Origin of the sequence: Motilibacter peucedani, assembly GCF_003634695.1 — a bacterium.
GTDB lineage: Bacteria > Actinomycetota > Actinomycetes > Motilibacterales > Motilibacteraceae > Motilibacter > Motilibacter peucedani.
The window spans coordinates 1-54470 of the sequence record NZ_RBWV01000009.1; the positions used below are offsets into that span (position 1 = coordinate 1).

Sequence of the window (54470 nt, forward strand, 5' to 3'; positions counted from 1 at the left end):
ACGACGGCTGGATCCTCGAGCACGACCCTCGACGACCCGGCCTGTTCCAGTTCCGCAACCCCCGCGGCGGGCCACCCACCCCCGCCGTCCACACCGTCGACCGACGCCCCGGCACCAGCATCCCGCTGCCCTTCGAGCCAGCCGACCCGTGATGACGCAGGGGTGGAGTACCGTCACGCTCCGAAACCACAGACCGAGTGCCGCCGAGCGATCGAGCCGAAGCGCTACAGCGACGACCACCTCCTGCCGAGGGAGCACGCATGAGGGCAGCGGCTCCGACGCGGGTGCGGCTCGTCGCCCCGCTGCTGCTGGCCGTCCTGGCGACGGTCGCCGTCGTCGGCACGGGTGCGGACGGAGCCGACGCCCGGCGGTGGACCGTCGACCTGGCCGAGGTGGCCCTGGCCTTCCTCGCCGCCCGGACCTGCGCCGGCCGGGCGCGGCACGGCGCGACCACGACCGAGCGGTGGGGCTGGCGGATGCTGTCGCTGGGCTGCGCGTCGTGGGGCTGCGGCCAGGGGCTGTGGTCGTGGTTCGAGCTGGCCCTCGGGCACGAGACGCCGTTCCCGTCGCTGGCCGACGCCGGCTTCCTCGGCTTCCCTCCCGCGGTGGTCACCGGCCTCTGGCTGCTGCGGGCCCGCGAGACGGTGGGCAACCGCACCAGGAGCGTGCTCGACGGCCTCGCCGTGGCCTGCGCGATCGGGCTCGTGTCGTGGACGACGAGTCTCGGGGCGGTCTTCCACGCGGGCGGCGACTCGACGCTGACCGCCGTCGTCTCGCTCGCCTACCCCGCCGGCGACGTCGTCGTCCTCACGATGGCGGTGGTCGCCATGTCGGCGGAGCGCCGGCGCACCGCCGTCCTCACGCTCGTCAGCCTCGGTGCGGTCGCCATGGCGCTCTCGGACAGCGTCTTCGCCTACGAGACCGCCACGGAGTCCTTCGCCACCGGCGTCACCGACCTCGGCTGGTGCGCAGCGTTCGCGCTCCTCGCCGTCGCCGGGCTCGACCGCTCCACCCCGGCGCCGGCGGCCCCGGCCACCGGCAGCCGCCCGGTCCGCCCCCTGCCCTACCTGGTGCTCGCGCTCGCCGGTGCCGTCGTGCTGGTGCAGTACGCCGTCGGCCACCGCTTCGACGCCGTGTCGTTCTGGGTCGGCACCCTGCTCGTGGGTCTCGTGCTCGTTCGCCAGTGGACCGCAGCCCACGAGAACTCCCGCCTTCTCGGGCTGCTCGAGGAGCGGGAGGCCCAGCTGCGCCACCGCGCCTTCCACGACGACCTGACCGGGCTGTCGAACCGCGCGGTCTTCAGCGAGCGCGTCGCCCATGCCCTGGCGCTCGCCGAGCGCACCTCGCTGCCCCTCACCGTCGGCTTCCTCGACCTCGACGGCTTCAAGGGCGTCAACGACCGCTTCGGCCACGCCGCCGGCGACGAGCTGCTGGTCCACGTGGCCCGCCTGCTCGAGAGGGTGCTGCGCCGCTCCGACACCCTCGCCCGCCTCGGCGGAGACGAGTTCGCGGTGCTGCTCGAGGCGTGCGACCGCGTCGAGGCAGCGGCCGTCGCCGCCGCCGTGCTCGAAGCCCTGCGCGCCCCTGTCGCGCTGCGCGGCTCGACCGTCGCGGTCTCGGCCAGCATCGGCATGGCGACCTGGGCGCCCTCGGGCGGCTCGGCCGGCGACGAGCTGCCGAGCGCCGACGCCCTGCTGCGTCGCGCCGACCTCGCGATGTACGACGTCAAGCGGCACGGCAAGAACGGCGTACGCCTGCACGACCCCGCGCTGCGCAGCGACGACGCCGACGACCTCACCCTGCACGCCGCGCTCGCCGACGCCCTCGAGAGGCGGGAGGTGCGCGCCGTCTTCCAGCCCGTCCTGGCGCTGGCGGACGACCGGGTGGCGGCGTTCGAGGTGCTCGCGCGCTGGGACCACGACGGCCGCGCCGTGCCGCCGCCGGTGTTCGTGGGCGTCGCCGAGCGCACCGGGCTCTCCTCGGCCCTGACCTCGCTGATGCTCGACCTCGCGTGCGCCCAGCTCGCCCGCTGGCGCAGCGGGCCGCTGGGCACCGACGCCATGGTCGCGGTCAACGTCACGCCGGCCGAGCTGCGCGACCCGGCCCTGCCGCAGCGGGTGCTCGCGACGCTGCGCAGCCACGGCGTACCGCCCCACCAGCTCGTGCTCGAGGTCACCGAGTCCGGCATCCTGCGCGACCTCGACCGCACCCGCGAGGTGATGGCGGAGCTGCGCGGGCACGGGATCGCGTTCTCGCTCGACGACTTCGGCACCGGCTACAGCTCCCTCGCCCAGCTGCTCTCCATCCCGCTCGACTCGGTGAAGGTCGACAAGCTCTTCGTCGAGGACATCGACCGCGACCCGACCCGCCTGCAGTTCCTCGAGTCCGTGATCGCGCTCGCGGCGAGCGCGGGCCTGCGCGTGGTCGCCGAGGGCGTCGAGCGAGCCGGCCAGCTCGAGGTGCTCCGGCGCATCGGCTGCACGTGGGGCCAGGGCTACCTGCTCGGCCGCCCCGTCCCGGCCGACGAGCTCCCCGCCCTGCCTGCGGCAGTCACGGGCGTCGAGGCGAGGACGCGCCAACCGTCTTGACCCCGGGCACCTGCCGCGAGCACTGTCGGACCCATGCCCGTCACTGCTCGCCGGGTGACGGCGGGCGCCCGCTTCCTCGCCGGCTTCGTCCTGCCCACGGCCCTGTTCTACGTCTTGCGCGCGCTCGGTGTCGGGCTCTACGCCTCTCTGCTGGTCTCGGCGCTGGTGTCCGCGGCACCCGCGGTGAGCTCGGTGGTGCACGAGCGCCGGGTCGACGGGCTGTCGACCTACTTCACGGTCATGACGCTCGGTGCGGTCGGGGTGTCGCTCGTGCCGGGCGGGTCACGCTTCCTGCTCGCCAGGGAGTCGCTGATGACCGGCGTCACGGGGGTGTGGTTCCTCGCCAGCCGCTGGACGGACCGTCCCCTGGCCTACTTGTTCTGCAAGCCGCTGCTGCAGGGTCGGCTGCGTTGGCCGGACGACTGGGAGCACCTGTGGCAGGCGTCGCCTCGCTGGCGGCGCATGTGGCGGGTGTCGAGCGCCCTGTGGGGCATCGGCCTGCTGACCGACGCCGCAGCGCGCGTGGTCGCCGCCTACACGCTGCCGCCCGACAGCGTGCCGGCGCTCGGGCTCGCGCTCTACGCGGTGACGCTCGTCGTGCTCAACGTCGTCACGTCGGTCTACTACGTCGCCTCCGGCGTCTACGACCCGCGCTCGCCGCTGCGCCGGGAGGGGGCGGACCGCCGCGAGGTGGCAGACCGAGGAGTCGTCGTGAGGGCGCGGGGCTCCCAGCGCGAGATCGCGCGCCGGGGAGGCCCGGAGGTCAGCTGAAGGGCATGCCGCCGGTCACCGCGAGCGCCTCGCCGGTGACGTAGCTCGACTCCTGGGAGGCGAAGAAGACGTAGGCCGGGGCGAGCTCGGCAGGCTGGCCGGCGCGGCCCAGCGGGGTCTGCTCGCCGAACCCCTCGACCTCGTCCTCCGGCATGGTGGCCGGGATCAGCGGGGTCCAGACCGGTCCGGGTGCGACCGCGTTGACGCGGATGCCCTTCTCCGCCAGCGACGCGGCGAGCCCCTGCGTGAAGGTGACGATGCCGGCCTTCGTCGTGGCGTAGTCGAGCAGCTCGGGCGAGGGGTTGCGCGCCTGGATGGACGCGGTGTTGATGATCGTCGACCCCGGCTGCATGTGCGGCACCGCAGCCTTCGACAGCCAGAACATCGCATAGAGGTTCGTCTTCATGACCCGGTCGAACTGCTCGGTCGTGATGTCGGTGATGCCGCCCGGCTGGGCCATCTGGTAGGCCGCGTTGTTGACAAGGATGTCGACGCCGCCGAGCTCGCTGACGGCCGTCTCGATGATCCGCTGGCAGTGCTGCTCGTCGCGGATGTCGCCGGGCACGGTCACGGCCTTGCGACCGGCCTCCTCGACCAGGCCCTTGACGGTCTGCGCGTCCTGCTCCTCCTCGGGGAGGTAGGCGAGAAGGACGTCGGCGCCCTCGCGGGCGAAGGCGATGGCCACCGCGCGGCCGATGCCCGAGTCGCCGCCGGTGATGACGGCGCGCTTGCCGGTGAGGCGGCCCGTGCCGCGGTAGCTCTGCTCGCCGTGGTCGGGCTCGTCGCCCATGCCGCCGGTGGTGCCGGGGTGCGACTGCTGCTCGCCCTCGGTGTCGGGCTGCGGGTGCTTGCTCGTGGGGTCGTCCTGCTGCGCCATGGCGCACTCCTTGCGAGGGTGAGGGGTCCGTGCTGAGGTGCGGCCGGCTTCTCGACCATCGCGTCCGACTTGCCCGGGTCGTCCCGGTCGTTAACCTCGCGACCACAGCCGTTCCCCTGCGCGGGACGCACCGTCGGACCCATGCTGGACGCCCGCAGGTCCGCGACAGACGGAGTCCCCCATGCACCGGCCGAGACACCTCGCCGTCCTGCTCGCCCTGCTGGGCGCCCTGGCGCTCACCCTGCCGACGGCCGCCTCCGCCGACGGTCCCGGCCCCGCGCTCGTCGTCGCCGTGAGCGGGCCGTCGACCACGACCGTCGGCGACACCAGCACGTTCACGGTCACCGTCACGAACGCCACCGGGCTCGACGCGGGGCAGCTCGAGCTCACCGTGTCGTCGGCCCTGCCGTTGCTGTCGCTGACCAGCCCCGGCGCGGCGTGCGACGCCGCCGCAGCCCGCTGCGACACCGCGTCCCTCCCCGCGGGTGCCGTGCTGAGCGCGCAGGTCACGGTCCACCAGGACCTGTCGGGCACCTACGACCTCACCGCCGGCGCCTACGGGGTCGCGACCACGGGCGAGGACCTCGGCACCGGGTCGGCGTCGCTCGCCTTCACCGTCGCCGCCGCCCCGACCTCCCTCACCCTGACCGTAGGACCGGCGTCCCCGGTCGCCGGCTCCACCGTCACGCTGACGGCCCGCCTGACGACGGCCGCGGGCCAGCCGGTCGTCGGCGAGCCGGTCACGTTCTCGCGGCGCACGGGCGGCGCGTCGGAGCAGGTGGGTGTCGGGACGACCGGCTCGGACGGCGTGGCGACGGTGACCGACGTCGCGGTCGACACCACGACGTACGACGCGACCTACGCCGGCTCTCTCGCGCTGGGCGCCTCGTCCGCGGCGGCCGCCGTGACGGTCCGCCTCGGCGTCGCGGTGCGCGTCAGCCCCGCGACCGTGCCACCGGGGGCACCGCTCGACGTCGTGGTGACGGTGACGCCGGCTGCGCCGGCTGCGCGGGTGGCGGTGCAGCAGCGCATCGGACGCGGCGGCTGGCGCACCGTCGCCCGCCCCGTGCTCGACGCGCACGGCACCGCGACCGTGCACCTGCGCGTGGGCGGCGGCACCGGCCGCTGGAGCTACCGGGTCGTCGTGCCGGGCGACGGCGTACGCAGCGCCGGCTCCGGCAGCGCGGCGACGACGGTGACAGTGCGCGGCAGGGGCAGTGCGCGCGCGTGGGCGCCCGAGGCAGGTACGCGGTCGGCACCCGTGCGCTGGAACCCGTGCGCGCCGATCTCCTACACGGTCAACGACCGGCTCGGCCCGCCCGGAGCCCGGGCCGACCTGACCGAGGCGCTGCGCCGCGTCACCATGGCCTCGGGCCTGAGGTTCCGGTTCGCCGGGCGTACGTCGGCCCTGCCGCAAGGCTTCCTCGGCAACACCCGTCCGGGCACGCTGCTCGTCGCGTGGACGACGCCGGCGAGGAGCAGCTACCTGCCCGACGGGGTCGCGGGGTTCGGCGGCTACGTGAGCAGCGGCCGGCGCATCACCAGCGGCACCGTGACCATCGACGCCCGGTGGGCGAAGCACGCCCCGACCGGCTTCGGTGCAGGCGACACCGACGGCGGGGTGCTGATGCACGAGATCGGTCACGCCGTCGGCCTGGGCCACGTCAGCGACCGCTGGTCGGTGATGCAGCCGGTCGTCGACCTCCCCTCGGCCGTGTGGGGCGCGGGTGACCTGGCGGGGCTTCGCGCCGTCGGGCGCGCCCACGGGTGCCTGTCGGGCTGAGCTCTCGCCTGGGCCGCTGGGAATGCAGAGACGTGCCGCCCCGTTGCGTGACATGTCACAGACCAACGGACGGGAAGAAGCAGGACCATGGGGCAGCTGGACGGCAAGACCGCACTGGTGACCGGCGCGACGTGGGGCATCGGACTCGCGACGGCGCAGCGCTTCGCCGCCGAGGGAGCGCACGTGTTCGTGACGGGGCGACGCCAGGACGCGCTCGACGCTCTCGTCGCGTCACTGGACGGGAGCGCCACGGGCGTACGCGCGGACGTCACGGACGACGACGACCTCGACCGCGTCTTCGCAGCCGTGGCGGGACGCGGAGCGGGGCTCGACGTCCTCTTCGCGAACGCCGGTGGAGGAGAGTTCGCCGCGCTCGGGGACATCACCGTCGAGCACGTCCGCTCCACCTTCGACGCGAACGTCGGGGGCACGTTGTTCACGGTGCAGAAGGCGCTGCCCCTGCTCAACGAGGGGGCGTCGGTCGTCCTCACCGGGTCCAACATCGACGTCAAGGGCGTCCCGGCCTTCAGCGTCTACGCCGCGACCAAGGCCGCGATCCGGTCCTTCGCCCGCACCTGGGCCGCCGAGTTGGTAGGGCGTGGTATCCGGGTCAACAGCATCGCGCCGGGACCCGTCGACACCCCCGGGCTCAGCGGCCTGGCCGGCGACCCGGAAGGCGCGAAGCAGCTGCTCGACTCGCTGGCCGCTGCCGTGCCGATGCGGCGCCTGGGCCGGCCCGAGGAGATCGCCGACGCGGTGCTCTTCCTCGCCTCCGACTCGAGCCGCTTCGTGACGGGCACCGAGATCTACGTCGACGGCGGCGCCAGCCAGGTGTAGCCGGCTAGATGTCGACCGCGGGAGGCGGCGGGAGCGTGCCGTTGTCGAGCACGCCGTCGTAGACGCGTTCGAGGAGCTCGGCCAGGACGGGCAGGTCGTCTGCACCCAGGGCGCTGAAGAACAGACGTCGCACGGACGCGACGTGCGGCGGCGCGGCCTGTTCGATGGCCGTCCGTCCCGCGGGCGTCAGCACGGCGTCGGTCGCACGCCCGTCGGTGGCGGACGGCGTGCGCCCGACCAGCCCGCGCGCGGCCATGCGCTGCAGGTGGTGGGAGAGCCGGCTGCGCTCCCAGCCGATCGTGCTCGCGAGGTCCGAGAGCCGCTGCCGCCCCTCGGCCGACCCGCTCAGGGCGACGAGCACGTCGTAGTCGGCACGCGAGAGGCCGCTGTCCTCCTGCAGCTCTCGGTTGATCTCGTAGTCGAGCCGCAGCGAGACGCGCATCCAGGCCAGCCACACCCGTTGCTGCTCGGCACTGAGCCACTGCGGCTCGGACCCGCTCGCTGGCTTCCTCCGTGGCATGACGTCCTCCCGCAGAGGGTTCCGCTGCTGCACCCAACCCTGCCAGCATGGGCTGGCCCGCCGTACGGCGGTAGACCGCACAGGAGAGCTGCCTTGACCGACACACCTGCACAGCTGGTCACCGAGTCGCTGCTGCACGTCTTCGGCGAGCGCGACCGCTCCGCCCGCGAGCGGACGATCGCCAGGGTCTTCGCGGCCGATGTGGAGTTCCGAGACGCGGAGGGGTCCGCGCACGGCCACGGAGGTCTCGCCGCGAAGGCGGCCGCGGTGCTCGAGTCGGCCCCCGCCGACTGGGTGTTCCGCCCGAGCGGAGCGGCGCAGGAGCTCGGCGACCTCGTCAAGCTGGACTGGAGCTTCGGACCCGCAGGCGGCCCCGCCGCGGTCACCGGCACCGACGTGGCCTTCGTCGCCGACGGCTTGATTAACCGGATGTTCACGTTCCTCGACTAGGAAGATCGTTCCAGCACCACACCTGCGAGAAGGGCACCCCATGGGCACGGTCACCACGCCGGACGGCGTCGACATCTACTACAAGGACTGGGGCTCGGGCCAGCCCATCGTCTTCAGCCACGGCTGGCCGCTCTCGAGCGACGACTGGGACGCCCAGATGCTGTTCTTCCTGCAGCACGGCTACCGCGTCATCGCGCACGACCGTCGCGGCCACGGGCGCTCCACCCAGGTCAGCGACGGCCACGACATGGACCACTACGCCGACGACCTGGCCGCGCTCACCGCGCACCTCGACCTGCACGACGCCGTGCACGTCGGACACTCCACAGGTGGCGGCGAGGTCGCGCACTACATCGCCCGCCACGGCGAGAGCCGCGTGTCCAAGGCGGTCCTCATCAGCGCCGTACCCCCGCTGATGCTGCAGACGGACGCCAACCCGGGCGGTCTGCCGCTCAGCGTGTTCGAGGGCCTCCAGGCCGAGGTCGCGAGGAACCGCTCGGAGTTCTACCGCGCGCTGCCCTCCGGCCCGTTCTACGGGTTCAACCGCGAGGGCGTCGAGCCGTCCGAGGCGATCATCCAGAACTGGTGGCGCCAGGGCATGATGGGCGGCGCGAAGGCGCACTACGACGGCATCGTCGCCTTCTCCCAGACCGACTTCACCGAGGACCTCAAGAAGATCACGGTGCCCGTGCTGGTCATGCACGGCGACGACGACCAGGTCGTGCCCTACGACGACTCCGCGCCGCTCACGGCGAAGCTGCTGCAGAACGGCACGCTGAAGACCTACGCCGGCTTCCCCCACGGCATGCCGACCACGCAGGCCGAGACCATCAACGCCGACCTGCTCGAGTTCCTGAAGAGCTGACCGGCCTGTCGTCATGAGCGACGTCGTGGTGGTGGGCGCCGGGATCGTCGGCGCCTCCGTCGCCTACCACCTCGCCCGCGCCGGCGCGGGAGTCACGCTGCTCGACCGGTCGCTGCCTGCGACCGGTGCGACCGGTGAGTCCTTCGGCTGGATCGGCCGGGGGCTCGCCGGTGCGCCGCCCGAGCAGCTCGCCCTGCGGCACTGCGTCATCGACGACTACCGCCGCCTCATGGATGAGCTGCCGCACGTGGACGTCCACTGGTCCGGCTCCCTGTCGTGGAGTGCCGGGCAGCCGGTGGACGAGCCCGGTGACGGCAGGCTCGTCGACGCCGTCGAGGTCGGCGCGCTCGAGCCGAACCTGCGCGACGTCCCGCCGCACGCCGTCTTCCGCCCCGATGACGGGTCTGTCGACCCGGTGGCGCTCACCGAAGCGCTCCTGCACGGTGCGCGGGAGCACGGTGCAGACGTACGCCTCGGTGCCCTGGTCGCGGGGCTGGAGGTACGCAGTGGCCGGGTCACAGGGGTGCGAACCTCGACAGACCACCTGACCGCGGAGGCAGTCGTGCTGGCTGCGGGCGCCGACACCGCTGTCCTGTGCTCCACCCTCGGTGTCGGCCTGCCGGTCTTCTCGTCACCTGCCATCCTCGTGCGCCTGCGCGGGGCACGGCCGGGGGTCGTCCGCACCGTCGTGAGCAACGACGTGGTCGAAGTACGGCAGACCCCGGACGGCGACCTGCTCCTCGCGCTCGACCACGAGGGCCAGCAGAGCTACGACGCCCTGCGCCGTGCCGGGGAGCAAGCGCTGGAGCGCATGAAGGCGTCGTTCAGGGGCACTGACGACGCCACGCTGGTCGGCGTGACGGTCGGAGCCCGCCCGATGCCCGCCGACGGCTCCCCCGTCGTGGGCCCGCTTCCCGGCGCAGCCGGTGCCTACGTCGCGGTGATGCACTCGGGCGTCACGCTCGCACCCACCGTCGGCCGGCTCGCGGCCGCCGAGCTGGTCGACGGCCGCGAGGCGGCAGAGCTCCGCGACCTCCGGCCGCGGACGAGCTCACATGAAGTTGCGGCTGTGCAGCGCTGAGAGCTCGGCCGCCTCGTCGGCGGGGAAGCCGATGTGCTGCAGCCGGCGCTGCCTGCCCTGGTCCATCGCGTACTGCAGCTGCTGCACCGCCTGCCAGCCGCGTGCGAGGGCGGCGGGCTCCCACGATCCGGCGGCGAGCAGCACCAGCGAGTCGTAGACCTCCGCATTCAAGCCGGCGGTGTCGAGCAGGGCGCTGTGGCGACGTTCGATCGCGGAGCGGAGGTGAGCGAGGAACGCAGGATCAGTACGCGCCGCATGAGTCGTGTGGGCGACGCCGAACGCGACGTGGCGCGCCTCGTCCTGCAGCGCGAGCCGGGTCACGTCGGCCGTGACGACGTCGGGCGCGTGGGTGTGGATGAAGCGCAGGAGGTCGAGGAAGGTGCCTTCACCGAGAACGCTGAGCAGGAAGCCGGCCAGGGTGAAGTCGGGCTCGTCGAGCAGCGTCTGCAGCGACGCGCGGCCGCCGGCGCCGGACGTACCGATCGTGTCGCCGTGCAGCACCGCGCGCCGGCTGAAGACCTCGACGTGGCGCGCCTCGTCGGCCGCCTGCACGGCCAGCAGCTGCACGACCTCGCGGAAGTGCGGGTGCACACGGGTGAGCAGGCGGGCCGGGATGACCAGCGCCGCCTGCTCGTTCTCGACCAGGTAGGTCATCAGCTGCACGACCGCTGCCTCGACGTCGGCCGGCGCCTCGGTGCCCGCGTCCCACCGCACCGCCGTCGCCGGGTCCCACTGCGCGGCGGCGGCCGCTGCGTAGAGCTGCGGCGCGACGTCGGCCCAGACGTGGTCGCGCTCCACCAGCGGCAGGCGCAGCGGCGGGCCGCCGGCCTCGACGAGGGCGCCGCGGGCCGCCAGGCCCCAGCGCGCGTCGGCGAGAGCCATCGGCGGACCCGCCGGGGAGCCGGCGCGCTCGGCGCCGGCCCACCGCTGCGTGAGCGCCTCGCCCTTGCGCACCACCGGCGGGTCGCCGTCCTCGAAGCCGTGCCCCTGAGACCGGCACCACGCGGCGAGGTGCACCTTGAGCGCCGGCGAGCTGCCCTGCACCGTCAGGCGGTCACCTGGTGCGAGAGCGGCGAGGGTGCGGTCGACGAGCAGGTGGCCACCCGCGTCGAGCCCGAGGTGCTCAAGGTCGGTAGTCGCGGGCACGGACCCTCCCCGAGTCGTCGTAGAAGCCGGCCCCGTCGACGGCCCTCTCGAGCTGGGAGAAGCCCTCGAGACGAGGCGGCCGCCACTCCTTGAGGCCCTCGAGGTCGAGCAGCGGGCGCAGCTCCGGGTCGGCGTAGGACATGCCGAGCAGCAGCTCGCCGAAGCGGTCGACCAGCCGCGGGTCCGCCGACGGCCCGGCCGTCATCGTGCAGTGGTCGTAGACCGGGGTCTGCCCGACGACGCGTGCCCCGGGCGGGAGGACGCCCTCACGGGCGAAGAGCAGCGAGTTGCCGTCGATCATGCACGCCGCGTCGACCTCGCCCGCCGCCAGAGCGAGGGCGGCGTCGCGCTCGCCGCCGACGTGGTCGCCGTGGAGGCCGACGCCGATGTCGAAGCGGCGGACGGCGACGTCGGTGCCCGGGTCGAGCCCCACCGAGCGGAGCAGGTGGAGAGGCAGCAGCGTCGCCTGCGGCGAGTCGACCGCACCCGTCGCGACCGTGCGCCCCCGAAGGTCCGCGAGCTCCTGCACGTCGGAGTCGGCGCGGACGACGACGACCGAGGTCAGATCGCAGTCGGTGTCGCGCATCGTCACCGGGCGCAGGGGTATGTCGCGGGCCTGCGCGAGGCGGCGCGCGCGTACCCATGCCAGCGGCGAGTTCCAGGCGACGTCGATGCGCCCGCTCACCAGGTCCTCGGCCTGCCGCTCGTAGTTGGAGTAGAGGACGTAGTCGAGGTCGAGGTCCTGCGTGCGCAGCCACACCCGGAACCCGTCCCAGATCGTGACCACTTTGGGGTCGTAGGCGACCGCACCGAGCAGCAGCGTGCCGGCCATCACGCGTCCCCCAGCAGCGGTAGGCCGCAGAGCGCCCGCCCGACGAAGTCGTGCAGGGCGTCGGTCGTGGGTGCCATGACCCGCGCGGCGCGCGAGTCGCGGAAGAGCCTCTCGACGGGCGACTCCTTCCGGAACGCCGCCCCTCCGCACGCCCGCAGCGCCAGGTCGGCGGCGTCGGCGGCCGCCTCACCCGCCGCTGCCTTGACCTCGAGCACGAGCAGCTGGGCGTCCTCCCGCCCGGACTCGACCGCCGAGAGCGCGTCGTCGACCAGCGCCCGGGTGCGGTCGGACTCGATCTGGAGCCTCGCGAGCGAGGTACGCGGCAGCACCTGCTGCGCGAGCGACTGGCCGAGGTGGGTGAGCTGGGTCTTCTGCAGGTGCACAGCCGTCTCCTGCGCCAGCGTGCGGAGCAGGCCGACGCTCGCCGAGGCGTTGAGCAGCAGGAACACCGGCAGCACCGCAGTCATGGCGAGGTCGAGGCCGGCACCGTCGGTGCCGAGCAGCGCCGAGCGGGGTACGCGTACGCCCTCCGCCTCGACCGGGCTGGAGGAGTTGCCCCGCAGGCCCAGGCCGTCGAAGGGGGCGCCGACCGTCAGGCCGGGCGCGTCAGCGGGGACGTACCAGAGCGTCATCGGGTCGTCGGCCTCGAGCGGGCGGCTGGACCACACGTAGCTGTCCGCCTCGCCGGCCGAGGTCACCCAGCTCTTGCGCGCGTCGAGCACGACCTCGTCGCCGTCGGCGGTCGCGGAGCTGACCGGGGACCAGAAGTGGCTGCGCGAGCCGACCTCCGAGAACGCCAGCGTGGTGATGTGCCGGCCGGCCGCGATCTCGCGCAGCACGTCGTCCACGCCGGCCGCCGCCAGCGCCGCGGTGCCGGCGTAGTGCATGGTCACGACCATCGCGGTGGAGCTGCAGGCCGCGCCGAGCTCGCGCACGACCTGCGCGGCGGCGGTCAGGCCCAGCCCGCCACCGCCCAGCTCGGTCGGCACGGTGAGGGCGAGCAGCCCTCGGCTGCGAGGGCGTCGAGCTGGCGCCGGGGGTACGCAGCGGCGCGGTCGGTCTCTGCCGCGAGCGGGGCCACCACCTCGGCGACCACACGGGTGAGCGCCTTTTCGTAGGACACGGGTCTTCCTCTTCCTGGTGCAGGAGCAGGGGTCGGTCGGACCGCCCGGCACCGGGAGGCGGATGGTCAGCCGGCCTCGGTGCTGCGGAGCGGTACGCGCCACCCGACCGGGCGGCAGTGGGCAGGGGCTCAACGGTGACCGGTCATGCCGACCACCTCCGCTCCCCGCCTCGGGCACACCTCGACCTCAGGCAACCTACGCGCCCGGTGCCCGGCGGGCTCGTCGGGCACGCTCGGGCGTGGCCCTACGATGGTGGTGCCTTGCCGACGTGGCGCAATTGGTAGCGCACCCGACTTGTAATCGGGCGGTTAGGGGTTCAAGTCCCCTCGTCGGCCCTACGTCTGACCTGCGACGATGCGCTCTGAGTGACCATCCTTGGCCGCTTCGGGGGGCGTGCGCTAGGAATGCGCTAGGAACTGGCGTCACCCGGTCTGCTCGAGCTGGAGGCTCGCGTCACCGAGCTGTCCGATGCCGCAGACCGGCTCGAGCGAGAGCTAGACCGATGGACGCGACCAGGGCGACTCGTCGTACCCGACACGAACGTGTTCCTGCACTTGCCGGAACCTTGGGTCGAAGTCCCGTGGAAGGACAGAGTCGGCTGCCGGGTAGCTGAAGCGCTTCGTCTAGTGATCCCGCTACTCGTGGTCGACGAGCTCGACCGCGCCAAGCTCGGTCGCAACGAGACCCGAAGCCGGGCGCGTGGTGTGCTCAGGTTGCTCGACCAGCACTTCCCGGATCCCTCAGCGGTAGCGCTGCTGGCAGGTTCAGGAGAGCTTCAAGGGTCCGTCACCGTCGAGCTCCTGCTCGATGATCTGGGCCATGTACGCCTGCCCGATGCGGACAGCGGGCTGGTGGACCGGGCCGTAGAACTACAGGCTCTTGCGGATCGCGATGTCACGATCGTGACCCTTGACATCGGGATGGCGCTTCGTGCCCGCGCAGCCGGCGTGCGGGCCCTTCGGCTCACCGAGTAGCGCTCAACGCCGCGCCCGATGTCAGTGGCGCAGCTTGGCGAACGGCAGCTTGCCGGTCGTCCGGCGGAAGGATGCGATCAGCGCTGACTCGACGTCGCCAGGGTCCTCCTGAGTCTTACGCCACGCGACCAGCAGCTTGTCGGCATCGGCAAGCTGCCACAGGTAGCGGCCTCCCCAGTGCCTCACGGGCTGGCCCTCGCCGAAGCAGCGGTACTCCTCGAGGCGGGCGCGTAGTCCCCGCTGAGAGGTCCCGCCTGGACGCGTGGCCTTGCCGATGTAGAACCACCTGCACGTCGCTCACCCACGCTTCCTGCAGCACGTGCACGGCCACTGCGGGATCCTCTCCGAGGCGCTCACTGCGGCTCGACGCGGCCTCTACCAAGCTGCCCTCGTTCTTCTCGGCGCGGTGTCAGAAGGAGCCTGGTATGTGTCGGCGAGAGCTTCCGCACCCGCAGCAGCGAGATGGCGAAGTCCCTCGACAGCGAGTCGACCGCTCAGGTGCAGCGGCTCGTCCGAGACGAACTCGCGCAAGTCAAGCGTCAGGCCTCGACCGCCGGCGAGCTCTACGCCCACACCTGCTATCTCCGAAACATCCGCAACTACGGCATACATGCCGGCGGCGAGGAGCAGGAGTCGCTCGAGCACGCCTTCACGGAGCCCTCGACTATGGTCCTGGTTCTGGAGACGCAGAGGCACCTGGTGCGCCTGCTGACCGCTGCCAACGCCGCAGGAGCTGGACTTGGTCTCACGCGCCCAGTCTTGTCCGAGGAGCCGGCACAGTGAGGTGGGGAGTGTGGAAGATGCGACGCTGCAGGAGTGGGAAGCGCGCCGCAGCGCGGAGCAGTGTGCGGAAGATGCTGCGTGGCAGTGGCGCGGGGTTGGTGGCGCGTTCGGCGTTCTTGGTCGACAGGGCCAGGGCGGCGTTCGCGTAGGGGCGCATCCGCTTCTCGTAGTCGCCTACGGCGGCCGTGACCTGCGCGCGCCGATCTCCAGATGCGCGTGTCAGCGTGCCGCGGTGCTCGAGGAGCAGTGTGCGCAGGGTGTCGGCGTCCCGGAGCGCGGTGTTGGCGCCGATGCCGCCCATCGGGGTCATGTTGTGGATGGCGTCGCCTAGCAGGGTGACGTTGTCGGGCTCCCACTCCTCGAGCGGCGGCATTGTCCGCAGCGGGACCGGTCCGATGTCGGCGGGCTCCGTGGCGGCGACGAGGTCGCGGAATGGGGAGGCCCAGTCGCGGATTTCTTGCTGCACGTGCTTCTTGAGCTGCTCGCCGGTGAGGTCGTCACCGGAGGAGGGGTACGTGTCGCGCCGCGCCGCCCAGGCCCAGACCAGGTACCGGCCGGCGGCCCGATTGCCGTCGGCGCCCAGCGGAGCGATCGCGTGGCCGGTGGCCCAGGTGGAAGCGAACATCCATCCTTGTCCGGCGGGCACGATGTTGTTGATGGAGGTGTCGCACAGCTGTGGGGGCAGGGTCGCCTGGAGTTCTGAGGTCAGCGGGACCCGGCCGGCGACGTTGAGGATGCCGAGGTCGCGACGCGCAAGTGCGGGCAGCCGCTGGCCCCGGACCCGTGAGTTGCTGCCGTCGGCGCCCACGAGCAGGTCGCACGTGGTGGTTGTGCCGTCCGCGAAGGCCACGACGACTCGTCCGTCGGTGTCTTGGCTGTAGCTGCTGAACGTCTTGCCCCAGTGGATAGGCAGCTTTCCTCTCAGGTCCTGCGCAGTGGCTCCGTCGGCGGCCGCGTCGCGCGTTCCGAGGAGAAGGGCGTCGCGCAGGTCTCCGCGGGTCACTGCGCGGCGGCTGGTGATGGGGTCAGTGGCGTTCTCGGGTGTGCGGAAGTCCAGGGTGGCCAGCAGCCCGTTGGACGGGTCGTGGAAGTTGACGACGTGGCGGGCGGGGATGGCGCGCGCGGTGATGTGCTGCCAGGCGCGGTCGGGCAGGCAGGCATGGAGTGCGCGCAGTCCGTCGGCGTTGAGGTGGATGCCGTAGCTGGCCGGTGCGGCGCCGGCGCGGGTGTCGCGTTCGTAGACGGCGACCTCGAAGCCTGCGCCGTGCAGGCCGTGGGCGAGGCACAGCCCGCCCAGCCCTGCTCCGATGATGACGACTCGCATGAGGGTCTCTTCTCCTTGGTGTCGGTGAGGCGTTCGCAGAGCGAGGGTGCTCAGCCGGCGTGGTTTGAGGGGTCGGCGGCGGCGGTGAACTGCCGGTATGCGCGGCTGCGCAGCACCTGCACGGTCGCCAAGGAACGCACCGCCTGCATGCCGGCGCGCGCACCGGGGCTGGCGAGCATGGAGGCGAGAGCACCGGGGTTCGCCCAGCGGGCGTGGTGGACGATGTGGCGGCCGTCTTCGCTGCAGGTGAGCTCGGAGCCGAGGAAGCCGGGACTGCGCTCGAGGACGTCGTGGGCGTTGGCGCACAGCAGCGTGAAGAGCCGCTGCTGTCGGTCGGGTGTTGGCGCTCCTTCCGGCTGGCTCTCTCTGGAGCTGTCAGGCTCGTCGAGGAGGGTGAATACGCTGGTTACCAGCAGATGTTTGGTCGAGCGCTCCTGGCTCGTCGTGGTGTCGGACCGACTCGTCGGGGTCGTGGGCTCTGGCGCGCTCATCGCATGGCCTTGCGGGCGGAGACGACGGTGACGGCGACGAGTGTGGCGAACAGCGGTCCGGTGGCCGCGTGCGCGACGGCGAGGACAGCGGTGTCGCTGCGGCTGTAGAAGATGACCTGGAGAGCGCCGTTGACGGCGTTGATGGCGATCGCCGCCGTGGTGGCCCGGTCGTGGACACGGAGCAACCGTCGATGCCGCGGCCAGTCGGCGGGCCCCCCGGTGATGCGGTTGAGGATGAGCCCGGTCAGCGGGCGCCGGGCCACGAGGCTCCCGAGGCACACCGCGATGACGACGAACGGCACCAGCGTGGGCAGCAGGAAGAAGCCGCGGGCCTCTCCGGTCACCGCGGCCACGACGGCGCAGGCGGCCACGACGAGCACCCCGACCAGCGCAGCCCGCAGCGGCTCGCGGCGGCGGAGCCGGAGCGCCAGGACGATGAGGGAGGTGACACCCGCGGCGAGCAGTGCCCAGCCCAGCTCGGTGGCGGCTGCGACCACGACAAGGACGACGCTCGGTGCGACGGCGGCGAGGATCCCGATCCACCGGGATGGCGTCGACCACACGGCCGCCACTGCCGACCACCCGGAGTCGGGCGCTCGGCCGCTTCCCGGCGGTGTGCGGTACTCAGCGTCCGGGGTCACCGGACGGCGCTGCTCCAGTTCCATGGCCTCTCCAAAGTCGCCGTTTGTCTACGTCGAGACCGTCTCACGTGAAACGGTCTTTGGTCAAACGGTAACGGCTGAGATAGTGTCGGGCTATGACAGCGACGAGGACACCGAGCCGTCCGGCTCCCGAGCCCGTGGCGAGCGAGCGGTCAGCGCCGCCCCCCGCGGGCCGGTCCGCGGCGGCCACCAAGACGGTTCCGCCGGCCGCTGACGTCTCGCCGTTCGCGATGGGCTTGCTGTTGAGGCAGGCTCATGAGCAGGTAGCCGAGGCGATGGACGAGGTGTTGCGGCCCTTTGGGATCGAGCGCCGGCATCTCATGGTCTTGATGCGCCTGGATGCCGACGGACCGCTGAGCCAGCGCGACCTGGTGGTGCTCACGCGGCACGACAAGGCGTCGATGGTTCGCATCGTCGACGACCTCGAACGCCTTGGTCTGGCCTCGCGGGAGGCCGTCGTTGGCGACCGCCGCCTCCGCGCGGTCACGCTCACCGATGAAGGGCGCCGGGTGTTCGCTGATGCGCACCGGGCGGCGACACCGGCGGCGGACTCAGCCTTGCAGCCTCTGACAGCCGGAGAGATCGCTCAGTTGCGCGGACTGCTGCGTCGCCTGACCTCGCGGTAGGAAGCGGCGGGGACTACCGAGCGAGGAGGAACCGGCGAAGCCGGAACTGCAGGCGCTGTGTGCGACTCCCCCGCACCGCTTCCACGTCGCCGGTGAGGCGTCGCCATCTGGCAGCTGCGACGACCGCGGACAGGGCGTCGAGGATCACGAGGTAGCCGAGAACGGCCACGCCCTGCCCGAGCGGGTTCGGGTGCGCCACCCCGGCGGCGAAGAGCAGGATGCCGACGCCGATCGCCCCACCGCGACGCAGCGGCCGAGCCCAGAACCACGCGACGTGACGGCCCGATAGCGCTCCTGCCGGACCGACACCTCGAGGGAACTCCCGCTCCAGCTCCGCGAGGACCTGCCGCTCGTGAGCAGACAGCGACATGGCTTCTCCTTCTTCCACGAGCGTTTCCTGTATGACGGATAAGCCGCTGCACCCGTCGGTCAGGTGCGACGAAACAGTCGGGGAGCGGACAACTGCCGCGCCACGAGCCCGTCCCCAACGTTCAGCGCGTGGACCGGGGCCTCATGCCGGGCGCGCGCGTCAGTGACGGCGCCAGGTGCGTCTCGGAGCGGGCTGGCCGCGAAGCGGATGGGTGCGTGGTGGCCGACGACGATGGCAGTGACGCCGAGGACGGCCCAGGTGAGCAGGACGGCCAGGTGACCGCTAGCGCCGTTCCCGTCGAAGTAGGCCGAGCTGCGCAGCAGGTTCGCCCCGGCGCCGGGCGGTAGCCACTGGCCGATGCGGTCCACCGCGCCCGGAAGCATCTCCGGTGCTGAGGTGACGGCGGAGAATGGGTTGCCGACGAAGACCATGACGGCGGCGGCGAGCGCAAAGCCTGCGGTGCCGAACAGTGCGATCAGCCCTGCGGTAGCACTGCTGATCGCGAGGATCACGAGCGCCAGGCTCGCCCAGGTGGCGAAGCCGTCGTGAGGCAAGGCACCGAGCCACGTCTGCGCGACCAGGAAGACGCCCGCTCCGGCGACCGCTGACACGCTCACCAGGGCGACCACCTGTCGCCAGGCCGGCCGCAGGCGGACGGCGAGGCCGATCGCACTCGCGACGATGATGCTGCAGATCGTCAGCGGTAGCAGCGATGCGCTCAGCACCGTCCCCTTCGCGTCCGCGGTCGAGAGCGGGACAACGTCGCTCACCCGGACGGTCAGGGCATCACCGGCTCCGCCGGACTCCGCGGCCACGTTCTGCGCCACGCCGGTGAGCAGCTGCGCGACCACCGGGCTGGCCGCGCTCGCCTCGAGCACGTCGAGCCGACTCTGGCCAAGGACGAACGCGCCGTAAACGTCGCGCTCCCCGATCGCACGCCGGGCCGCAACCTCATCGGGATAGAGGTGCAGGTCGAATGCACCACCGCCAGCAAGCCGGCCGGCGAGCTGGGCTTCTGACGGACCCGCTCCCACCACGCCGATCGGCACCTCGCGCGGCTGGACGCGAGCCGCCGGCCATGCGAACGCCAGCACGGCCAGCGTCACCACCACGGGCAGGCCCACCACCAGGACGAGCAGCTGCTTCCACACCGGATGAGCTGCCAATGGGTTGCGCATGACACTCTCCCTATAGCGAACGATCGTTCGTTTTAGTGTGCAGACGGTCGCGGAGAATGTCAAGACGAACATTCGTTCTGTATGGTGGAGCCATGCCGAAGGTCACGCAGGAGTACCGGGATGCCCGTCGCGACCACATCGTCAGCGCGGCCAAGCGCTGCTTCCTGCGCAACGGCTTCCAGGCCACGACCATGCAGGACCTGCTGGCCGAGTCACAGCTGTCGTCAGGCGCCTTCTACCTCTACTTCGCCAGCAAGGACGACGTGATCCTCGCGATCGCTCAGGAGAACGTCGCCACGGTGACCTCGGTCATCCACGAGCTGGCGATCAACCCTCGCGAGCAAGGCCTGGGAGGAGCGCTGGCAGCGGTGGTCGAGACGGTTCGCAACCGCGACCAGCAGGACGAGCTCGCCGCCCTCACTGTGCTTGTGTGGGCGGAGGCGCTGCGCATCCCCCACCTACGAGAGAGCATCGCCGAGGCCGTGGTCTCGATGCGCAGCGACTTGACCGCCGTGGTCGCGGACCACCAGCAGGCCGGCTCGTTGCCCGACACCGTCAGCGCTGCTGCCCTCGCAGGGCTGCTCATCTCGATCGTGCCCGGAACCATCCTGCAGCTCGCCGTGTTCGGCGACTCAGCCGTCGAAGGTATCCCCGACGCGGCCCGTGCCGTGTGGCCGACGTAGCACACACGCGTGCTGACCCTCAGCTTGGGCGCCAACGCTTCCGTCGCGGTGTGTGCCAGCTGCTAGAGGCCCTGAGGCCCTTCTGAGGGCCGATGTCAGCATCCGCTGAGGGTGAAGGAGGAGCCACTGCTCGACGGGACCCACACGCCGGGGAGTGATGCGGCCAGAGCGTGCTGAGCACGCCATCCCGTGCAGTGTCCGGCGACGACGAGGTCGGGCTCCTCGGCCTGGAGCGCGGTGACGGTGGCGGTGATCGTCGACTCGAACGCGGGCCCGGACAGGTGCAGACCGCCCATCAGCGCGTGGAGCGGGAGTCCGCCGGTGAGCCGTCGGGCGTGGCGGACGATGTTGACGGCGCCGGCGTGGGCGCAGCCGGTGATGACCAGCAGGCCGCGGCCCCGGACATGAACGACGAGGGCCTGGTCGTCGACGACGAGGGGGTCGTGCTGCCATCGCCCGTCGGCCCACTCCTGGTGAGCCGCGGGCATGCCTCGCTCGAACTCGGTGGTGCGGTCGATCTCGCCGGTCACGAGAACGGTGTCCTCGAGAAGCAGGGATGCCTGCCGCCGCTCGAGCACCGTGAAGCCTTCGGCGCTCAGGGCGCTGCTGCTCAGCGTGGGCAGCTCGTCGACCGACCCCGGGAGCGCGAGCCGTCGGCGCGCCCAGACGTGCGGATGGACGACCATGGGAAGGGCGCGTACGCCACGGCGGCCCATGAGCCCGGCGAGGCCTCCAGCGTGGTCGTGGTGGCCATGGCTGAGGACGACGGCCTGTGCGGAGCGGAGATCGCGCCCGAGGCGTTCAGCGTTGAGGCGCATGCCGTCCGGGGAGACACCGGCGTCAAAGACGACGGTGGTCCGGAGCAGTCCTCGCCGTACCTCGACGAGGGCGGAGAAGCCGTGCTCGGCGCGCAGCCCCACGTTCGTCCGGCCGCCGAGGAACTGCGGTGCCGCGGCAGACCCGACCCGCAGCTGCGCCCGGGAGACCGCTGCGGAACTGGGCAGCAGGGCGTCGTAGGTGTTGTCGACCAGCGTCGTGACGACGACCTCGTCGACAGCGGGCAGGTCGATGGGGTCGACCGCCACGCCGTGCACGGGTCGCGGCGCCGCCCGAGCTGCCTCTGCGGCGGTCGCCGCCGTTGTGTCACACACGGCGCGGGCCGCGTGAGGGGATGCTCCGGCTCGGGACCCTCGGGCGGGTGCGGGCCGACCGCAGCACGACCAACGCGGAGCCGGCAACGCTCCACGCGGCCAGCACGAGCAGCGGGACCACGGTCCGGGTGCCGTCGAGATAGCCGAAGCGGGTGAGGGCGCGGACTGCCGCGCCAGGTGGCAGCACCGGTGACACCGTCCGTGCCCACGCGGGCAGCAAGTGCACCCCGATGATCGCGCCGCTGGTGGCGTTGCCGATGGTCGTCAAGAGCAGCACCGCGAGCCCGATCCCTGGTGGTCCGAGCCACGTGCCGAGTGCCTTGGTGGCAAAGGCGCTGGCGGTCGAGAGCAGCACGAGCGTGAGTGCGAGCTCCGGGTAGGGCGCAGGCAGCGAGCCGTAGACGGGGCCGGCGAGGACCGAGGAGATGAGACCTATCACGACGGCGAAGCCGCCGATGGCCAGCAGCCGGTCGCGCAGCGGGATGTCGTCGGCTGCGCCGGTCAGGGCCTGTGCCAGGACGAAGGAGGCGAGCGTGACGCCGAACACGACGTAGAAGCCGGACAGGCCGCGGCTGTCGTCGCCGACGAGAGGGACGATGTCGACCGCCCGGACGTCGCGACCGGTGCGCGCCCCGAAGCCGCGGGCGACCGCTTGGACCGCGCCGCTCTCGCTCGCGCCGGCAGCTCCCGCGTAGTCCAGCTCGAGGGCGCCGCCCGGACCGAGGGACAGGGAGCCGATGACATCGCCGGCGTGGACCCGGCGGGCTCCCTCGGCCGCGTCGGCGACCTCGGTGAGGGCGGCCGAGGCGCCGAGCCCGGTACGCACCGCGGACGCGAGCGGCTGCCCGGCGACGGCGACGGGCAACCGGTGCGGGGTGGGGTGGCGCTGGAGCCCGACGTAGACGGCGACGAAGACTGTGCCGATCACCAGACCGGCGAAGACCGGGATGAGCCAGGCGCGGGCTGGGCGGCCCGGCGATCCGGGCCGCCCTGCCGGGGTCTCGGCCGTCGCGGGAGCCGCGTCCGCCTGCAGGTCGCTCATGTCGTGCCCTGAGGTGCCTGCGGCGGGACGACGAGGGCGGCGCGGCCGGTACCGACGTCGTACACCCATCCCGAGACCGCGAACCGCGGCAGGAGCAGCCCGGACGACCGCAGCAGGTCGACATCGACATGCACGGAGGCATAGGGGTCGCTGACGCTCTTGGCAGGCAGGTCCTGCTCCGGGATGTCGAAGTAGGTCGCGAGCAGGTCGGGATGGGCGGCGAGGTCGGTCATGCCGCAGTCGGTGTGGTGCAGCACGACGAGGTTCCACCCAGCACCGGGAGGGCTGCCGTTCGCCGCCCCGACGCGGCCGAGCATCGCGAAGGTCGCGAACGTCGCGGGCGTGATGCGGCCGCCGACGTTGCGGATGACGGCGCCCTCCCCCAGCCGCAGCCCGAGCACGGCTGCCGGATCGACCCGGGGGTCGACGCAGCCGACCACCATGAGCTGCCTGGTCGGGTTCAGCTCCATGGTCGGGTCGAACTGCCCCTGGGCGAACGCCTCGTTGCGTGCGCTGAGCTCGTCGAGGATGCTCATGTCCACTCCTAGTCGCTGTCGTTCTCGGGGTGCTGCTCTGGGCACGAGCAGGCGGGTCAGCCGGTGGTGGCCTTCGCCGCGGCATCGATGGCGTGGTAGACGTCGGCCGGGTCAGTGACCATGGCGAGGTGGGGCGCGTTGACCTCGATCACGTGGGCGCCCGCGCGGGCAGCCATGGATCGCTGGTTCACCGCCGGGATGATCCGGTCGGCGGTGCCGACCACGTCCCACGACGGGATCGAGGCCCATGCCGGCTGGTACGGCGAGGGCTCGCCAAGGGCGGCGTTGAGCAGGGGGCGCTGCCCGGCGGCGAGCACGGCGGCGTCGCGGGGCTTGGCTCCGGCGGCGAACAGGGCGGGGAAGAGGTTCTGCTTGATGTACAGGTCGTACAGCGTCTGGGTGTCGTCGAGGGGGACGGCGCTGAGGTTGCTCTGGTCCTCCAGGGCGGAGCCGGCGCTGAGACCGGCGACGGTGTCGCCCTGCTGGGGGATGTAGGCGTCGACGTACACGAGGGCCTTGACCTGGCTGTTGCCGGACGCGGCGTTGGTGGCGACCATGCCGCCGTAGGAGTGCGCCGCGAGCACGATGGGGCCTGGGATGCTCGCCAGGACACGGGAGAGGTAGTCCGCGTCGGCCTTCACACCGCGCAGCGGGTCGGGCACGACGTCGACGGTGTAGCCGTGCTTCTGCAGCCGTCGGGTGACGGCGGCCCAGCTCGATCCGTCGGCCCAGGCGCCGTGGACGAGCACGACGGTCGGCTTCGGTGCCTCCGCGGCGTGCGAGGACGCGGCGCCCGCGGTGACGGTGAGGGTGGTGAGCACGGCGGCGGTGATCGCGGCAGCACGGCGCCGGAGCGGAGTGGTGAGGAGCATCTTCGTGGCCTTCCTGTGGTGGAGTGGAATGATGGAGGCGCCTCAGCCGAGGAAGGTGAGGAGCTCGTGGTTGACCTGGTCGGCGTGGGTCCAGACGATCGCGTGGGGACCTCCGGGCAGGACGACGTGCTGGACGTCGCGGATGAGGCCCGGGAGCCGGTCACCGGTGGCTTGGGGTGGCAGCACGCGGTCGTCAGCGCCCTGCACGACGAGGACAGGGATCTCGATGCGGGTCAGGTCTGCGCGGAAGTCGGTGAGCCAGGTCTCGATGCACGCCACTGCTGCGATCGCCGACGCGTCGGTAGCGGTGTTCCAGCTGGCGCGGAAGCGATCCTCGCTGACCAGGGTGCCGGCGTTGACGTCGTAGTTGTAGAACGTCTCGAGGAAGCCGGTCATCCACGCCGGGCGGTCACCGCGGGCCGCCTGCGCGAACCCGTCGAACAGCGAGCGCGGCAGGCCCTCGGGGTTGTCCTCGGTCTGCAGGAGGAACGGGGGGATGGGTGCGAGCAGCACGGCCCGGCGGACCCGGGACGAGCCGTACGTGCCGAGAAAGCGGGTCACCTCACCCGTCCCCATCGAGAAGCCGACGAGGTCCACGCTGTCCAGCTCGAGGTGGGTGAGGAGCGCGTCGAGGTCGGCGGTGAAGGTGTCGTAGTCGTAGCCGGCCGCGGGCTGGCTCGACCGACCGAACCCTCTGCGGTCGTAGGTGATGACCCGGCGCCCAGCTCCCAGCAGGGCAGCTGCCTGCTTCTCCCAGGACCGCCCGTCGAGGGGGTACCCGTGGATCAGCACGACCGGAGCGCCGTCGCCCTGGTCCTCGTAGTAGAGCTCGATGGCTCCGGAGTTCTCCTTGCCCACAGCCACGTACGGCATCGCTGCCTCCTGTCGATCGATCGGATGCTGAGCCGGGCGTGGCTCACGAGCGGGACGCTAGGTCGAGCCCGGACGAGCGGGGAAGGTGTCAGGTGGTTTCCGTGCAGGGCACGCATAGCCGGTGTGCAGCCCATGCACGCGACAAGCAGGCGTTCAGGAGGACTGGGCGTGCTGAGCGCGCCACTCGCGGGGTGAGGTGCCGTAGACGGCGCGGAAGGCTCGCGCGAAGCTGGACCCGTCGCGGAAGCCCCAGCGCCGGGCGACGTCCGCGATCCCCTCAGCGGAGGCACCCGGGTGGGAGAGGTCCACCCGACACCGCTCGAGCCGTTCGGTGCGCAGCCAGTCAGCCAGGCTGAGGTCGCCCTCGGCCAGCACCTTGTAGAGCTGGCGAACCGAGACGTGGACGTGCGCGGCGATCTCGTCCGCGCCGAGGCCGGGGTCGGCGAGGCGGCTCCTGGCGTACTCGAGGATGCGCACGCGCAGCGTCGCACGCAGGCTCTCCGCACGGACCGTGGACTCACCCGCGTGCGTCGCGATCACGGCCCGCACGAGGTCGACACTCGGCCGGCTCACCGACTCGGCGCCGTCTCGGGTGAAGATGTCGGGGCGGCTGGCCAGCCGGCGCAGGTAGGTGGCGACGATGTCGGCGACGGGGTCACCGGGCGTCAGCGTGCGTGCGGCCATTCCCCGCACGATCTCGGGCGGCAGGCCGAGCGCGGACTGCGTGATGCGGAAGAAGTGCTGGCGAATGCCCTCGTCGTCCAGCAGGAGGTACGGCGAGGTTGAGTCGGAGTACGCGAGGTCCCCGGGACGCAGCACCGCCGTGCGGCCGTCCTGCACGACCATGCTCGAGCCAGCCAGTTGCAGACCGACGAAGATGCTCGGCTCGAGGTGGTCCCGCGCCAGCTCGGGTGTGCGCTCGACCTTGAGCGCGTTCGACTTCACCGAGCAGACCGTGAGGTCGCCGAAGTCAGTGATGGCGCCACGCACCGTCGGACCCCTCGGCGAGGGGAAGGAGATGTCCACCCGCACGATCGTGTCGGCGATGGTCTCGTGCACCACGTCGCAGCGCAGAGCAGCCGGCACCGCGCCGGTGTTCAGCAGGTGAGTGACACTCCCCCGCTCCATGCCGCCTCCAGGCTCAACCGCGCTGTCCCGTCGGTCGGGTTACGCTTACCGGACCGATCGGTCCCGAGAAGGTTGGACCGATCGGTCCGGTATGTCAAGCGCAGGAGGTGAGCTCATGCCGCGGCGACGCTCGTTCGGTGAGGCCGAGGCGGTTCTCGCCGCTCGGGAAGCGTTCTGGGAGCACGGCTACACGGCCACGTCCCTGGCCGACCTCCAAGCCGCGACCGGGCTCAGCAAGTCGAGCCTTTACGAGGCCTTCGGCAGCAAGCGGGGGCTCTTCCAGCGTGCCCTCGAGAGCTACCTCGCAGAGATACTCCACCCGCTGCTGACACCCATCGAGGCCGAGGACGCCGGCGTGACCGAGCTAGCCGCGTACTTCGCCTCACTGGGAACCTGGCTGCGCTCTCGATCCCGGCCCGACGCGGCGCGCGGCTGCCTCGTCGTCAACACGACCGGAGAGTTGAACGCTCTGGACCCTGCGGCTCGCGGGACGGTGTCGAGCTACCGCGAGCGCGCATGTGCCGCAATGCGCCGCTGTTTGCAGACGCTCAAGTGCTCAGCGGCCGACGCCGATAAGCGGGTCGACCAGCTCATCACCGCCCAGTTCGGCATAGCCGTGATGGCGCGCCTGGACCCCTCAAAGGCCGCGGATGTCGCCGACGACGTGGCCAAGGAAATCCTCAGTTGGTCATCAAACGCACCGACGGTCACCACCTGACCGGGCTGGCACACAATGCGGCACCCGCGGGCGCGGCTCGCCCCTGTCTTCGACCGGTCTAGAAGCATTCCTTTCCGCTATACGTCTCCCTCCAGCGGCGTCCGCCGGCACCATTCGCGCGAAGGTGGCGACACATTTACGACTTTCGAGCGGTGGCATGTTGCCGAGCGGGACACGCCCGAGTAAGGGCCTTGAAGGACGCCTGCGCACTGGGCGCGGGCAGTCGTAGGTTGGCGCCGAAGACGGTTCCGCGTGGTAGCGGGCTGAAGCGGAATGGACCCCGGCGCTGCGCGACGAGCTAGTGTGTCTTGGTGCTTACGGCGCCACTCGGTGGCACTGCAGCCGTACGCCTGGCGAAAAACTCTGCTGAAGTATGAGGGATCTTGGAACTGTCTCGCCCCGGGTTCAGTGGAGGCTCTGAAGTGACGCGCCGACGGTAGTCGGCGCGGGGTTCTGCCGGTAGTAGTTGTCCTCGAACTCGGCCGGTGGGATGAGTCCGAGCTCGCCGTGGAGGCGTCGGTGGTTGTACCAGTCGATGTATTCGGCGACGGCGATCTCGAGGTCGTCGATGTTCTTCCACGGCCCCTTGTTGCGGACCAGCTCGGCCTTGAACAGCGAGTTGAACGCCTCGGCCAGCGCATTGTCGTACGAGTCGCCGGTCGAGCCGACGGACGCGACAGCACCGGCCTCGGCGAGCCGCTGGGTATAGCGCACCGCGAGATATTGGGCGCCCTTGTCGCTGTGATGCGTCAGACCGGTGAGGCCGCGCCCGGTGCGAGTGCGTGCCCAGATGCCCATCTCGAGGGCGTCGAGGGCGAGATCGGTGCGCAACGAGGTCGAGAGCTGCCAGCCGACGACCCGGCGCGAATGGACGTCGATGACGAACGCGGCGTAGGCCCAGCCGGCGAACGTGCGGCAGTAAGTGATGTCCGCGACCCACAGCTGGTCCGGGCCGTCGGCGGTGAACGAGCGCTGCACGAGGTCGGGGCGGGTGTCCGGCCCCGAGCCCGGGATCGTGGTGCGCGGGCCCTTCGCCCGGGTGATCCCGCGCAGCCCGGCGGCTCTCATCAGCCGCTCGACCGTGCACCGTGCCGCCAAGTGGCCCTGCCGGTGCAGCTCGGCGTGGACCTTGCGGGCGCCGTAGACGCCGAAGTTGTCCGCGTGGACCCGCGTGATGAGCGCGGTCGTGGCCGCGTCGCTCACCGCCCGCGCCGACGGCGGGCGGGTCTTGGCGGCGTAGTAGGTGCTCGGGGCGACCTGCAACGCAGTGCAGATCGGCTCGACCCCAAACTCGTCCTTGTGCGCGTCGATGTAGGCGACGCTCAACGCTGTGGGCGGTCGAGCTCCGCCGCGAAGAAAGCCGACGCGCTGCGCAGGATCGCGTTCGCCCGCCGGAGCTCCCGGTTCTCCCGCTCCAGCTCAGCCAGCCGCTGCGCGTCGCTGGTCGTGGTGCCTGGGCGCTCGCCGGCGTCGATCTCGGCCTGGCTGACCCAGTTCCGCAGCGTCTCAGGGTTGATCCCCAGCTGCTCACCGACCCTCTGCGGCGCCCCGCTCCGGGTCGCCGGATCACGCCGCAGGTCGACCGCCAACCGGGTTGCCCGCTCCCGGAGCTCATCCGGGTACTTCCTCGGTGCCGCCATGACTCTCATCCTCCCGTGGAATGAGAGCCTCCATCAGACCCGGGGCGAGACACGGTATCAGAGACGCCGACAGACAGGGAGAGCTGCGGCGAACCGCGGAATTCGTGCGCGGACGTCACGCGGCGCCGCGTGTAGGCGTCAAGTGGTCAAGCCATGCCCTCAGGTCTAGGTCGCTTCGGTCGACAACGTTGTCGACGATAATCACCTGGAGGGCGATGTGTGGACGCGCAAGCAGCAGGGTCAAGCGGACGGCCGGCCGGCCCCTCGGGACGTCGAGGCGCTTGAACGAGTGCTGCTCGCGTTCAGCACGGGCCTGTCGAGTGCGCAGGAGGCCCGTCAGAAGGGCACCGATGCGCTCGTCGAGTCCCTCGGTCTTGCCTACGGAGCTCGCTGGGTGCCCGCACCGAGCGGGCAGTACGAGCTCGCCTACGAGACCGGTGAGCTCACGCACGTGATGGCGTCGGCGGCTGGCGGAGCGCGTGTCCTCAGCCCGGACGCCGGCCTCCTCGGCGAGGCGCTCAGGACTCGCAAGCCGGTTGTCGTCGACTCCCCCGAGGCCGGCGCGCAGTGCTTGCGCTGGCGGGCCGCGCACGCGGCTGGAGCCCTCGAGGGCGCGGTCATCCCCATGTACGACGAGGGCGCCGTCGTCGGGGTCATCGAGTTCTACAGCCGCAGCCCGCTGCCGGCGTTCGGCAGCGACAAGTGGGAGGCGATCGGCCGCATCGCCTCGATGGCGCGCAAGCAGGCGATGGGCGCCGCTGCCCTGCAGGAGACCCTCGACGACCGGAAGGCCGTGACCACTGTCGTCGCCCAGGTCGGCGACGCGCTGGACGCAGCGTCGGCCCTGCGCGTCGCGCTCGAGACGGTGCGCAGCGCGTTCGGCTGGGCCTACGGGTCGTTCTGGCGGCTAGACGAGGCACACGGCGTCCTGCGCTTCGAGACCGAGTCGGGAACTGCCGGCGCCGAGTTCCGTGAGGTCACCCTGGCCGCGTCGTTCGCCGAAGGAGTCGGACTCTCGGGCCGGGCGTGGGCGGAGCGCGACCTCGTGTTCGTGCGCGACTTGGCTGAGGTCACCGACTGTGTGCGCGCCCCAGCCGCGCAGCGCGCCGGCGTGAAGTCCGGGGTCTGCTTCCCCGTCATGGACGGCGGTCGGGTCGTCGGGACGATGGACTTCTTCGCGACAGAGACCATCGAGCTGTCCGAGTCGCGGGCCGCTGCCCTGCGCAACGTCCAGCAGCTGGTGTCGCAGCGGCTGACCGTGCTGCGTCGTGCTGACACCGATGCGGAGAACGCCCGACTGCTCATGGAGACAGTCGCGGAGCTGCGCGCGGCGACCGAGGACGCCGGGCGAGTGGCGGCCACCGCTGGGCAGCGCGCCGGCGCCATGACCGACGAGGTCGCCGCGTTGGGCGTCGCGTCCGACGCGATCGCGGGCGTCATCAAGATCATTCGCGGCATCGCGGAGCAGACCAACCTCCTCGCCCTGAACGCGACCATCGAGGCTGCTCGGGCGGGTGAGGTCGGCAAGGGGTTCGCGGTCGTCGCCAACGAGGTCAAGGAGCTGGCGAGCGAGACAGCGGAAGCCACCCGCCAGGTGGCGAACCAGGTCGCGGCGATCCAGACCAGCAGCACTGCCGTCGCCTCGGGCATCCACGCCACCAGCCAGACCATCGGCGAGCTCGATGGTGTGCAGGCCCGCATCGCCGACGTGCTGCATCGACAGGTCAACATGGCGACCGCCTTCGAGCGGTAGCAGCGCGCCGTCCGCGCACCACCCGTGCGCGGTCAGTCCCCGTACGGGAACGGCAGCAGGCCGACCCTAGTGCGGCCGATGGCGCGCTGGCGGCACCGGTTCAGCCTGCGCGCGCGGTACGTGCACTCCGGGCGTCGGGTGGCCGGGGGTGACGCGCCAACATCGGCTGAGGCGATGTGCCTGCGGGCGCCGCTGAGCATCCCACGCCAAGCACGTTGACCCGCCCCGGGCGCACGGGCGATGGCGCCAGCCACTGGCAGATGGGAAGCACCCACGGCACCGATCTGGCCCTCGGCGACGAGGTGCGGCGACCGCCCACCGGTGGGGCCCCCGACGTCCCCGGCGGCCTCACGCACAGCTTCGCGACCGCGGCTTCATGGTCAGGGGAATCCTGAGGCGGGCACGGAGTCAAACGCGGGAGAACCTCACCCTGAAACACTCGACGGTCACACGAAGGTTTCCCGAGGCGGCACCGAATGTTGCCAGTGCAGACGGATCTCCGGGACCGGTGGTCGAGACGATGACGCTCGGACTCGCGGAGACTGACGCGCGGAGGAAGATGTGGTACTCGTGCTGCGCTCGGGCAGCGAAGCTGACCATTAGATCGTTCGCAGACCCCTGCTCGGTGCTTCCTGTGCCGTCGTCCGACCAGAGGGATTCTTCGGCATGGCCAACGACCGATGCTCCGCTGCCCTCCAGCGCCGTGAGCGTCAGCGCACAGTTGCCGTATCCACTCGAAGTGCCCCCGGTCTGGTGACCGCCCTCATAGGTGGCCGAGCAGGACACGGTGACGAGACCATGCCCAGTTGGCGCGAGAGCGACGCCCAGAGCCGCCGAGGCGCTCGCGTACGCCGACACGTCAGGGATAGAGAAGATCGTCAGGGCGCTCACGACGAGCTGGCCGCTATGACGGTCGGCCCTGGCGCTGGCCCAAGGTGAGATGGTCGGCCCAGACTGCTCGAAATCAAAGGGAGCTCGGAAGATCTCCTGATCGTCGCCGGCAGCAAGGTGCAGAGGCGGGCTGGTTGCGGCCGGTCGACTGGTCGAGCGCTTAGCCAAGCCGAGGGCGAACATGACGGCGGCTGAGTTGGAATCCGACATACTCCGGCGCTTCCCGCGCTGAACCCCGACAGGTTCCAAAAGGGCGCCCTGTTGGGTTCCCGGTGGTGATGGCGACTCGTTCACGGCCCGCCTCCCGTCGGTCGCTCCGGGGCTGACGAGGGCTCGTCCGCCGCGGCGAGGCCGAGCGCCGCCATCGCTTCGCCCGCACTGACCGACCGCAGCGTCTCCAACAGCACGGACGTGTCTTTGACGAGGCGGTATTCGACGACCGCCTCCCCGGCGGCCGTGCGTCGACCGGTGGCGCGTTCTTCGACGATGCCGACTCTCGGGAGCCACATCACCGTGTTTCCGTGCTCGTACCCGTCGCAGTCGCATGGTTCAATGACGCACACGCAGGGGTTCAGCGGCATATAGCCGCCTTGCATGAAGGGGTGGTCTTCGGGTGCCTCCAGCGCGACACCGAAGACGGCCGCCAACGTGCGTGTCGCTTGCTCGAACTGGCGGCTCTTCTGCTCGTCGTAGTTGACCATTGCAGCCTCGTCTTCGCGGGTGGCCCATCTCTCAGATTGCTTGGGCGACCGAGCCGGCCACGCCCCCGATCAACCCGCCCCAGACGGCGCCACCGACGAGCGAGAGTCCGGCTGTCTTCGGCGCTGCCGGCACCGCAAACTCTGTGCCGAGGATGGCGCCCACGATGGCGGTTTCTACGTCGGCGTGGGCGATGGGGCCGTCGCCCGTCTCGTCCGCCCGACCCTGTTGCTCTGCCAGTCGCGACTCGCGGGCCGTGCTGTCCATTGCGATGCGCAGGATGACCTCAACGACCGGGCTCACGCCCGTGTCCAGAGCCGACTGTGCCAACGAGCGAACAGACTCCGCGATCTGGGGATCTGTTGCCTCGACGTTGCCGACATGGTCATAGACCTGGTGCAACATGGCGACCTCCGGTTCTGAGATCAGCGGTGAGTCGCTGGCGTCGTCCACCCGCACCTCCCGCAACTGGTCGATGACCCCGTGCGCCCGCTCGATCCGTCCCTGACGGGGAAGGCGTCGGTAGTCGACGAGAGCCTCGAAGAAGCGCGCATGCAGGTCGCCAGCCGCTGACTCGATGCCGATCCGGTCATAGTGTTGAGCTTCGTTAGGCATGGTCTTCACCAGTCCTCTGCGGGGAATCTGCACAAGCCGCGAAGCCGGCCGATCAGTGGAGACAAGGCGCGGCAGGTGCCACGCTTCGTCCGTGATCAACAGCTTGACGATAGCGCGGAGCGCGGCGCGTGGACAGACCCACGGCGCCCTCGCCAACAGGGCTACGCGACGGGTGCTCGGACCGGCGGTCCAGGGCTGGCAGTCCAGGGCTGGCGGTCTAGGGCTGGCGGTCTAGGGTTGGCGCCACTGCTTCGCGCGGCGGCCTTCGGCCGCGTCCTCGGGGGTGCGGGCGATCGGCGCCTGGCGGGTCTCCGGCCGTTTGGTGCTGAGGACCCACTCCAGGATCGCGCGCCGTGCCGAGCGGGGGAAGCGGTCCCAGTGCTCCCGGGCCCCCGGCGCGGCGTTGAGAGCAGCAGCCAGGTCCTCGGGCTCGACCAGGTCCTCGACCTCGTCCAGCGCTGACCACGTTCCCGACGCCTGGGCCGCGGCGACAGCCGCCAGCCCGGCAGGCTGCATTAGGCCCGTCGCCGTCAGTCGCTCGACCCGCTCCTTGTTCGCCCGCGACCACCTGCTGGCCGGCTTGCGCGCAGTGACGAGCAGCGCGGAGCGGCGTTCGTCGACCGCCCGCGGCCGGGAGTCCACCCAGCCGGCGGCGAGTGCTTCCTCGACGACCTCGGCGTAGGGCACGTGCGGCCCGCCCGAGCCCTTCTTCCACGTCACCACCCACACGCCCGGCGTCTGCGCCCCGTGCCGGGTCAGCCACTCCGGCCACTGCGCCCGGCTCTCCACCAGCAGCTCCGCGTAGTCCGCGCTCATCCCGCCTCCCGGTGGACCTCCACCCCCGACCAGCACCTGAACCGACCGAGGGGACCCGCGACCCGACGAGCGGTACTGGGCAGTCATCGCCATCCTGGTCGTGGGATCCCTGGCAGTGCATAGTCGGATCTCCCGGGTACTCGAGCCGCAGCCAGCCGGCGATCTGCTGAGGCGACCACCGGTGCCCCAGTCTGTCCTGCACCACCCGCCGCAGCTCGACGTTGGCCACGAGCTTGCAGCGTTTCGGCCTCGCGGCCCGGGCCCAAGCGTCCTGATCCGCGCGGGCGGCCCGGTAGCGGCCGCGCCCGCCGTGACGAGCGACCTCACGACTCACCGTCGAGGGAGCCCGCCCCAACTCACCGGCAATCCGGCGCAGCGATTTCCCGGCCGCCAGCACGCGGGAAATATCCTCCCTTTCCTGGAGCTCTAATCGGTCTCGGGCGCGTTGCCGCGGCTCCGGCCGGACGCCGCCACAACGAATCAAATAGGCCCGCACCGTGCCCGGGCACAGTCCGAGCGAACGAGCTGCCGGCTTGGCAGCCATCCCGGATCGCAGACGCCGCCCACAGCGCGTCGATCGTCTCCGGTGTCCGCTTCTCGTAGTCACCATGCGGCACGACACCCTCCAGCCCTGGCGGATCCAACGAGTGTTGCGCTGACCCCCTGAGACCGCCGGCATGTCCGGATGCGCAAAGCCCGCTGGCGGGGTCTCGTGCACCTCAAGCTGAGACGGCGAACTCAGGGTCCGTCCAGCCAAGGTAGGGATCGTGCCAGGCGCTGGTGATCTGGTCGAGCGGCACTTCGCTGACTGTGCCGGCGCCGCCGATGTCGGTCGAGATGACCTGGCGATCGCCGGCGGAGAGAGCGACGTGGCCGGCCAAGCCGCCGTCCCAGAACACGAGCGCGCCGGCGGGTGGGTTCAGGTCGCCGGGGTGCTGGCTGTGCGACTCAAGCCAGAACTGGCGGGCGGTGTAGGGCGCGCCGACGCCGGAGTGCGCGAGGCCGTAGGCGCGGGCGACGAAGTTGAGGCAGCGGCGGTGCCACTGCGCCGGGCCGTCCTCTTGGGCAAGGGCCCAACGGATGGCGTCGGCGCAGCTGCGGGGCGGCGGGTGAGCGAGTGTGAAGGTGCAGTCGGCGACGGGAACGGTGCTGTAGCCGCCGAGCCCGTCGGAGCAGCCATCACCGCCGAGGTCTGCCGTGCGGGTGGGATCGCCGGCGATATCAGCGCCAAGGGCTGTGAGCACCATGGTGCTGATGCCTGTCAGGCCGGCAGCGGTGTAGCGGCCGGCTGCCATCCAATCGGGGCGGGCTTGGACGGCGGTGGCGACGTCCACCAGCTGCAGCTGCGCATGCGCTGCGGCGGCCGCACGCAGGGCGGCGGTGAGTTCCCGGTTGGTCGGGGTGGTGAGCCAGTAGGTGCTGCGTCTGTCGCCGGCCAGCGAAAGCACAGCGTTGACCTCGGCGGTAGCAGCCGCCGCGCTGGTGGGGGCGTCGCTGCCACCGAGCGTGACGAGCAGGCTGCCGGGCAGGTCGACGGATCGCGATTGCAGGTCGGCGATGCCACTAGGGGTCGTGCGCCCGCGTGCTGCGGTCGTCACGACCGCACCGCCCAGATAGGTGGCGGGGAGGTGGTCGGCGAGCTGGAGGAGGAGCCCCTCTCCTTCGGCCAGCAAACCTGGCGCGTCGGCGACACCCGCCTGTCCGTCGCCCGGCTGGTCGGGGCGACCGAGCAGGCCGTTGACGATGCGGGTCGCTTCGGTCTGCCAGCGCGCGTAGGCGTCGGGCGTGGCGCTGACCTGAACGGCCTGCGCAGCGTCCGTGACGGGCAGCGCGGGCCAGCCGTCGACCCGAGCGAGCCGGTCGAGGAAGGCGCCGGCCGCGTACCCGACGTCCATGCGTTGTGCGACGGTGCCCCAGCCGGCGCGCTGCTGAAACAACCCGACCGAGTCGGCGTCGCCGGCCGCGACGGCGTCATGCGGGTAGGTGAGCGATTCGGGCACCGCCTGGGAGGCGAGGTTGCGCAGGCCGGACTCTTGCAGCGCAGCGGCGAGGGCGACAACCGCGGCGCGGCTGGGCAGGCGCCTGGAGACGACCGCCCGGACGACGGCGGTGGCGTCCGCCGCCTGAGCGGAGTCCAGCTGCAGATCGGGTGGGACGGTGCCGATCACGGCGACGCCAGGAGGGAGGCAGGCGACCGCCGCGGCGTCGACCGAGGTGACCACGACGACGGTCAGCAGCGCGAGCACCGTGACGAGCGCCGCCGCGACAGCACTGACGAGCCGGGAGCTCACAGTGCCCGCAGAGCCGGCGCGCCGGCGTCCGGTGCGTGGACGTCGACAAGTGGCGTGCGCTGGTCGAGCAGCTGACAGGCGCGGCGGATCACCGTGGCCCGAGTGAGCGCGAGCCCTTCGGCGCGCAGCTGAGCCCGCGCCTCCACCTGGAGCCGCACCCGCAGACCGTCCGTGTCGTCCAGGCGCGCCTCGAGCTCCCCGAGCGCGGTCTCGTCGCCCTCGGGCGGGGCGGCTGTAGTCGGCGGCGCTGTCCACCAGGGGCCGGCTTCGGCGAGGCGCATCGGTGAGCGGGTGGCGGGATCGGCGGCGACGGCGAGCAGTGCCGGGACGACCCGGTCGGCGGGGTGCCCGCGGTGCACGACCGCGAGTTGGATCGCGGGCAGCAGCCCCGCTGCGGTCCAGCGGGACGTCGAGCAGCCGGCCGCCCGGCGGGCGCCGGCGCACTCGGCGGCGAGCGCCGCCAGGTCGCTGATGCCGCACGCGATGAGCAGCGCCGCGCCGGGCGACCGGTGCGGTGTCGTGGGGGTGGAGGGGGGTGTCTCGGTAGAGGTCTCTGGGTTGGGCGGCACATCTGCGGCCACCCTCGCCGCGGATCTGCGGCCAGGGGTAGCCGTGACGGTGCGGCCACCCTGCGGCAGCCGTGACGGGGTAGCCGCACCGGTGCGGCCACCCTGCGGCAGCCGTGACGGGGTAGCCGCAGAACTGCGGCCACCTCCTGACCTGCCCCTTTCCGGCGCAGCGAGCCCTGGGTTGCTGGTGCGGAGGTGGTAGCGGTTGGTCAGGTTCTGCCGCCCGTCGTGCCGGCGCTCGACCCGGACCACGAGGGCGCTCTCCAGTTCGCGCATCGCCCGGTCGACCGAGTCGACCGAGCGATGCAGCCGAGCGGCGAGCAGCCGCCGGGAGGGCATGCGGCAGCCGGAGCTGCCGCCGTAGCGGAGCAGCAGCACGTAGAGCCGGAACGCGGCATCGGAAAGCTCGCCGTCGATCACCCACTCCGGCACGATCGCGAACCGCTGCTCCTCGACGACCAGGCTGCCATCGTCACCGACCCCGTCAGCAAGCTTGGCGGCACTCATGACGCGGCCGGTGTCGGCACCTCGAGGTGCGCGACGTGCAGGCCGGGGGCGGTGCGCCCACGAATGCCTTGCCAGTGCCAGCGGCACAGGTAGACGTGCGCGCCGTAGCGGTTGGACAGCAGCACGGCGGCCGCCTCAGGACAGGACGAGGCCTCGCAGTGATGCACGGATGCGGCCATGGAACGGGCTCCTCAGCAGGGCAGGAGGAAGCGCCGCGGCGGCCCCGTCGAGGTGAGACGGGCCGTCCGGCATGCGGAGCGGTGCGCTAGCAGCGCGCTAGCAACCGCCGCGGACCTGCACGCAAGTACCGCTACAGGCGGCACTCGACTGACAGGGCGTCTGCACATCACCGCAGGTCAGGGACGTGTGGGCGTCAGTCGTCATCAGCCGTACCGACGTCACTCTGCCTTGTAATCGGGCGGTTAGGGGTTCAAGTCCCCTCGTCGGCCCTACGCGCGGTTGCGCCATCTGCTCGAACGCCCCGGCTCCGGGCTCAGGCTCCGGGCGCAGGTGCCGATACAACCCCGCATGAGCGGTACCGCGGTCATCGCGACACCCCGAGCCGCCGGCCTGTGCTCGGCCAGTCTCTGCACGGTCATGTGCGCCACCCTCTGCACCGCCCTGCTCGTGGGCGCCACCACCCATGCCGCGGCAGCTGCGGCCACTGCGAGCGTCTCGGCGGGGGCCCTGCTCGTGACCCTGGAGCTCACCCGCTCCATCCCCGCGTGGATGCGGCCTCGGCGAACGCGCTGCCGCCAGGGCATCAGCGACACGACCATCGGCCTGCTCGCCGGCTCGGGACCCGGCTGGATCGTGCTCGCCGCCACTACCCACGCGACTCCGGCAGCAGCGGCCAGCAGCGTCTGGTTCGTGCTCCACCTGGCCCTCTGGCGCGAGGTGCACCGCATCGACCCGCGGTGCCTCAAGCCCACGCTCAGCGCCGCGGCGGCCTCCGGCGCCACCGTCGCCGCCGCGTGGGCGGCCGGAGCTGCCGTCCACCACGCGGCCATGGTCACCGGAGGAGCCATCGGCGCCATCACCCTCGCCTGCACCGCCCTGGCCGTCAAGGCCGCCTTCCGGGCCCCGACGACCACCGGCCTGAGCGCCACTGCGCTCGCCGTCGGCACCCTCGAAGGCGCTGTCTACCTCGCCGGCGGCGCCGGCCTCGGAGGCGTCCTGCCGGCCGGCACGCTCTCCGTCGGCTACCTGCTCTTCGGGCTCATGGCGCTGGCTACCAACGGGCTGCGGCTCGCCCGGGTCGGCCTGCAGACCACGAGGACAGGGCTCTCCAGCGTCGTCAGGGTCGCAGGCCTGATCCTCCGCTGACGGTGATGTTCTCGCCGGTGATGTAGCCGGCTGCATCGGAGGCGAGGAAGGCCACGACCTCAGCGACGTCGCGGGCGCTGGCAAGCCGTCCGAAGGGGATGTTCGCTGCGTAGCTGGCGAGGGCGGCCTCGAGGGCGTCCGGCGCGAGTCCTGACTTCGCCCATATCCCGGTGCGGACGGCGCCGGGACTGACGGCGTTGACCCGGATGCGCCGGGGCGCCAGCTCCAGGGCGAGTGAGGGCACCATGGCCAGCAGGGCGCCTCGGCTCCCAGCCGTCGCGGCGCCACCCACGACACCTCGTGCCGCTCCCAGGCCGACCGTCACGATGACCGAGGCACCGTCGCGCAGCAGCGGCAACGTCCTTGCCAGGGTGAAGAACGCGCTCTTGGTGTTGACGGCGAACAGCTCGTCGTAGACCGCCTCGTCGAAGCTCTCGGTCGGTCCGGGACGTGTGATGCCGGCGTTCAGGAAGAGCACGTCAAGGGTCCCCAGCCGCTGCTGCACCAGCTCGACCAAGGACTCCAGGCAGGGCATAGAGGCGGCGTCAGAGCGCACGACCTCGATGCCCTCTGGCAGCGACGATCGTGCGGTTGCGACGGACGAAGGATCCCGCCCGGTGACGATGACGCGGTGACCGCGCCCGTGAAGCAGCTCGGCGGTGGCCCGGCCGATCCCGGTGGTGCCGCCGGTGATGAGGGCTGTCGGTGTGGGCATGGGTGAAGCGTGCTGCCGTGCGCGAGCAGCCGTCCAATGAAAGGTTCGCACTGGGCAATGCGTGCGACGCATCGCTGCAGGTCACGTCTACGCTGAGCGGGTGACTGAGCAGGCGGCCAACTCCACGCAGCTGGACCTGCGGCTCGTCGAGTCGTTCATGGCGCTCGCACGTCACCGCCACTTCGGGCGGGCCGCTGACGCGGTCCACACCACCCAGCCGTCCCTGAGCCGGCAGATCCGGCGGTTGGAGCACCAGGTCGGCGTCCGCCTGGTCGAGCGCAGCTCGCGCGGGGCCGAGCTCACCGAGGCCGGTTCGGCGTTCCTGCCGCTGGCGTCCGCACTCCTGCAGCGCGCCCGGCACGCCGTAGCGCAGGCGAGGGCAGCGACGCAGCCCGCTCGGACCACCATCGGCGTCACCACGAACCTGATCGTCACGCCAGCCGTCCGCCACCTGCGCCAGTGCCACCCCGACGCCGACGTGCAGGTGGTGCACCTGCCGTGGGACCAGCCGCGCGCAGCGCTGGTCGACCACCGGGTCGACGCCGTCGTGACACGGCTCCCGCTGACGGGTCCGACGCCGCACGAGCAGGAGACCAGCGACGGGCTCCTGGTGACCGTGCTCCACGCCGAACCGCGAGTGCTGATGGTCCCGGTCGACCACCGCCTGGCGGGCCGGCAGTTCGTCACCTTCGACGACATCGCCGACGAGCCGATGCCTCGGGTGCACGACGCCGAGTGGAACGCCTTCTGGCGCGTCGATCCGCGCCCCGACGGCCGGCCCGCACCCGACGGGCCGTTGATCGAGCAGGTGGAGGACAAGGTCGAGCTAGTCGCCTCCGGTCAGGCCGTCACGATCATCCCGAGCGGCGAGCACCTCGGCAGGCTGCGCCCCGACCTCCGCACCGTCCCCCTCCAGGGTGCAGAGCCCAGCCACGTCGTGCTGGTCACGCGCGCCGGCGACCCGAGTCCGCTGGTGGACGCTCTCCGGAGCATCGCCCCGAGGTACCTCCGCTGACCGCGAGCCAACAGGCGCACGCTCAAACGTTGAAGCACCTGACACGAGGGACATCCGCACAGAGCCCTCGATCGAGGACCCACCAAGGCGACCACGCCGGATAACGAACTCATAACGCCACTTGACGCCCCCGCGGATCGCGGCCACAGTCGTGCTCAATCGTTACAGCGGAGAAGAGGTCGACATGCCGCAGGGGTCGCAGCCGCGCCGCGTGACGCTGCGCGACATCGCCGAGCGCGCCGGCGTCTCGGTGAGCGCGGTCTCCATGGCCCTGGCCGACCACGAACGCATCGGCGCGGGCACGAAGGAGGAGATCCGCGCCGTCGCGCAGGAGCTCGGCTACGTCACGAACTCCGCCGCCCGAGCCCTGCGCGGGCAGCGCTCCGGCACGCTCGCCCTGGTCGTGCCCGCGACGGGCCAGCACGTGTTCGGCCACCCGTACTTCATGCACCTGCTCGACGGCGTGAACGAGGTGGTCAACGAGGTCGACGGCACCCTGCTCATCTCGACCAACCCCGACGAGCGGCACGGGGTGGCCGCCTACGAGCGCGTGCTCCGGTCACGGGCAGCCGACGGTGCCATCGTCGCATCGGCCGCGGCGAACGACGCGAACGTGCTGCGGTTGCTGGACTCCGGCGTGCCCGTCGTGCTCATCGGGCGGTTCCCGCGCATCGACGACGCCGTCACCGTAGGACTCGCCGACGTCGAGGGCGCGCGGACGGCGACCGAGCACCTCCTCTCGCACGGGTCGAAGCGGGTCGCGCACATCGCAGGTCCGCGCAACCACCAGACGACGACTGACCGCATCGCCGGGTTCCGCTCGGCGCACGTCGCCCACGGCGTCACCGCGAAGCCGCCCGTGGTGCACGGTGACTTCGGCGAGGAGTCCGGTCGCGCGGCCGCCGCTCGCCTGCTCGACCAGTTCCCCGACCTCGACGCGATCTTCGCCGCCAACGACGAGATGGCCTTCGGCGCACTGTGCGAGCTGCGCTCACGGGGGCTCGACGCCCCCGGGAACGTGCGACTGGTGGGCTACGACGACTTCGGCGTCTCCCGCCTGACGACCCCGGCCCTGACGACCGTCACCGTGCCGGCCGCCGAGGTCGGGCGCCGCGCGGCGCGTCGCCTGCTCCAGCTCATCGACGGTTCTGTGCCCGAGCCCCGGCACGAGACCCTGCCGGTCCATCTCACCACCAGGCAGTCCTGCGGCTGCTGACCTCCAGAGGCTCTGACAAGCCACCTAGCACCACTGACGCTCGAGAGCGCCAGAGCTCGACCACCCGCGCCGCGGTCCCGCGGCCGCGTCGCCCTGCCTGCTCCGTCCCAGGTCCGTCAAGGAGGACACCTCATGCCAGTCCCGCTCCCTCGTACGCTGCGGTTCGCCGCCGCCGTCGCTGCTCTCTGCACCCTCGCCGCGTGCGGCGGTGGGAGCTCGACGTCGTCCGCCAGCAGCAGCTCGGGCGGTGTCGTCAAGCTCCAGCTGCTCACGGGCTTCACCGGGCCCGACCGGCCTTCCTACGAAGCGCTGGTGAAGAGCTGGAACGACTCCCACCCGAACATCCAGGTCACCATGGACGCCCAGCCGTGGGCCGCCATCGGCCAGAAGCTGCCGCAGTCCTGGGCGACGGGCCAGGGGCCTGACCTGGCGACCCCGAGCTCGGACCCGGCGGCAGTGTTCCAGTACATCAAGACGAACTCGGTCGAGCCGCTCGACAGTGCCGTCGGCACGGGCGACGGCAAGATCGACTCGAGCGCCTTCCCGGAGGCGGTCACCAAGGCCTTCACCGTCGACGGCAAGCTCTACGCCGCGCCGGCCAATCTCGCCACGCTGGTGCTCTACTACAACAAGGACCTGCTGCAGAAGGCCGGGATCACCGCGCCCCCGGCCACGCAGGCGGACTTCATCGCCGACATCATGAAGACCACCCTCCCTGCCGGCTCCACGACGCCGACGCAGTACGGCATCAGCCTCGCCGACCACGCCACCATCCAGATGTGGCCGATCCTGCAGTGGATGAACGGCGGCGACGTGGTCGACTCCAAGGGCTGCGCCACGGTCGACAGCGCGGCGAGCGTCGCCGCCCTCACCCAGTGGGCCGACCTGGTACGCAAGGACCACGTCAGCCCCGTGGGTCAGACGGGCGCCGACGCCGACACGCTCTTCTCCTCCAAGAAGGCGGCCTTCGAGATCAACGGCCCGTGGGCCGCGGCCGGCTTCCGCAGCGCCGGCATCGACCTCGGCATCGCGCAGGTCCCGACCGGCAGCGCCGGGGCCGTCACGCTCGGCTCCACGGTCCCGCTGATGGTCGCGAAGTCCAGCAAGCACAAGGCCGAGGCCGAGCAGTTCCTGGCCTACTGGACCGGCAAGACCGCGCAGACCGACTTCTCCAAGGCCAGCGGCTTCCCGCCCGTCCGCACCGACCTCGCGTCCGCCGTCACAGGTGACGCCAAGACCTTCGCCGACGCCCTCCCCAGCGCCAAGCTCTACCTCGCGGGGCTCGCCACGGGCACCAAGGTCGACAACGACGTCTACGTGCCCATGATCGGCAAGATCACTCGTGGCACCGACGTCGCCAAGGCGACCGCCGACGCGGCGAAGCAGATCAACGCCATCACCGGCTGCCAGGCCTGACCTACCGAGGCTCGTCCAGAGGGAGCGACATGACCACCCTGCCAGCGCCACCGGGCACACGGGCCCGGCGAGGCCGGCGGTGGAACCCCGCCTACGCGTTCGTCGCGCCCAGCGTGGTCCTCATCGCCGTCTTCATCCTCGAGCCCATCGTCCAGTCGGCGTGGATGAGCCTGCACGACTGGTCCGTCGGCGAGGCCAGTCACAAGATGCGCGGCCTGGGCAACTACTCGGACCTGCTGCACGACAGCAGGTTCTGGAACGCGCTCAAGGTCACGCTGCTCTTCACCGCGGGCACCGCCGTGGGCCAGGTCGCGCTCGGCCTGGCCCTGGCGGAGGCGTTGCGCCGCACGACGTGGTTCACCTCGCTGCTGCGTACGGCGTTCTTCTTCCCGTTCATCGCCTCCATGGCGGTGGTCGGCATCGTGTGGCGGTTCCTGCTCGACCCGCAGGTCGGCCTCGTCGACGCCTGGCTGGGCCACGTGGGGCTCGGCCACCCGCAGTGGCTGCAGTCCACCTCCCTCGCGCTGCCCACCCTCGTCGTCGTCGGCATCTGGAAGGGCTTCGGGTTCACGATGATCGTGCTGCTCGCGGCCATCCAGGCGATCCCCGAGCACCTCTACGAAGCTGCCCGCCTCGACGGTGCGGGACGGGCGGCGCAGTTCCGCCACGTGACCCTGCCGGGGATGCGGCAAGCCACTCTGTTCGTGACGGTGATCGCCACGATCACCGGCCTGCAGCTCTTCGACCTGTCCTACGTCATGACCGGCGGCGGGCCCGTCTTCCACACGGAGTCCGTCGTGCAGTACCTCTACCAGCGGGGCTTCGTGGACTTCTCCCTCGGCTACGCCAGTGCGGTCGCCTGGGTGCTCACCCTCGTGATCTTCGCGGTGGCCCTGCTCCAGCTGCGCATCCTGAGGTACAGCGATGTCGACTGACCTCGCCCGCCCCGCGACCCGGCCGGAGGCGGGGCGCACGGTCGACGGGCCGCGCAGGCACCACGGCGTACGTCTCGCCTCCCGCGTCGCCTCGGCGGCCGCTGCCGTCGTCCTCGTCGTGGCGGCGGTGGCGACCCTCCTGCCGTTCCTCTGGATGCTCGGCGTGGCGTTCCGCACGTCGGCCGACCTCTACGCCCACCCGGCGTCGATCGTGCCGACCGCCTGGTCGCTCGACGGGTTCCGCGCGGTCTACGACCAGCTGCCGTTCGGCCGGCTGGTGCTCAACACGTTCGTCTTCGCCGGCGGCGCGACGCTGCTGCTGCTGTTCTTCGACTCGCTGACGGCCTACGCGCTGGCACGCCTGGAGTTCCGCGGGCGGAACGCTCTGTTCGTGCTGATCCTCGCCACCCTCATGGTGCCGTTCCAGGTCACGATCATCCCGGTCTTCCTCACCCTGTTCCACCTCGGGTGGCTCAACACCGAGCAGGGCCTGATCGTCCCGCGGGCCACGAGCGCCCTCGGCATCTTCATGCTGCGGCAGTTCTTCATGCAGCTGCCACGCGAGCTCGACGAGGCGGCTCGGATCGATGGTGCCGGCGCCTGGACGATCTACTGGCGGATCGTCCTGCCCCTGTCGAAGCCGGCGCTCGCGTCCCTGTTCGTCATCCAGTTCGCGGCGCTCTGGAACGACTTCCTGTGGCCGCTGGTCGTCACCAGCGACATCTCCAAGCGCACGCTGCCCTCCGCGCTCACGCTGTTCTCCAGCCAGGACGGCGTCGACCACGCAGCGCTGATGGCCGGTGCCGCGATCTCTCTCAGCCCGCTCGCCATCGCCTTCCTGCTGGCCCAGCGGTTCTTCGTCCAGGGCGTCGCAGCGTCGGGCATCAAGTGAGCTCGCCTGCAATACCCGCCCGCCCGACCGTCCTGCAACCGGAGCACCCGTGATCCCCTGCCGCGTCACCGTCGACCCCGCCTTCGCGGTGGGCGAGGTCCCCCGCCGTCTGTTCGGCTCCTTCGTCGAGCACATGGGCCGCTGCGTCTACGGCGGCATCTACGACCCCGCCCACCAGGAGGCCGACACCGACGGCTACCGCGCCGACGTGCTCAAGCTGACCCGCGACCTCGGCGTCACGCTGGTGCGCTACCCGGGCGGCAACTTCGTCTCGGGCTACCGCTGGGAGGACGGCGTCGGTCCCGTGGACCAGCGGCCCGAGCGGCTCAACCTCGCCTGGCACAGCACCGAGCCGAACGCCTTCGGGCTCCACGAGTTCGTGTCCTGGGCGCGGCAGGCCGACGTCGAGCCGATGATGGCCGTCAACCTCGGCACCCGTGGCATCGAGGACGCGTGCAACCTGCTGGAGTACGCGAACCACCCCCGTGGCACGGCCTGGTCCGACCTGCGGGCCCGCAACGGCTCCCCCGAGCCCTTCGACATCCGGCTGTGGTGCCTCGGCAACGAGATGGACGGACCCTGGCAGATCGGCTACAAGTCCGCCGACGACTACGGCCGGCTGGCCGCGCAGACCGGCAAGGCGATGCGTGCGATCGACCCGACCATCGAGCTCGTCGCCTGCGGCAGCTCCACCCCCCACATGCCGACGTTCGGCCAGTGGGAGGCGACCGTCCTCGAGCACACCTACGACGTGGTCGACTACATCTCCCTGCACGCCTACTTCAAGAACGACCCGGCGGACCGCGGAGGCTGGCTGGCCTCCGCCTGCGCGATGGACGAGTTCATCGACGGAGTGATCGCGACCGCCGACCACATCGGTGCCAAGAAGCGTTCGCGCCGCCGGCTCAAGGTCAGCTTCGACGAGTGGAACGTCTGGTACGACGGTCGCACCCCCGGCACGACCGAGGAGTGGGTGCCGGGTCCCCGCCTCATCGAGGAGGACTACGACGTCGAGGACGCCGTGGTCGTCGGCAGTCTGCTCATGAGCCTGCTGCGGCACGCCGACCGCGTCGGGGTCGCCGCGCTCGCCCAGCTGGTCAACGTCATCGCGCCGATCCGCGCCGAGCCGGACACGCCTGCGTGGCGGCAGACCACCTTCTTCCCGTTCGCGCTCACTGCCCGCTGGGCGCAGGGCACCGTGCTCGAGACCCGTCCCCAGGTCGCGACGGTCCCGACGAGGGAGCTCGGTGACGTGCCGGCGGCCGACGTGGTCGTCGTGCACGACGCCGCCCGTGACGGGCTGACCGTCTTCGCGCTCAACCGCCACCAGGAGCAGGTCGTGGACCTCCGCATGGACCTGCGCGCCTTCGGGCCGCTCGCCGTCACCCACCACCTGCTGCTCGGCGGCTCCGGCCTGGACGACAGCAACACCCGCGCGACCCCCGAGCGCGTCGCTCCGCGCAGCGCCCTGGGCACGGGCGAGGGCAGCCGGCGCGACGGGGACGACCTCTGCGTACCGCTGCCGCCGGTCTCCTGGAGCGTCCTGCGGCTGGAGCGCGACGCCTAGCGCCGGCCGTCCGAGCACACCGGTCGAGGACGTCTGGCTGACGGTTCAAGACGGCGCCGGTCCGGCCGATGGGGCCGGCATGCTGCTGCGCCAGAGGTGGGTCGAGCACGTCCTGCGAGTGCTGCCCGAGGGTCGTCTGCTCCCCGAGGAGGTGTGGCAGCGCCGTCACCGGCTGATCGTGCGCATCGCGCTGGCACAGGCCGTCGCCCTGGCAGGTGTCGCGACCGCCGCAGGCCACGGCGGGGTGCACGCGGTGGCGGACGCGGTCCTCGTCGCGGTCCCGGCGGTGCTCGCCCGGTACGCGTCCTGGGGTCGCAAGGGCCGGTCGGCGGCCGCGACGACGAGCCTGATGCTCGCCTCGGCGACCCTGGTGCACCTGACCAGCGGGCTGACCGAGTCCCACTTCCACTTCTTCGTGATGATCGGCGTGGTGTCGCTCTACCAGGACTGGGTCCCCTTCCTCGTGGCGGTCGGCATCGTCGTGGCTCACCACGGGGTGATGGGCACGGCAGACCCGCACGCCGTCTACAGCAACCCGCACGCCTGGCGGCACCCGTGGCTGTGGGCCGGCGTGCACGGCGGCTTCGTGCTCGCGGCCAGCCTCGCCAACCTCGCAGCGTGGCGCCTGAACGAGCAGCAGGGACTGAGGGACCCGCTGACCGGCATGGCCAACCGCACGTTGCTCGAGGAGACGCTCACCCGCATGCTGACCGGCTCCGCGCACCCCGTGAGCGTGCTCTTCGTCGACCTGGACGACTTCAAGACCATCAACGACACCCGGGGGCACGCGGCCGGGGACGAGGTGCTGCGGACGGTCGCGGAGCGGCTGCGCAGCTGCGTACGCGGTGGTGACGTCGTCGCGCGCCTCGGCGGCGACGAGTTCGCCGTCCTCGTCGACGGGCCGAGCGCTGCCGCCGACACCGTGGGTGCCCGGGTGCTCCGCGCCTTGCGCGAGCCGGTGGTCGTGGACGGCCGGAGCCTGTTCCTCGGTGCCAGCGTGGGTGTCGCGGACACCAGCGCCACGCCCGAGCGCACCGCCCAGTCGCTGCTGCTCGGTGCCGACCTGGCGATGTACGCGGCGAAAGGGGCCGGGAAGGGCCACCTGGTGCACTACGCCGGCAGCATGGCCGACGCCTTCGCCTCGCGGGCCCAGCTGCAGCAGGACCTCGCCCTCGCTGCAGCGTCCGGTCAGCTCGAGGTCCACTACCAGCCCACGGTGCAGCTCGAGCGCGGCCACGTCCGCGGCTACGAAGCGCTGTTGCGCTGGCGGCACCCCGAGCGCGGACTCGTACCGCCTTCGGAGTTCGTGCCGATCGCGGAGGAGAGCGGCCTGATCGGCGAGCTCACCACGTACGTGCTGCACACCGCCACCGCGCAGGCGGCGCGCTGGTCCGAGGAGATCGGTCGCTCGGTGTCGGTGGCGGTCAACCTCTCCCCGGTGGACCTGGCCGGCGCTGACATCGTCTCCCGGGTGACGACGGCGCTGGCTGCCGCAGGTCTGCCCGCGCACCAGCTCACCCTCGAGATCACCGAGGGCGTGCTCGTGCACGACCTGCGAGCGGTCGCCGCCACCCTGACCGAGCTGCGGAGCCTCGGGCTACGGGTCGCGATCGACGACTTCGGCACCGGCTACTCGAGCCTGTCCTACCTGCGCCAGCTCCCCGTCGACGTCATCAAGATCGACCGCTCGTTCGTCAGCGACCTCGACGGCGCGGGCACCAGCGCCGTCCTCGTCTCCTCGATCGTCGAGCTCGCCCGCAGCCTCGGGCTCGACGTCGTGGCCGAAGGCGTGGAGACCGGCGCACAGGCGTCCACCCTGAGGGACCTGCACTGCCCGCACGCCCAGGGCTACCTGTACGCACGCCCCGTCCCGGCCGCGGAGGCGCGGCACGCGCTCGACGCGCTGGCGCGCGTCCCCGGCGTCTGAGCCGGCGGCCTCAGCGGGTCCGGTGCCCGGACCTGCCCTGCAGCCCGCGGTCGACCAGGTCGACGAGCCACTCGAAGCTCTCGTCGGTGTCAGTGGACCACTGGAAGCCACCACCGGCCTCGATGGTCGCGAAGCCGTGGAAGATGCTTCGCAGCGCGCGCAGGGCGTGGGTGGTGTCCGAGGGCGCGATGTCGTAGCCGCGCAGCACGGCGGTGAAGGGCTCGAGGCTCCGGGCAGCGGCCACGGCGAGCGGGTCGTCAGGGCCGGTGAGCTCGAGGCTGAGCGTGGCGGCGTAGCGGCCGGGGTGCGTGCGGACGAAGTCGCGCAGGGCGCGGGCGGCGGCCCGCAGGGCGTCGTGCCCCGCGCGGCCCTGGATCGCTGCGCCGACAGCGACTGCTGCCTCGTCCATGGCGAGGGCCGCGATCCGCCGGTTGAGGTCGTCCTGGCTCGCCACGTGCTTGTAGAGGGAGGGGGTACGGACGCCCACCTTCTCCGCGAGGGCGCCCATGGTGAGGGCGGCGAAGCCGATCTCGTCGGCGAGTTCGGCGCCGGCGGCGACGACGGCGGCGGGATCGAGGCCGGCCCTAGGCATCCGCGGTCTCCAGGAAGGTCAGGACCGCCGAGGTCACCTGCGCGGGGTACTGCACGTGGGGGTAGTGCCCGGCCCCCTCGACCATCACCAGCCGGCCGAGCCCGGTGGGCAGGTCGGCCACGACGGCCTCGCCCTCGGCGCGGGGGTCGGCCCAGTCGCAGTCGGCGCTGCCCTGCACGACCAGGACGGGGCAGCGTACGTTGCCGAGCTCCTTCCCTGCGTCCACGGGGGTCGTCCTCCCCATCGCCTGCAGCGCCTTCATGCGGCCGGGCTCTCCGAGCATCGAGGTGATCTGCTGCAGGCGCTCGTCGTAGTCGGCGGGCTTGCTGCCGGGGTAGGCGACGTCGAGGTACTCCACCCACTGCCGGGTGCTGCCCAGCAGGGTCATGGCCACCAGGTGGCGCAAGCCCCGGCGGTAGGAGCCGACCCGGAGGTCGCCCAGCCGCATCGACTGCTTGCGGGTGAACGGCGCCAGCTCGACCACCGCCGTGACCAGCTCCGGGGCCCGCGCCGCGGCGATCGTGGCGGCGCCGCCGGCGATCGAGTGGCCGACGAGGACCGCCGGACCGCCCAGGTGCTCGACCAGGGCGATGAGGTCGCCCGCGATGTCGGTACGCGAGTGGCCGTCCCAGCCGACGCTCGACTGGCCGTGCCCGCGCAGGTCGAGCTCGGCGACCCGGTAGCCCGCCGCGAAGAGGGCCGGGGTCACGAAACGGTAGGCCGCTCGGCTGTCGCCCATGCCGTGGGCCAGGACGAGCAGCGGGCCGGTGGTGCCGCGGAGCTCGTAGGCGAGGGTGCCGCCGTCGACGGTCAGGAACTCGGTCATGTCTGCCTCCAGGTCGTTGCCGCGATGGCTTACTGCGTTAGCCAAAAGCTACGGTCATTAGCTGTGCCTGTCAAGCGGCCCGTTCACCCGACCGGGTGGACACCCGTGCTCGGCCCTGCAGCCCCGGCGATCTGGACCGAGAACCCGGTGGTGAGGACACTCGTGGGCCGCGTCGCCCGGTCAGGCCGTGCGCTGGCCGTCGCACTCGTGCTCCTCGCCCTGGCCGTCCTCGTCCTCATGCAGAGCGCCGAGCGAGCGCAGTCGCATCGCGCTGCGGAGGAGAACCTGCACTCGGCACGGCTGCTGTCGAGGTCCGTCGAGGCGGTCAGCCTCACGGTCCGCGACGGGAGAGGTGCACTGGCGCCCGGGGCGGCCGACCACCTCTCGCGGGTCGTCGCCGGCCTGCAGTCGGCGCACCTGCTGAGCGGCCTCGAGCTGTGGCGCAGCGACGGCAGCCTGCTGTGGGCCGACGCGACGCACGACCCGGACGAGCAGTTGCTGCCCGCCGACGAGCGGCGCGACCTGTCCCGCCGTCCTGAGGTGGTCATCCGCACCCCGGGGGGCGAGGACGAGCTCGAGGGCAGCCTCGACGTCCTGCAGCTGCGCGACCTGGACGGTGACGGCAGGCCCGACGCCGTCGTCGAGGTGGTCTTCCCGCCGGGGCCCTACGACTCGGCCGTCACCCGCTCGCGCACCGTCCTCTGGGCGACCAGCGCCGCGCTGCTCGTGCTCGTGTCGGCGACTGCGCTGCTCGCCCGCCGGCGACTGCGCCGCCGCAGCCTCCAGGCGCTGTCCGACGGTCTCACCGGGCTCGGCAACCGCGTACAGCTGCAGGAGAGCGCTCCGGCAGTGCTCGCGCACCCGGCCAGCCTGCTCCTGCTCGACCTCGACGGGTTCAAGGACGTCAACGACACCCTCGGCCACGAGGCCGGCGACGACCTCCTCGTCCAGGTGGCCCGGGCGCTCGAGCAGGACGCCGAGCCCGGAGAGGTGCTCGTACGCCTGGGCGGCGACGAGTTCGCGGTGCTGGTGCCGGGGACGGTCGACGCCGGCCTCCAGCGCGCCACCGCCGTGCGCCGCGCCGTCGAGCAGCCCTTCACCGTGGCGAGCGTCGCCGTGCGCGTCGGAGTCAGCGTGGGCGTCGCCAGCGCGCCCGACGACGCCACCGACCTGCCCGGACTGCTCCGCCGCGCCGACGTCGCGATGTACCAGGCCAAGCGGGGCTGCGAGGGCGTGCGCCGCTGGTCGGCCTCGCTCGACCGGCACGACAGCCAGCAGCTGTCCCTGCTCGCCGGCCTCGCCGCGGCGATCGACGGCGAGCAGCTGCGCCTGCACTACCAGCCGAAGCTCCAGGCGGCCGACGGTCGCGCGCTGAGCGTCGAGGCCCTCGTGCGCTGGCAGCACCCGGAGCACGGCCTGCTCTCCCCCCTGACGTTCGTCCCCTTGGCCGAGCGCACCGCGCTCATCCGTCCCCTCACCGAGTGGGTCCTGCGCCGGGCGGCCGAGCAGTGCGTGGCCTGGCGCCGCACCGGGCTCGACGTGGCGGTGGCCGTCAACGTCTCACCCCGCTCCCTCCTGGACGACTCGATCCTCGAGCTGGTCGCCCAGACCCTCACGGAGACAGGGCTTCCCGCCCACGCCCTCGACATCGAGATCACGGAGTCGGCGGTCGCCGAGGACCCCGACCGCGCGTTCCGGACCCTCGTCGGGCTCCACGAGCTCGGCGTGACGATCAGCATCGACGACTTCGGCGCCGGCTACACGTGCCTGGCGCACCTGCGCACGCTGCCGGTCGACCGGCTCAAGCTCGACCGCTCGTTCGTCTCCGGGATGAGCGGCAGCGCCGGTGACGAGGCCGTCGTGCGCGGCATGATCGCCCTCGCGCACGACCTCGGGCTCGGCGTGGTCGCAGAGGGCGTCGAGGACCACGCCACCGGAGAGCGGCTGGCAGAGCTCGGGTGCGACCAGCTGCAGGGCTTCGCCTACAGCCGCCCGCTGCCGCCCGATGAGGCGGTGCTCGTGCTGCAGGCGATGGCCGGCGAGGCTGCCGTGGCCCACGACCGCGGTCCGGCGGTGCCCGCCCGGGGCAGCCGCTAGCGGCGCAGCCCCACGGCGGGCTAGGCCGGGGCCGGGCAGACGGTCAGCGACGTGCCCTGCGAGCGGTCGATGGTGTGCAGGGCCATCGACCGCCCGCACGACGGGCAGTCCACGACCTTGCCCGAGGGCGTCGGTGGTGCCTCGTCGGGGTCGCCCAGGTCGGGCGGGCCCATGAACCACATCACCAGGCGCCCGAGCCCCTTGCGCTCCTGAGGCCGGCCGGCCGCCTCGACGGCGGAGTCGTCGTCCCGTGCCACCACTGCGTCCTCCTGGGATTGCGCTGCCCTCCCACGGTCGTGGTCCCCGCAGGTTCACGCAACACGAGAGCGGCGCCGCGTTCTGCTCACCCACGCGTACCGGTGGCCGATGGGTGCGGACGTCGGACCGGCCGGCCGTGGGAGGGGGTTAGCAGTGAGCGCGTCGTCCAGGGTGCCCGCGTCCGCGCGCACCTACTTCCTGGCGCTGACCCTGCTGGCCGCAGCGGTCACCGCCTTCCAGCTGCCCGACAGCTGGCCGCCGCTGACCTCGTGGGCGGCCGGCGTCATCGTGCTGCTGGTCACGCGCTTCCCGCTCCTCGTGATGCGCCGCGCCGGCGGCCTCGAGGTCGGCCTCGACCCGGTGATCGCGCTGTTCCTGGCCTTCAGCGACGCGCCGCACGCTGCCGTCGTCTGGACCTTCACGGCCGGCGTCGCGCAGCTCTTCACCTCGAAGGCCTCCTGGGTGCGCCTGTTCAACGCGGCCGTCACCGTCCTGTCGGGCGCCGCCGCCCTGGCGGTGGTCGCACACCTCGACGCCGCGCCGTTGGCGGGTGGGCGCAGCGGAGCCGTCACGGCCGTGGTCGCGGCCGCCTGCTACTACCTCGTCGACTACCTGCTCTCCGTCTTCGCCATCGTCTCGCTGCGCCGGGCGACGCTGCGCGAGGCGATCTGGGACGACACCGCTCCGCTCACGATGGCCTGCGTCGCGGCGGCCGGCAGCCTGGGCTACGTCGGCGCGGTCCTCGTGCGGACCGACCCCTGGACGCTGCCGCTCGCCGGGATCCCGCTCGTCACGGTGGTGCTGGCCGGGCGCGCCTTCGCCACGGCCCACGGGGAGCGGATGCGGGTGCACGCGCTGTTCACCGCCGCAGAGCGCCAGCACAGCGCGGCCACGACCGCAGCGGTCCTCGAGGCGGCGGTCGAGGCCGGCCGTGAGGCGCTCGCCGCGCCGGTGGAGCTGCGCGAGGTCGAACCGGTGGACGGCGTCGCGAGCACCGTCGACACCCCCGACGGCGCCCGCTGGATCCACGCGACCACGCGCAACCAGCAGAGCCGCGTCTTCACCCAGAGCGACCGGGAGCTGCTCGAGGTCCTCGCCTCGCTGACGAACGACTCCCTGCGCCGGCAGGCGCTGGTGGAGAGCCTCGAGCGGATGGCCGCCACCGACGCGCTGACGGGGCTCGCCAACGCGGCGGCCTTCCGTGCCGCAGTGCGGTCCGCCGGGCCCGGCTCGGCCGTGCTCTTCTGCGACCTGGACGGCTTCAAGGGCGTCAACGACGACTTCGGCCACGAGGCGGGCGACGCCCTGCTGTGCGAGGTAGCCGACCGGCTGCGCGGCTGCGTGCGCGAGGGCGACGTGCTGGCGCGCAACGGCGGCGACGAGTTCGCCGTGCTGCTGGTCGGCGCCGACGCCGAGCGGGCGGAGGCGGTCGCCCAGCGCGTGGTGGAGGTCGTCGCGGCGCCGATCTCGCTGCCCGGCGTGGGCCACGCGAAGGTCACCGTCAGCGTAGGCACCGCGACCGGTGACGGCGCCCTCGTGCAGCGCGCCGACATCGCGATGTACGCGGCGAAGGCCGCCGGCAAGTCGCGCCACGTCGTGTGCACCGACGAGCTCTTCGCAGCGCACCAGAGCCGCCGCACGCTGGCCGACGAGCTCGGGCGGGCCATCGATCGCGACGAGCTCGTCCTGCACTACCAGCCGATCGTCAACCTCGCGCTCGACCGCATCGACGGGGTCGAGGCGCTGGTGCGCTGGCAGCACCCCGAGCGCGGGCTGCTCGGCCCGGGCGAGTTCGTGCACCTCGCCGAGGAGACCGGGACCATCGACGACCTCACCCGGTGGGTGCAGCGCCGGGCCGTCCAGGACGCCGTCCTGATGAGCCGCCTGGCCGGCCGGCAGATCTCGGTCAGCGTCAACGTCTCGCCCAGCTCGCTGGTGCGCGGCGTCCTGCTCGACCAGGTCGAGTCCGGATGCACCGACGACGTGCAGCTCATCCTCGAGGTCACGGAGACCGCGGTCGCCGAACCAGCGGCAGTGCCGGTGCTCGAGGAGTTCCGGCGCCGCGGCGTACGCATCGCGCTCGACGACTTCGGCACCGGGCACTCGTCGCTCGCGACGCTGCGCCTGCTGCCTGTCGACATCATCAAGCTGGACCGCGCCTTCATCGAGGGCATCGCGGTCGAGCAGGAGGCCAGCCTGCTCGTGAGGTCGGTCGCCGAGCTGGCGCGCGCGCTCGCCAAGCCGCTCGTCGTCGAGGGCATCGAGGACGCGGCCCAGCGCGCCGAGCTCGAGCGGCTCGGCGTCGCGCTCGGCCAGGGCTACCACCTCGCCCGCCCCGCGCCCCTCGACGTCGTCCTCGAGGGGCTCCGCCAGTCAGCGGTCGAGGAAGCAGCGTCGCTCGTGCCCGGGCGCTAGGCCTCCGTCTCGCGCGCAGCGGACTCCGCCGCGTCACGCAGCTCGTCGCGGTCGGCGTGCGCCGCCGCGGTCGGCGTGCGGAAGACGGTGTCACCCGGGTCAGGTGCGGCTGCCTGGTCGGGCTGGTCGCCCGACGGGTCGGCCGGCGCGGCCAGACCGCCGTCGTCGGGGAGCTGTGCGTGGGGCACCAGGGGTTCCATCATCGACATGCGGTCCTCCTACCCCTTCCGGCAGCTCGGCACCGCGCTGACGGCAGCAGCACGCTCACGCCGAGGTGCCCGGCGTCGGGAACTCGGGGATCAGGAAGGTCGGGGTCAGGAACTCCTTCGGCTGCAGCGCCCGGATGCAGACGCGTACGTCGCCGACCCAGCCGTGGAACCCCTGCCCGAACTGCTCGTTGCTCTGCGTGCCGCCGATGACGAACGGCTTCCCGAGCGTCTCGATGCCCCGCGCCCGAGCGGTCGGGTTGCGCGAGATGCGCGAGCCGTTGACGTAGACCACCGAGTGCGTGCCGTCGTTGACGACGGCCACGTGCTGCCACACGCCCGTCGGCAGGGCGTGGCTCCAGTGCGTGGGGTTGTTGTCGACGTCGAGCTCGGGGTAGAGCACGAACTGCAGGAAGCGCTCGGGCGAGAGGTTGAGGCTGCACGGCGGTTCGTCCGGGGTGTAACCGCTCGTGCGGCCGTTGTTGCCCTCCCAGCTCAGGATGCCCATCCAGTCGTGGCTGCCCACGAAGGGGTCGGGCAGCTTGACGAACGCCTCGATCGTGAAGCCGGACAGGAACTTCTCGCTGTTGATGCGGGCGCCCTGCACCGACTCGAGGATCGCCCCGCGGGTGCCGCTGCCGTTGAAGCGCAGGCTCGCCTGCGCCGGCGACCCAGGCATGTGGTCGTCGGACCAGGTGAGCAGCTCTGACCCCGCGGGCAGCGGGCCCTTCAGGTCGCTCGAGAGCTGGAGGTCGGCCAGCTGCAGCAGCGGGTCACCGTTGTTGGCGGTGACGGTCAGGCGGTAGGACGAGTACGCGGTGGGCTTCGCGACGGCGTACTGCGCCATCTGGAAGCGGCTGGCGAAGCGCTGGCCCGACCGCTCGTCGAGGTCGACCCACGTGCTGCCGTCGTTGGAGCCCTGCAGCACCCAGTCGCGCGGGTCGCGCCCCGGAGCGTCGTTGGCACTGGTGAGCGCATAGGCGACGACCGCGACCGGGGCG

54 protein-coding genes, 1 tRNA gene, 2 pseudogenes and 1 other annotated feature (1 of these 58 running past the window's edge) are annotated in these 54470 nt (G+C 71.9%); of the genes and pseudogenes, 24 read left to right on the plus strand and 33 right to left on the minus strand.

What is annotated here, in order from left to right; all coding sequences use genetic code 11:
- Positions 1–260 precede the first annotated feature (260 nt).
- Positions 261–2588 carry a putative bifunctional diguanylate cyclase/phosphodiesterase gene (locus CLV35_RS01495; protein ID WP_121191669.1) on the plus strand — a complete coding sequence of 776 codons (2328 nt, stop codon included), beginning with the start codon at positions 261–263 and terminating at the stop codon, positions 2586–2588.
- A gap of 33 nt (positions 2589–2621) precedes the next feature.
- Positions 2622–3359, plus strand: a complete 738-nt coding sequence (locus tag CLV35_RS01500) for a VC0807 family protein (protein WP_147431839.1) — start codon at positions 2622–2624, stop codon at positions 3357–3359.
- Here the strand turns inward: CLV35_RS01500 and CLV35_RS01505 are convergent.
- Complete coding sequence (locus tag CLV35_RS01505) at positions 3352–4236, minus strand: SDR family oxidoreductase (RefSeq protein ID WP_121191671.1); 885 nt, start codon at positions 4234–4236, stop codon at positions 3352–3354. The two genes, CLV35_RS01500 and CLV35_RS01505, sit on opposite strands and share 8 nt — an antisense overlap.
- Positions 4237–4417: 181 nt before the next feature.
- Between CLV35_RS01505 and CLV35_RS01510 the strand changes: the two genes are divergently transcribed.
- Positions 4418–6019 carry a matrixin family metalloprotease gene (locus tag CLV35_RS01510; RefSeq protein ID WP_121191672.1) on the plus strand — a complete coding sequence of 534 codons (1602 nt, stop codon included), beginning with the start codon at positions 4418–4420 and terminating at the stop codon, positions 6017–6019.
- Positions 6020–6106: 87 nt separating this feature from the next.
- Entirely contained in the window at positions 6107–6856 is a 750-nt protein-coding gene (locus CLV35_RS01515; protein ID WP_121191673.1) for an SDR family oxidoreductase, read from the plus strand.
- A gap of 4 nt (positions 6857–6860) precedes the next feature.
- Here CLV35_RS01515 and CLV35_RS01520 read toward each other — a convergent pair whose 3' ends face one another.
- On the minus strand, positions 6861–7376 hold the full coding sequence (locus CLV35_RS01520) for a MarR family winged helix-turn-helix transcriptional regulator (RefSeq protein WP_121191674.1): 516 nt from the start codon (positions 7374–7376) through the stop codon (positions 6861–6863).
- 93 nt (positions 7377–7469) lie between these two features.
- Between CLV35_RS01520 and CLV35_RS01525 the strand changes: the two genes are divergently transcribed.
- From CLV35_RS01525 to CLV35_RS01535, 3 genes are read left to right on the plus strand one after another with little or no spacing between them, the layout of a single operon-like run.
- Positions 7470–7826: a nuclear transport factor 2 family protein gene (locus tag CLV35_RS01525; RefSeq protein WP_183061593.1), complete on the plus strand. Its 357-nt coding sequence runs from the start codon at positions 7470–7472 to the stop codon at positions 7824–7826.
- 40 nt (positions 7827–7866) lie between these two features.
- Entirely contained in the window at positions 7867–8691 is an 825-nt protein-coding gene (locus tag CLV35_RS01530) for an alpha/beta fold hydrolase (protein ID WP_121191675.1), read from the plus strand.
- Between the two features lie 13 nt (positions 8692–8704).
- Positions 8705–9772 (plus strand): NAD(P)/FAD-dependent oxidoreductase, encoded by a 1068-nt coding sequence (locus CLV35_RS01535; RefSeq protein ID WP_121191676.1) that lies wholly within the window; start codon positions 8705–8707, stop codon positions 9770–9772.
- Here the strand turns inward: CLV35_RS01535 and CLV35_RS01540 are convergent.
- The 4 genes from CLV35_RS01540 to CLV35_RS20290 are packed head-to-tail and all read right to left on the minus strand — an operon-like array spanning position 9743 to position 12873.
- Positions 9743–10918, minus strand: coding sequence for a ferritin-like domain-containing protein (locus tag CLV35_RS01540; RefSeq protein WP_121191677.1), 1176 nt, complete (start codon positions 10916–10918; stop codon positions 9743–9745). The two genes, CLV35_RS01535 and CLV35_RS01540, sit on opposite strands and share 30 nt — an antisense overlap.
- Complete coding sequence (locus CLV35_RS01545; RefSeq protein WP_121191678.1) at positions 10896–11750, minus strand: phosphate/phosphite/phosphonate ABC transporter substrate-binding protein; 855 nt, start codon at positions 11748–11750, stop codon at positions 10896–10898. The genes CLV35_RS01540 and CLV35_RS01545 overlap by 23 nt, the downstream gene beginning before the upstream one ends.
- Entirely contained in the window at positions 11750–12739 is a 990-nt protein-coding gene (locus tag CLV35_RS01550; RefSeq protein WP_331250588.1) for an acyl-CoA dehydrogenase family protein, read from the minus strand. The genes CLV35_RS01545 and CLV35_RS01550 overlap by 1 nt, the downstream gene beginning before the upstream one ends.
- Positions 12703–12873 carry a hypothetical protein gene (locus tag CLV35_RS20290; protein ID WP_231121504.1) on the minus strand — a complete coding sequence of 57 codons (171 nt, stop codon included), beginning with the start codon at positions 12871–12873 and terminating at the stop codon, positions 12703–12705. The genes CLV35_RS01550 and CLV35_RS20290 overlap by 37 nt, the downstream gene beginning before the upstream one ends.
- Before the next feature lie 263 nt (positions 12874–13136).
- On the opposite strand from CLV35_RS20290, the gene CLV35_RS01555 reads away from it, so the two are divergent.
- Both CLV35_RS01555 and CLV35_RS01560 read left to right on the plus strand, forming a co-directional pair.
- Positions 13137–13209, plus strand: a tRNA-Thr gene (locus CLV35_RS01555).
- Between the two features lie 126 nt (positions 13210–13335).
- Complete coding sequence (locus tag CLV35_RS01560; protein ID WP_269203880.1) at positions 13336–13848, plus strand: PIN domain-containing protein; 513 nt, start codon at positions 13336–13338, stop codon at positions 13846–13848.
- Positions 13849–13869: 21 nt separating this feature from the next.
- Here the strand turns inward: CLV35_RS01560 and CLV35_RS20295 are convergent, their stop codons facing one another.
- Positions 13870–14034, minus strand: a complete 165-nt coding sequence (locus CLV35_RS20295) for a hypothetical protein (RefSeq protein ID WP_231121305.1) — start codon at positions 14032–14034, stop codon at positions 13870–13872.
- 276 nt (positions 14035–14310) lie between these two features.
- Between CLV35_RS20295 and CLV35_RS01570 the strand changes: the two genes are divergently transcribed.
- Positions 14311–14631, plus strand: a complete 321-nt coding sequence (locus CLV35_RS01570) for a hypothetical protein (RefSeq protein WP_121191681.1) — start codon at positions 14311–14313, stop codon at positions 14629–14631.
- On the opposite strand, the gene CLV35_RS01575 is transcribed toward CLV35_RS01570, so the two are convergent.
- Genes CLV35_RS01575 through CLV35_RS01585 form a run of 3 tightly spaced genes read right to left on the minus strand, consistent with a single transcriptional unit; the run spans position 14594 to position 17111 of the window.
- Entirely contained in the window at positions 14594–15955 is a 1362-nt protein-coding gene (locus tag CLV35_RS01575; RefSeq protein ID WP_121191682.1) for an FAD-dependent oxidoreductase, read from the minus strand. The genes CLV35_RS01570 and CLV35_RS01575 overlap by 38 nt on opposite strands.
- 50 nt (positions 15956–16005) lie before the next feature.
- Complete coding sequence (locus CLV35_RS01580; protein ID WP_121191683.1) at positions 16006–16446, minus strand: antibiotic biosynthesis monooxygenase; 441 nt, start codon at positions 16444–16446, stop codon at positions 16006–16008.
- Entirely contained in the window at positions 16443–17111 is a 669-nt protein-coding gene (locus CLV35_RS01585; protein ID WP_121191684.1) for a DUF3159 domain-containing protein, read from the minus strand. The genes CLV35_RS01580 and CLV35_RS01585 overlap by 4 nt, the downstream gene beginning before the upstream one ends.
- Before the next feature lie 92 nt (positions 17112–17203).
- Here CLV35_RS01585 and CLV35_RS01590 point away from each other — a divergent pair, with 92 nt between their 5' ends.
- Positions 17204–17734 (plus strand): MarR family winged helix-turn-helix transcriptional regulator, encoded by a 531-nt coding sequence (locus CLV35_RS01590; RefSeq protein WP_121191685.1) that lies wholly within the window; start codon positions 17204–17206, stop codon positions 17732–17734.
- 13 nt (positions 17735–17747) lie between these two features.
- Here CLV35_RS01590 and CLV35_RS01595 read toward each other — a convergent pair whose 3' ends face one another.
- The gene (locus CLV35_RS01595) at positions 17748–18104 is read right to left on the minus strand and encodes a hypothetical protein (RefSeq protein ID WP_121191686.1); all 357 of its coding nucleotides are present in this window, start codon (positions 18102–18104) and stop codon (positions 17748–17750) included.
- Between the two features lie 59 nt (positions 18105–18163).
- Positions 18164–19282 carry an ABC transporter permease gene (locus CLV35_RS01600; RefSeq protein WP_183061597.1) on the minus strand — a complete coding sequence of 373 codons (1119 nt, stop codon included), beginning with the start codon at positions 19280–19282 and terminating at the stop codon, positions 18164–18166.
- Between the two features lie 92 nt (positions 19283–19374).
- On the opposite strand from CLV35_RS01600, the gene CLV35_RS01605 reads away from it, so the two are divergent.
- Positions 19375–19965: a TetR/AcrR family transcriptional regulator gene (locus CLV35_RS01605; protein WP_121191687.1), complete on the plus strand. Its 591-nt coding sequence runs from the start codon at positions 19375–19377 to the stop codon at positions 19963–19965.
- Between the two features lie 95 nt (positions 19966–20060).
- Here the strand turns inward: CLV35_RS01605 and CLV35_RS01610 are convergent, their stop codons facing one another.
- The 6 genes from CLV35_RS01610 to CLV35_RS01635 form a co-directional block, all read right to left on the minus strand.
- On the minus strand, positions 20061–21050 hold the full coding sequence (locus CLV35_RS01610) for an MBL fold metallo-hydrolase (protein ID WP_231121307.1): 990 nt from the start codon (positions 21048–21050) through the stop codon (positions 20061–20063).
- Between the two features lie 58 nt (positions 21051–21108).
- Entirely contained in the window at positions 21109–22158 is a 1050-nt protein-coding gene (locus CLV35_RS01615) for a hypothetical protein (RefSeq protein WP_121191689.1), read from the minus strand.
- A complete protein-coding gene (locus tag CLV35_RS01620; protein ID WP_121191690.1) occupies positions 22155–22694 on the minus strand; it encodes a carbonic anhydrase in 540 nt (179 codons plus the stop codon). The genes CLV35_RS01615 and CLV35_RS01620 overlap by 4 nt, the downstream gene beginning before the upstream one ends.
- 56 nt (positions 22695–22750) lie before the next feature.
- A complete protein-coding gene (locus tag CLV35_RS01625; RefSeq protein WP_121191691.1) occupies positions 22751–23566 on the minus strand; it encodes an alpha/beta fold hydrolase in 816 nt (271 codons plus the stop codon).
- Positions 23567–23608: 42 nt separating this feature from the next.
- The gene (locus CLV35_RS01630; RefSeq protein WP_121191692.1) at positions 23609–24439 is read right to left on the minus strand and encodes an alpha/beta fold hydrolase; all 831 of its coding nucleotides are present in this window, start codon (positions 24437–24439) and stop codon (positions 23609–23611) included.
- Between the two features lie 153 nt (positions 24440–24592).
- Positions 24593–25567 carry a helix-turn-helix domain-containing protein gene (locus tag CLV35_RS01635; protein ID WP_121191693.1) on the minus strand — a complete coding sequence of 325 codons (975 nt, stop codon included), beginning with the start codon at positions 25565–25567 and terminating at the stop codon, positions 24593–24595.
- Between the two features lie 115 nt (positions 25568–25682).
- On the opposite strand from CLV35_RS01635, the gene CLV35_RS01640 reads away from it, so the two are divergent.
- Complete coding sequence (locus CLV35_RS01640) at positions 25683–26285, plus strand: TetR/AcrR family transcriptional regulator (RefSeq protein ID WP_121191694.1); 603 nt, start codon at positions 25683–25685, stop codon at positions 26283–26285.
- 77 nt (positions 26286–26362) lie between these two features.
- Here the strand turns inward: CLV35_RS01640 and CLV35_RS20940 are convergent.
- Together CLV35_RS20940 and CLV35_RS01650 are read right to left on the minus strand one after the other, a co-directional pair.
- A pseudogene (locus CLV35_RS20940) lies at positions 26363–26668 on the minus strand (helix-turn-helix transcriptional regulator); the annotation flags it as partial.
- A 22-nt stretch (positions 26669–26690) separates the two neighbouring features.
- Positions 26691–27925 (minus strand): IS3 family transposase gene (locus CLV35_RS01650; RefSeq protein WP_231121309.1). Its coding sequence is split into 2 segments (ribosomal slippage): positions 26691–27646 and positions 27646–27925, totalling 1236 coding nucleotides; the frame shifts between segments, so codons are not numbered across the junction.
- Positions 27534–27647 (minus strand) — a sequence feature (AL1L pseudoknot). It overlaps the preceding gene by 114 nt.
- Positions 27926–28214: 289 nt before the next feature.
- Between CLV35_RS01650 and CLV35_RS20710 the strand changes: the two genes are divergently transcribed.
- On the plus strand, positions 28215–29678 hold the full coding sequence (locus CLV35_RS20710) for a GAF domain-containing protein (protein ID WP_269203873.1): 1464 nt from the start codon (positions 28215–28217) through the stop codon (positions 29676–29678).
- 1181 nt (positions 29679–30859) lie between these two features.
- On the opposite strand, the gene CLV35_RS01665 is transcribed toward CLV35_RS20710, so the two are convergent.
- The 7 genes and pseudogenes from CLV35_RS01665 to CLV35_RS01695 all read right to left on the minus strand — a co-directional run bounded on the left by CLV35_RS01665 (position 30860) and on the right by CLV35_RS01695 (position 36245).
- Complete coding sequence (locus CLV35_RS01665; protein ID WP_121191697.1) at positions 30860–31270, minus strand: hypothetical protein; 411 nt, start codon at positions 31268–31270, stop codon at positions 30860–30862.
- Positions 31271–31301: 31 nt separating this feature from the next.
- Positions 31302–31982 (minus strand): hypothetical protein, encoded by a 681-nt coding sequence (locus tag CLV35_RS01670; RefSeq protein WP_147431841.1) that lies wholly within the window; start codon positions 31980–31982, stop codon positions 31302–31304.
- A 132-nt stretch (positions 31983–32114) separates the two neighbouring features.
- Positions 32115–32699 carry a YdeI/OmpD-associated family protein gene (locus CLV35_RS01675; RefSeq protein ID WP_121191699.1) on the minus strand — a complete coding sequence of 195 codons (585 nt, stop codon included), beginning with the start codon at positions 32697–32699 and terminating at the stop codon, positions 32115–32117.
- Positions 32700–32826: 127 nt separating this feature from the next.
- A pseudogene (locus tag CLV35_RS21055) lies at positions 32827–33316 on the minus strand (transposase); the annotation flags it as partial.
- A gap of 102 nt (positions 33317–33418) precedes the next feature.
- Complete coding sequence (locus tag CLV35_RS01685) at positions 33419–34990, minus strand: hypothetical protein (RefSeq protein WP_121191700.1); 1572 nt, start codon at positions 34988–34990, stop codon at positions 33419–33421.
- Positions 34987–36066, minus strand: coding sequence for a helix-turn-helix domain-containing protein (locus CLV35_RS01690; RefSeq protein ID WP_121191701.1), 1080 nt, complete (start codon positions 36064–36066; stop codon positions 34987–34989). The genes CLV35_RS01685 and CLV35_RS01690 overlap by 4 nt, the downstream gene beginning before the upstream one ends.
- Positions 36063–36245 carry a hypothetical protein gene (locus CLV35_RS01695; RefSeq protein WP_121191702.1) on the minus strand — a complete coding sequence of 61 codons (183 nt, stop codon included), beginning with the start codon at positions 36243–36245 and terminating at the stop codon, positions 36063–36065. Before CLV35_RS01695 ends, CLV35_RS01690 begins: the two co-directional genes overlap by 4 nt.
- Before the next feature lie 349 nt (positions 36246–36594).
- Between CLV35_RS01695 and CLV35_RS01700 the strand changes: the two genes are divergently transcribed.
- A complete protein-coding gene (locus CLV35_RS01700) occupies positions 36595–37392 on the plus strand; it encodes a hypothetical protein (RefSeq protein WP_121191703.1) in 798 nt (265 codons plus the stop codon).
- On the opposite strand, the gene CLV35_RS01705 is transcribed toward CLV35_RS01700, so the two are convergent.
- Positions 37364–38107: an SDR family oxidoreductase gene (locus CLV35_RS01705; protein ID WP_121191704.1), complete on the minus strand. Its 744-nt coding sequence runs from the start codon at positions 38105–38107 to the stop codon at positions 37364–37366. The genes CLV35_RS01700 and CLV35_RS01705 overlap by 29 nt on opposite strands.
- A 100-nt stretch (positions 38108–38207) precedes the next feature.
- Between CLV35_RS01705 and CLV35_RS01710 the strand changes: the two genes are divergently transcribed.
- From CLV35_RS01710 to CLV35_RS01740, 7 genes are all read left to right on the plus strand, one after another.
- Positions 38208–39122: a LysR family transcriptional regulator gene (locus tag CLV35_RS01710; protein WP_121191705.1), complete on the plus strand. Its 915-nt coding sequence runs from the start codon at positions 38208–38210 to the stop codon at positions 39120–39122.
- 184 nt (positions 39123–39306) lie between these two features.
- Positions 39307–40338 carry a LacI family DNA-binding transcriptional regulator gene (locus CLV35_RS01715; RefSeq protein ID WP_121191706.1) on the plus strand — a complete coding sequence of 344 codons (1032 nt, stop codon included), beginning with the start codon at positions 39307–39309 and terminating at the stop codon, positions 40336–40338.
- Positions 40339–40470: 132 nt separating this feature from the next.
- Positions 40471–41754, plus strand: a complete 1284-nt coding sequence (locus CLV35_RS01720; RefSeq protein ID WP_121191707.1) for an ABC transporter substrate-binding protein — start codon at positions 40471–40473, stop codon at positions 41752–41754.
- Between the two features lie 29 nt (positions 41755–41783).
- Positions 41784–42689: a carbohydrate ABC transporter permease gene (locus CLV35_RS01725; protein ID WP_121191708.1), complete on the plus strand. Its 906-nt coding sequence runs from the start codon at positions 41784–41786 to the stop codon at positions 42687–42689.
- Positions 42679–43581 carry a carbohydrate ABC transporter permease gene (locus CLV35_RS01730; RefSeq protein ID WP_121191709.1) on the plus strand — a complete coding sequence of 301 codons (903 nt, stop codon included), beginning with the start codon at positions 42679–42681 and terminating at the stop codon, positions 43579–43581. Before CLV35_RS01725 ends, CLV35_RS01730 begins: the two co-directional genes overlap by 11 nt.
- 49 nt (positions 43582–43630) lie before the next feature.
- Entirely contained in the window at positions 43631–45148 is a 1518-nt protein-coding gene (gene arfA / locus CLV35_RS01735) for an arabinosylfuranosidase ArfA (protein WP_231121312.1), read from the plus strand.
- Between the two features lie 79 nt (positions 45149–45227).
- Complete coding sequence (locus CLV35_RS01740) at positions 45228–47075, plus strand: putative bifunctional diguanylate cyclase/phosphodiesterase (protein WP_121191710.1); 1848 nt, start codon at positions 45228–45230, stop codon at positions 47073–47075.
- A gap of 10 nt (positions 47076–47085) precedes the next feature.
- On the opposite strand, the gene CLV35_RS01745 is transcribed toward CLV35_RS01740, so the two are convergent.
- Together CLV35_RS01745 and CLV35_RS01750 are read right to left on the minus strand one after the other, a co-directional pair.
- The gene (locus tag CLV35_RS01745) at positions 47086–47667 is read right to left on the minus strand and encodes a TetR/AcrR family transcriptional regulator (RefSeq protein WP_121191711.1); all 582 of its coding nucleotides are present in this window, start codon (positions 47665–47667) and stop codon (positions 47086–47088) included.
- The gene (locus tag CLV35_RS01750) at positions 47660–48493 is read right to left on the minus strand and encodes an alpha/beta fold hydrolase (protein ID WP_121191712.1); all 834 of its coding nucleotides are present in this window, start codon (positions 48491–48493) and stop codon (positions 47660–47662) included. Before CLV35_RS01750 ends, CLV35_RS01745 begins: the two co-directional genes overlap by 8 nt.
- A gap of 150 nt (positions 48494–48643) precedes the next feature.
- On the opposite strand from CLV35_RS01750, the gene CLV35_RS01755 reads away from it, so the two are divergent.
- Positions 48644–50590: a putative bifunctional diguanylate cyclase/phosphodiesterase gene (locus CLV35_RS01755; RefSeq protein WP_147431842.1), complete on the plus strand. Its 1947-nt coding sequence runs from the start codon at positions 48644–48646 to the stop codon at positions 50588–50590.
- Positions 50591–50610: 20 nt separating this feature from the next.
- On the opposite strand, the gene CLV35_RS01760 is transcribed toward CLV35_RS01755, so the two are convergent.
- On the minus strand, positions 50611–50847 hold the full coding sequence (locus CLV35_RS01760; protein WP_147431843.1) for a hypothetical protein: 237 nt from the start codon (positions 50845–50847) through the stop codon (positions 50611–50613).
- A gap of 154 nt (positions 50848–51001) precedes the next feature.
- On the opposite strand from CLV35_RS01760, the gene CLV35_RS01765 reads away from it, so the two are divergent.
- A complete protein-coding gene (locus CLV35_RS01765; RefSeq protein ID WP_183061601.1) occupies positions 51002–53263 on the plus strand; it encodes a putative bifunctional diguanylate cyclase/phosphodiesterase in 2262 nt (753 codons plus the stop codon).
- Here the strand turns inward: CLV35_RS01765 and CLV35_RS01770 are convergent.
- Both CLV35_RS01770 and CLV35_RS20310 read right to left on the minus strand, forming a co-directional pair.
- A complete protein-coding gene (locus tag CLV35_RS01770) occupies positions 53260–53472 on the minus strand; it encodes a hypothetical protein (RefSeq protein ID WP_121191716.1) in 213 nt (70 codons plus the stop codon). The genes CLV35_RS01765 and CLV35_RS01770 overlap by 4 nt on opposite strands.
- A 55-nt stretch (positions 53473–53527) precedes the next feature.
- A protein-coding gene (locus tag CLV35_RS20310) for a LamG-like jellyroll fold domain-containing protein (RefSeq protein WP_121191717.1) crosses the window boundary here: on the minus strand, positions 53528–54470 show its 3' end. The gene runs 1391 nt beyond the window's last position; 943 of the gene's 2334 nt are visible here — the last part of the coding sequence; its start codon lies off the right edge, out of view; the stop codon is at positions 53528–53530.

What these genes read in the sequence shown, in the direction of transcription:
- CLV35_RS01495 (WP_121191669.1), top strand. Translation starts at nt 261, where the DNA reads ATGAGGGCAGCGGCTCCGACGCGGGTGCGGCTCGTCGCCCCGCTGCTG.
- CLV35_RS01500 (WP_147431839.1), top strand. Translation starts at nt 2,622, where the DNA reads ATGCCCGTCACTGCTCGCCGGGTGACGGCGGGCGCCCGCTTCCTCGCC.
- CLV35_RS01505 (WP_121191671.1), bottom strand. Translation starts at nt 4,236, where the DNA reads ATGGCGCAGCAGGACGACCCCACGAGCAAGCACCCGCAGCCCGACACC.
- CLV35_RS01510 (WP_121191672.1), top strand. Translation starts at nt 4,418, where the DNA reads ATGCACCGGCCGAGACACCTCGCCGTCCTGCTCGCCCTGCTGGGCGCC.
- CLV35_RS01515 (WP_121191673.1), top strand. Translation starts at nt 6,107, where the DNA reads ATGGGGCAGCTGGACGGCAAGACCGCACTGGTGACCGGCGCGACGTGG.
- CLV35_RS01520 (WP_121191674.1), bottom strand. Translation starts at nt 7,376, where the DNA reads ATGCCACGGAGGAAGCCAGCGAGCGGGTCCGAGCCGCAGTGGCTCAGT.
- CLV35_RS01530 (WP_121191675.1), top strand. Translation starts at nt 7,867, where the DNA reads ATGGGCACGGTCACCACGCCGGACGGCGTCGACATCTACTACAAGGAC.
- CLV35_RS01535 (WP_121191676.1), top strand. Translation starts at nt 8,705, where the DNA reads ATGAGCGACGTCGTGGTGGTGGGCGCCGGGATCGTCGGCGCCTCCGTC.
- CLV35_RS01545 (WP_121191678.1), bottom strand. Translation starts at nt 11,750, where the DNA reads ATGGCCGGCACGCTGCTGCTCGGTGCGGTCGCCTACGACCCCAAAGTG.
- CLV35_RS01570 (WP_121191681.1), top strand. Translation starts at nt 14,311, where the DNA reads ATGGCGAAGTCCCTCGACAGCGAGTCGACCGCTCAGGTGCAGCGGCTC.
- CLV35_RS01575 (WP_121191682.1), bottom strand. Translation starts at nt 15,955, where the DNA reads ATGCGAGTCGTCATCATCGGAGCAGGGCTGGGCGGGCTGTGCCTCGCC.
- CLV35_RS01580 (WP_121191683.1), bottom strand. Translation starts at nt 16,446, where the DNA reads ATGAGCGCGCCAGAGCCCACGACCCCGACGAGTCGGTCCGACACCACG.
- CLV35_RS01585 (WP_121191684.1), bottom strand. Translation starts at nt 17,111, where the DNA reads ATGGAACTGGAGCAGCGCCGTCCGGTGACCCCGGACGCTGAGTACCGC.
- CLV35_RS01590 (WP_121191685.1), top strand. Translation starts at nt 17,204, where the DNA reads ATGACAGCGACGAGGACACCGAGCCGTCCGGCTCCCGAGCCCGTGGCG.
- CLV35_RS01595 (WP_121191686.1), bottom strand. Translation starts at nt 18,104, where the DNA reads ATGTCGCTGTCTGCTCACGAGCGGCAGGTCCTCGCGGAGCTGGAGCGG.
- CLV35_RS01600 (WP_183061597.1), bottom strand. Translation starts at nt 19,282, where the DNA reads ATGCGCAACCCATTGGCAGCTCATCCGGTGTGGAAGCAGCTGCTCGTC.
- CLV35_RS01605 (WP_121191687.1), top strand. Translation starts at nt 19,375, where the DNA reads ATGCCGAAGGTCACGCAGGAGTACCGGGATGCCCGTCGCGACCACATC.
- CLV35_RS01615 (WP_121191689.1), bottom strand. Translation starts at nt 22,158, where the DNA reads ATGAGCGACCTGCAGGCGGACGCGGCTCCCGCGACGGCCGAGACCCCG.
- CLV35_RS01620 (WP_121191690.1), bottom strand. Translation starts at nt 22,694, where the DNA reads ATGAGCATCCTCGACGAGCTCAGCGCACGCAACGAGGCGTTCGCCCAG.
- CLV35_RS01625 (WP_121191691.1), bottom strand. Translation starts at nt 23,566, where the DNA reads ATGCTCCTCACCACTCCGCTCCGGCGCCGTGCTGCCGCGATCACCGCC.
- CLV35_RS01630 (WP_121191692.1), bottom strand. Translation starts at nt 24,439, where the DNA reads ATGCCGTACGTGGCTGTGGGCAAGGAGAACTCCGGAGCCATCGAGCTC.
- CLV35_RS01635 (WP_121191693.1), bottom strand. Translation starts at nt 25,567, where the DNA reads ATGGAGCGGGGGAGTGTCACTCACCTGCTGAACACCGGCGCGGTGCCG.
- CLV35_RS01640 (WP_121191694.1), top strand. Translation starts at nt 25,683, where the DNA reads ATGCCGCGGCGACGCTCGTTCGGTGAGGCCGAGGCGGTTCTCGCCGCT.
- CLV35_RS01665 (WP_121191697.1), bottom strand. Translation starts at nt 31,270, where the DNA reads ATGGTCAACTACGACGAGCAGAAGAGCCGCCAGTTCGAGCAAGCGACA.
- CLV35_RS01675 (WP_121191699.1), bottom strand. Translation starts at nt 32,699, where the DNA reads ATGAGCGCGGACTACGCGGAGCTGCTGGTGGAGAGCCGGGCGCAGTGG.
- CLV35_RS01690 (WP_121191701.1), bottom strand. Translation starts at nt 36,066, where the DNA reads ATGAGTGCCGCCAAGCTTGCTGACGGGGTCGGTGACGATGGCAGCCTG.
- CLV35_RS01695 (WP_121191702.1), bottom strand. Translation starts at nt 36,245, where the DNA reads ATGGCCGCATCCGTGCATCACTGCGAGGCCTCGTCCTGTCCTGAGGCG.
- CLV35_RS01700 (WP_121191703.1), top strand. Translation starts at nt 36,595, where the DNA reads ATGAGCGGTACCGCGGTCATCGCGACACCCCGAGCCGCCGGCCTGTGC.
- CLV35_RS01705 (WP_121191704.1), bottom strand. Translation starts at nt 38,107, where the DNA reads ATGCCCACACCGACAGCCCTCATCACCGGCGGCACCACCGGGATCGGC.
- CLV35_RS01715 (WP_121191706.1), top strand. Translation starts at nt 39,307, where the DNA reads ATGCCGCAGGGGTCGCAGCCGCGCCGCGTGACGCTGCGCGACATCGCC.
- CLV35_RS01720 (WP_121191707.1), top strand. Translation starts at nt 40,471, where the DNA reads ATGCCAGTCCCGCTCCCTCGTACGCTGCGGTTCGCCGCCGCCGTCGCT.
- CLV35_RS01725 (WP_121191708.1), top strand. Translation starts at nt 41,784, where the DNA reads ATGACCACCCTGCCAGCGCCACCGGGCACACGGGCCCGGCGAGGCCGG.
- CLV35_RS01730 (WP_121191709.1), top strand. Translation starts at nt 42,679, where the DNA reads ATGTCGACTGACCTCGCCCGCCCCGCGACCCGGCCGGAGGCGGGGCGC.
- CLV35_RS01740 (WP_121191710.1), top strand. Translation starts at nt 45,228, where the DNA reads ATGCTGCTGCGCCAGAGGTGGGTCGAGCACGTCCTGCGAGTGCTGCCC.
- CLV35_RS01745 (WP_121191711.1), bottom strand. Translation starts at nt 47,667, where the DNA reads ATGCCTAGGGCCGGCCTCGATCCCGCCGCCGTCGTCGCCGCCGGCGCC.
- CLV35_RS01750 (WP_121191712.1), bottom strand. Translation starts at nt 48,493, where the DNA reads ATGACCGAGTTCCTGACCGTCGACGGCGGCACCCTCGCCTACGAGCTC.
- CLV35_RS01770 (WP_121191716.1), bottom strand. Translation starts at nt 53,472, where the DNA reads ATGTCGATGATGGAACCCCTGGTGCCCCACGCACAGCTCCCCGACGAC.